The organism is Bacillus sp. SRL337, from assembly GCF_984799155.1.
On sequence record NZ_OZ481793.1, the window covers coordinates 3,277,634 to 3,335,304 of the forward strand.

The 57,671-nt window shown below is 43.3% G+C and carries 58 protein-coding genes (2 of these 58 running past the window's edge); 7 read left to right on the top strand and 51 right to left on the bottom strand.

Annotation, left to right across the window (positions count from 1 at the left end):
* The 13 genes from AC4E8A_RS16725 to gpr all read right to left on the bottom strand — a co-directional run.
* Positions 1–585: the start of a glycoside hydrolase family 13 protein gene (locus AC4E8A_RS16725; RefSeq protein WP_490194572.1), read on the bottom strand. It extends 1,080 nt beyond the left edge of the window; only the first 585 of its 1,665 coding nucleotides appear in the window; the start codon lies at positions 583–585; its stop codon lies off the left edge, out of view.
* A 192-nt stretch (positions 586–777) separates the two neighbouring features.
* Positions 778–2,124: a tRNA (N(6)-L-threonylcarbamoyladenosine(37)-C(2))-methylthiotransferase MtaB gene (mtaB, locus tag AC4E8A_RS16730; RefSeq protein WP_490194574.1), complete on the bottom strand. Its 1,347-nt coding sequence runs from the start codon at positions 2,122–2,124 to the stop codon at positions 778–780.
* 5 nt (positions 2,125–2,129) lie between these two features.
* Positions 2,130–2,882 carry a 16S rRNA (uracil(1498)-N(3))-methyltransferase gene (locus AC4E8A_RS16735; protein ID WP_490194576.1) on the bottom strand — a complete coding sequence of 251 codons (753 nt, stop codon included), beginning with the start codon at positions 2,880–2,882 and terminating at the stop codon, positions 2,130–2,132.
* 24 nt (positions 2,883–2,906) lie between these two features.
* Positions 2,907–3,848 carry a 50S ribosomal protein L11 methyltransferase gene (gene prmA / locus AC4E8A_RS16740; protein WP_490194578.1) on the bottom strand — a complete coding sequence of 314 codons (942 nt, stop codon included), beginning with the start codon at positions 3,846–3,848 and terminating at the stop codon, positions 2,907–2,909.
* Positions 3,849–3,872: 24 nt separating this feature from the next.
* Positions 3,873–5,000: a molecular chaperone DnaJ gene (gene dnaJ, locus AC4E8A_RS16745; RefSeq protein WP_490194580.1), complete on the bottom strand. Its 1,128-nt coding sequence runs from the start codon at positions 4,998–5,000 to the stop codon at positions 3,873–3,875.
* Between the two features lie 710 nt (positions 5,001–5,710).
* Positions 5,711–7,537 (bottom strand): molecular chaperone DnaK, encoded by a 1,827-nt coding sequence (gene dnaK / locus AC4E8A_RS16750; RefSeq protein WP_490194582.1) that lies wholly within the window; start codon positions 7,535–7,537, stop codon positions 5,711–5,713.
* A 32-nt stretch (positions 7,538–7,569) separates the two neighbouring features.
* Positions 7,570–8,163: a nucleotide exchange factor GrpE gene (gene grpE / locus AC4E8A_RS16755; RefSeq protein ID WP_490194584.1), complete on the bottom strand. Its 594-nt coding sequence runs from the start codon at positions 8,161–8,163 to the stop codon at positions 7,570–7,572.
* A 133-nt stretch (positions 8,164–8,296) separates the two neighbouring features.
* The gene (gene hrcA / locus AC4E8A_RS16760) at positions 8,297–9,325 is read right to left on the bottom strand and encodes a heat-inducible transcriptional repressor HrcA (protein ID WP_490198914.1); all 1,029 of its coding nucleotides are present in this window, start codon (positions 9,323–9,325) and stop codon (positions 8,297–8,299) included.
* 747 nt (positions 9,326–10,072) lie between these two features.
* Positions 10,073–11,215 (bottom strand): radical SAM family heme chaperone HemW, encoded by a 1,143-nt coding sequence (gene hemW / locus AC4E8A_RS16765; protein WP_490194585.1) that lies wholly within the window; start codon positions 11,213–11,215, stop codon positions 10,073–10,075.
* A 100-nt stretch (positions 11,216–11,315) separates the two neighbouring features.
* On the bottom strand, positions 11,316–13,151 hold the full coding sequence (lepA, locus tag AC4E8A_RS16770) for a translation elongation factor 4 (protein ID WP_490194587.1): 1,836 nt from the start codon (positions 13,149–13,151) through the stop codon (positions 11,316–11,318).
* 521 nt (positions 13,152–13,672) lie between these two features.
* A complete protein-coding gene (locus AC4E8A_RS16775) occupies positions 13,673–14,008 on the bottom strand; it encodes a DUF3679 domain-containing protein (RefSeq protein ID WP_490194589.1) in 336 nt (111 codons plus the stop codon).
* 35 nt (positions 14,009–14,043) lie between these two features.
* The gene (gene spoIIP / locus AC4E8A_RS16780) at positions 14,044–15,249 is read right to left on the bottom strand and encodes a stage II sporulation protein P (protein ID WP_490194591.1); all 1,206 of its coding nucleotides are present in this window, start codon (positions 15,247–15,249) and stop codon (positions 14,044–14,046) included.
* Positions 15,250–15,519: 270 nt separating this feature from the next.
* On the bottom strand, positions 15,520–16,668 hold the full coding sequence (gpr, locus tag AC4E8A_RS16785) for a GPR endopeptidase (protein ID WP_490198916.1): 1,149 nt from the start codon (positions 16,666–16,668) through the stop codon (positions 15,520–15,522).
* 182 nt (positions 16,669–16,850) lie between these two features.
* Between gpr and rpsT the strand changes: the two genes are divergently transcribed.
* Positions 16,851–17,102, top strand: a complete 252-nt coding sequence (gene rpsT / locus AC4E8A_RS16790; RefSeq protein ID WP_490194593.1) for a 30S ribosomal protein S20 — start codon at positions 16,851–16,853, stop codon at positions 17,100–17,102.
* Positions 17,103–17,432: 330 nt separating this feature from the next.
* On the opposite strand, the gene holA is transcribed toward rpsT, so the two are convergent.
* Entirely contained in the window at positions 17,433–18,470 is a 1,038-nt protein-coding gene (gene holA / locus AC4E8A_RS16795; RefSeq protein WP_490194595.1) for a DNA polymerase III subunit delta, read from the bottom strand.
* Between the two features lie 292 nt (positions 18,471–18,762).
* Here holA and AC4E8A_RS16800 point away from each other — a divergent pair, with 292 nt between their 5' ends.
* A complete protein-coding gene (locus AC4E8A_RS16800) occupies positions 18,763–18,897 on the top strand; it encodes a YqzM family protein (protein ID WP_119545486.1) in 135 nt (44 codons plus the stop codon).
* Positions 18,898–18,959: 62 nt separating this feature from the next.
* Here the strand turns inward: AC4E8A_RS16800 and AC4E8A_RS16805 are convergent, their stop codons facing one another.
* From AC4E8A_RS16805 to AC4E8A_RS16815, 3 genes are all read right to left on the bottom strand, one after another.
* A complete protein-coding gene (locus tag AC4E8A_RS16805) occupies positions 18,960–21,254 on the bottom strand; it encodes a DNA internalization-related competence protein ComEC/Rec2 (protein WP_490194597.1) in 2,295 nt (764 codons plus the stop codon).
* 6 nt (positions 21,255–21,260) lie between these two features.
* Positions 21,261–21,812, bottom strand: a complete 552-nt coding sequence (locus AC4E8A_RS16810) for a ComE operon protein 2 (protein WP_490194599.1) — start codon at positions 21,810–21,812, stop codon at positions 21,261–21,263.
* 85 nt (positions 21,813–21,897) lie between these two features.
* On the bottom strand, positions 21,898–22,521 hold the full coding sequence (locus tag AC4E8A_RS16815) for a helix-hairpin-helix domain-containing protein (protein ID WP_490194601.1): 624 nt from the start codon (positions 22,519–22,521) through the stop codon (positions 21,898–21,900).
* A gap of 442 nt (positions 22,522–22,963) precedes the next feature.
* Here AC4E8A_RS16815 and comER point away from each other — a divergent pair, with 442 nt between their 5' ends.
* A complete protein-coding gene (gene comER / locus AC4E8A_RS16820; protein WP_490194602.1) occupies positions 22,964–23,785 on the top strand; it encodes a late competence protein ComER in 822 nt (273 codons plus the stop codon).
* Positions 23,786–23,870: 85 nt separating this feature from the next.
* On the opposite strand, the gene AC4E8A_RS16825 is transcribed toward comER, so the two are convergent.
* The 8 genes from AC4E8A_RS16825 to AC4E8A_RS16860 form a co-directional block, all read right to left on the bottom strand.
* Complete coding sequence (locus AC4E8A_RS16825) at positions 23,871–24,617, bottom strand: class I SAM-dependent DNA methyltransferase (RefSeq protein ID WP_490194604.1); 747 nt, start codon at positions 24,615–24,617, stop codon at positions 23,871–23,873.
* Positions 24,614–24,970, bottom strand: coding sequence for a ribosome silencing factor (gene rsfS / locus AC4E8A_RS16830; RefSeq protein ID WP_490194606.1), 357 nt, complete (start codon positions 24,968–24,970; stop codon positions 24,614–24,616). The genes AC4E8A_RS16825 and rsfS overlap by 4 nt, the downstream gene beginning before the upstream one ends.
* Positions 24,971–24,974: 4 nt before the next feature.
* Positions 24,975–25,541 (bottom strand): bis(5'-nucleosyl)-tetraphosphatase (symmetrical) YqeK, encoded by a 567-nt coding sequence (gene yqeK / locus AC4E8A_RS16835; protein ID WP_490194608.1) that lies wholly within the window; start codon positions 25,539–25,541, stop codon positions 24,975–24,977.
* Positions 25,528–26,103: a nicotinate-nucleotide adenylyltransferase gene (locus AC4E8A_RS16840; protein ID WP_490194610.1), complete on the bottom strand. Its 576-nt coding sequence runs from the start codon at positions 26,101–26,103 to the stop codon at positions 25,528–25,530. Before AC4E8A_RS16840 ends, yqeK begins: the two co-directional genes overlap by 14 nt.
* A 12-nt stretch (positions 26,104–26,115) precedes the next feature.
* Positions 26,116–26,409 (bottom strand): ribosome assembly RNA-binding protein YhbY, encoded by a 294-nt coding sequence (gene yhbY, locus AC4E8A_RS16845; RefSeq protein WP_490194612.1) that lies wholly within the window; start codon positions 26,407–26,409, stop codon positions 26,116–26,118.
* 1 nt (position 26,410) lies between these two features.
* The gene (aroE, locus tag AC4E8A_RS16850; protein ID WP_490194614.1) at positions 26,411–27,244 is read right to left on the bottom strand and encodes a shikimate dehydrogenase; all 834 of its coding nucleotides are present in this window, start codon (positions 27,242–27,244) and stop codon (positions 26,411–26,413) included.
* A gap of 243 nt (positions 27,245–27,487) precedes the next feature.
* Complete coding sequence (gene yqeH / locus AC4E8A_RS16855) at positions 27,488–28,603, bottom strand: ribosome biogenesis GTPase YqeH (protein WP_490194615.1); 1,116 nt, start codon at positions 28,601–28,603, stop codon at positions 27,488–27,490.
* Positions 28,585–29,106, bottom strand: coding sequence for a YqeG family HAD IIIA-type phosphatase (locus AC4E8A_RS16860; protein ID WP_490194617.1), 522 nt, complete (start codon positions 29,104–29,106; stop codon positions 28,585–28,587). The genes yqeH and AC4E8A_RS16860 overlap by 19 nt, the downstream gene beginning before the upstream one ends.
* Before the next feature lie 436 nt (positions 29,107–29,542).
* Here AC4E8A_RS16860 and AC4E8A_RS16865 point away from each other — a divergent pair, with 436 nt between their 5' ends.
* Entirely contained in the window at positions 29,543–29,683 is a 141-nt protein-coding gene (locus tag AC4E8A_RS16865; RefSeq protein ID WP_490194619.1) for a sporulation histidine kinase inhibitor Sda, read from the top strand.
* Between the two features lie 91 nt (positions 29,684–29,774).
* Here AC4E8A_RS16865 and AC4E8A_RS16870 read toward each other — a convergent pair whose 3' ends face one another.
* On the bottom strand, positions 29,775–30,572 hold the full coding sequence (locus AC4E8A_RS16870) for a phosphatidylserine decarboxylase (RefSeq protein WP_490194621.1): 798 nt from the start codon (positions 30,570–30,572) through the stop codon (positions 29,775–29,777).
* 190 nt (positions 30,573–30,762) lie between these two features.
* Positions 30,763–30,906 carry a hypothetical protein gene (locus AC4E8A_RS16875; protein WP_490194623.1) on the bottom strand — a complete coding sequence of 48 codons (144 nt, stop codon included), beginning with the start codon at positions 30,904–30,906 and terminating at the stop codon, positions 30,763–30,765.
* A 198-nt stretch (positions 30,907–31,104) separates the two neighbouring features.
* Here AC4E8A_RS16875 and sigK point away from each other — a divergent pair, with 198 nt between their 5' ends.
* Positions 31,105–31,821: an RNA polymerase sporulation sigma factor SigK gene (sigK, locus tag AC4E8A_RS16880; protein WP_490194625.1), complete on the top strand. Its 717-nt coding sequence runs from the start codon at positions 31,105–31,107 to the stop codon at positions 31,819–31,821.
* A 622-nt stretch (positions 31,822–32,443) separates the two neighbouring features.
* Here sigK and AC4E8A_RS16885 read toward each other — a convergent pair.
* From AC4E8A_RS16885 to mtnN, 4 genes are all read right to left on the bottom strand, one after another.
* The gene (locus tag AC4E8A_RS16885; protein WP_490194627.1) at positions 32,444–32,581 is read right to left on the bottom strand and encodes a YrzI family small protein; all 138 of its coding nucleotides are present in this window, start codon (positions 32,579–32,581) and stop codon (positions 32,444–32,446) included.
* Between the two features lie 51 nt (positions 32,582–32,632).
* On the bottom strand, positions 32,633–32,770 hold the full coding sequence (locus AC4E8A_RS16890; protein WP_490194629.1) for a YrzI family small protein: 138 nt from the start codon (positions 32,768–32,770) through the stop codon (positions 32,633–32,635).
* 374 nt (positions 32,771–33,144) lie between these two features.
* Entirely contained in the window at positions 33,145–33,387 is a 243-nt protein-coding gene (locus AC4E8A_RS16895) for a YrhC family protein (protein WP_490198918.1), read from the bottom strand.
* A gap of 168 nt (positions 33,388–33,555) precedes the next feature.
* Positions 33,556–34,251, bottom strand: coding sequence for a 5'-methylthioadenosine/S-adenosylhomocysteine nucleosidase (mtnN, locus tag AC4E8A_RS16900; protein WP_490194631.1), 696 nt, complete (start codon positions 34,249–34,251; stop codon positions 33,556–33,558).
* 114 nt (positions 34,252–34,365) lie between these two features.
* Here mtnN and AC4E8A_RS16905 point away from each other — a divergent pair, with 114 nt between their 5' ends.
* Positions 34,366–34,578, top strand: a complete 213-nt coding sequence (locus AC4E8A_RS16905) for a YrzA family protein (protein WP_490194633.1) — start codon at positions 34,366–34,368, stop codon at positions 34,576–34,578.
* 383 nt (positions 34,579–34,961) lie between these two features.
* Here the strand turns inward: AC4E8A_RS16905 and AC4E8A_RS16910 are convergent, their stop codons facing one another.
* The 18 genes from AC4E8A_RS16910 to cymR all read right to left on the bottom strand — a co-directional run bounded on the left by AC4E8A_RS16910 (position 34,962) and on the right by cymR (position 54,018).
* Complete coding sequence (locus AC4E8A_RS16910) at positions 34,962–35,723, bottom strand: YrrS family protein (RefSeq protein ID WP_490194635.1); 762 nt, start codon at positions 35,721–35,723, stop codon at positions 34,962–34,964.
* A gap of 123 nt (positions 35,724–35,846) precedes the next feature.
* Positions 35,847–37,607: a peptidoglycan D,D-transpeptidase FtsI family protein gene (locus tag AC4E8A_RS16915; RefSeq protein ID WP_490194637.1), complete on the bottom strand. Its 1,761-nt coding sequence runs from the start codon at positions 37,605–37,607 to the stop codon at positions 35,847–35,849.
* Between the two features lie 109 nt (positions 37,608–37,716).
* Complete coding sequence (gene greA, locus AC4E8A_RS16920; protein ID WP_490194639.1) at positions 37,717–38,193, bottom strand: transcription elongation factor GreA; 477 nt, start codon at positions 38,191–38,193, stop codon at positions 37,717–37,719.
* A gap of 225 nt (positions 38,194–38,418) precedes the next feature.
* Entirely contained in the window at positions 38,419–39,054 is a 636-nt protein-coding gene (gene udk, locus AC4E8A_RS16925) for a uridine kinase (RefSeq protein WP_490194641.1), read from the bottom strand.
* A gap of 79 nt (positions 39,055–39,133) precedes the next feature.
* Complete coding sequence (locus tag AC4E8A_RS16930; RefSeq protein ID WP_490194643.1) at positions 39,134–39,769, bottom strand: O-methyltransferase; 636 nt, start codon at positions 39,767–39,769, stop codon at positions 39,134–39,136.
* Positions 39,770–39,963: 194 nt separating this feature from the next.
* On the bottom strand, positions 39,964–41,100 hold the full coding sequence (mltG, locus tag AC4E8A_RS16935; protein WP_490194644.1) for an endolytic transglycosylase MltG: 1,137 nt from the start codon (positions 41,098–41,100) through the stop codon (positions 39,964–39,966).
* 368 nt (positions 41,101–41,468) lie between these two features.
* Positions 41,469–41,753, bottom strand: a complete 285-nt coding sequence (locus AC4E8A_RS16940; RefSeq protein WP_006838107.1) for a DUF1292 domain-containing protein — start codon at positions 41,751–41,753, stop codon at positions 41,469–41,471.
* 13 nt (positions 41,754–41,766) lie between these two features.
* Positions 41,767–42,183 carry a Holliday junction resolvase RuvX gene (gene ruvX, locus AC4E8A_RS16945; RefSeq protein WP_490194646.1) on the bottom strand — a complete coding sequence of 139 codons (417 nt, stop codon included), beginning with the start codon at positions 42,181–42,183 and terminating at the stop codon, positions 41,767–41,769.
* A gap of 3 nt (positions 42,184–42,186) precedes the next feature.
* The gene (locus tag AC4E8A_RS16950; RefSeq protein WP_490198919.1) at positions 42,187–42,453 is read right to left on the bottom strand and encodes an IreB family regulatory phosphoprotein; all 267 of its coding nucleotides are present in this window, start codon (positions 42,451–42,453) and stop codon (positions 42,187–42,189) included.
* A gap of 80 nt (positions 42,454–42,533) precedes the next feature.
* Complete coding sequence (gene alaS, locus AC4E8A_RS16955) at positions 42,534–45,167, bottom strand: alanine--tRNA ligase (protein ID WP_490194648.1); 2,634 nt, start codon at positions 45,165–45,167, stop codon at positions 42,534–42,536.
* A gap of 371 nt (positions 45,168–45,538) precedes the next feature.
* Positions 45,539–46,615, bottom strand: coding sequence for an AI-2E family transporter (locus AC4E8A_RS16960; RefSeq protein ID WP_490194649.1), 1,077 nt, complete (start codon positions 46,613–46,615; stop codon positions 45,539–45,541).
* 505 nt (positions 46,616–47,120) lie between these two features.
* Positions 47,121–47,261 carry a DUF3918 family protein gene (locus AC4E8A_RS16965; RefSeq protein ID WP_490194651.1) on the bottom strand — a complete coding sequence of 47 codons (141 nt, stop codon included), beginning with the start codon at positions 47,259–47,261 and terminating at the stop codon, positions 47,121–47,123.
* Between the two features lie 8 nt (positions 47,262–47,269).
* On the bottom strand, positions 47,270–47,458 hold the full coding sequence (locus AC4E8A_RS16970; protein ID WP_148937764.1) for a hypothetical protein: 189 nt from the start codon (positions 47,456–47,458) through the stop codon (positions 47,270–47,272).
* Positions 47,459–47,671: 213 nt separating this feature from the next.
* Positions 47,672–50,065 (bottom strand): SF1B family DNA helicase RecD2, encoded by a 2,394-nt coding sequence (recD2, locus tag AC4E8A_RS16975; protein ID WP_490194653.1) that lies wholly within the window; start codon positions 50,063–50,065, stop codon positions 47,672–47,674.
* A 23-nt stretch (positions 50,066–50,088) separates the two neighbouring features.
* Positions 50,089–50,754 carry a tetratricopeptide repeat protein gene (locus AC4E8A_RS16980; protein ID WP_490194654.1) on the bottom strand — a complete coding sequence of 222 codons (666 nt, stop codon included), beginning with the start codon at positions 50,752–50,754 and terminating at the stop codon, positions 50,089–50,091.
* A 135-nt stretch (positions 50,755–50,889) separates the two neighbouring features.
* On the bottom strand, positions 50,890–52,005 hold the full coding sequence (mnmA, locus tag AC4E8A_RS16985) for a tRNA 2-thiouridine(34) synthase MnmA (RefSeq protein WP_490194656.1): 1,116 nt from the start codon (positions 52,003–52,005) through the stop codon (positions 50,890–50,892).
* Between the two features lie 436 nt (positions 52,006–52,441).
* The gene (locus AC4E8A_RS16990; protein ID WP_490194658.1) at positions 52,442–53,584 is read right to left on the bottom strand and encodes a cysteine desulfurase family protein; all 1,143 of its coding nucleotides are present in this window, start codon (positions 53,582–53,584) and stop codon (positions 52,442–52,444) included.
* A gap of 14 nt (positions 53,585–53,598) precedes the next feature.
* Positions 53,599–54,018 carry a cysteine metabolism transcriptional regulator CymR gene (gene cymR, locus AC4E8A_RS16995; RefSeq protein ID WP_490194660.1) on the bottom strand — a complete coding sequence of 140 codons (420 nt, stop codon included), beginning with the start codon at positions 54,016–54,018 and terminating at the stop codon, positions 53,599–53,601.
* 234 nt (positions 54,019–54,252) lie between these two features.
* On the opposite strand from cymR, the gene AC4E8A_RS17000 reads away from it, so the two are divergent.
* Entirely contained in the window at positions 54,253–55,518 is a 1,266-nt protein-coding gene (locus AC4E8A_RS17000) for a replication-associated recombination protein A (protein ID WP_490198920.1), read from the top strand.
* Positions 55,519–56,263: 745 nt separating this feature from the next.
* On the opposite strand, the gene AC4E8A_RS17005 is transcribed toward AC4E8A_RS17000, so the two are convergent.
* Positions 56,264–57,214, bottom strand: coding sequence for an ABC transporter permease (locus tag AC4E8A_RS17005; protein WP_490194662.1), 951 nt, complete (start codon positions 57,212–57,214; stop codon positions 56,264–56,266).
* Positions 57,207–57,671 carry the 3' portion of an ABC transporter ATP-binding protein gene (locus AC4E8A_RS17010; RefSeq protein ID WP_490194664.1) on the bottom strand. It continues 462 nt past the right edge of the window, so 465 of the gene's 927 nt are visible here — the last part of the coding sequence; the start codon falls outside the window, past its right edge; its stop codon occupies positions 57,207–57,209. Before AC4E8A_RS17010 ends, AC4E8A_RS17005 begins: the two co-directional genes overlap by 8 nt.

Consider the following 57,671-nt stretch of genomic DNA (forward strand, 5'->3'; position numbering starts at 1 on the left):
ACCGTCGATTCCTTTGTCGAGCCACCAGTTTACTGCATCATAAAGAGCTTCTCGCACTTCTTCGTTCTCCCAATTCAAGTCAGGCTGCTTTGTCGAGAATACATGTAAAAAATATTGATCTGTTTTCTCGTCGTACTGCCACGCAGAACCTCCAAAAATGCTTTCCCAGTTGTTTGGCTCTTTTCCATTTTTACCATCACGCCATATATACCAGTCACGTTTAGGATTTTCAATGGAGGAACGAGATTCTATAAACCAGCGGTGTTCATCACTGGTATGATTGAGGACCAAATCAATGATCAGCTTCATATCCCTTGCATGAACTTCTTTCAGGAGGGCATCAAAGTCATCCATCGTTCCGAAATCGTCCATGATATCCTGATAGTCTGAAATATCATATCCATTATCGTCATTTGGAGATTTGTACATCGGGCATATCCAAATGACATCGATTCCAAGATCTTTTATATAGTCAAGTCTTTGAATGATTCCTTGAATATCGCCGATTCCGTCACCATTTGAATCTTGAAAGCTGCGAGGATATATTTGATAGCCAACGGCTTCCTTCCACCATACTTTTTTCATTATAAAACACCTCATAAGAAAAATTTTAAATAAGTGAACTATATGCGCAATCGTTTGCACTAATGAGCAAAAAAAATAACCGATGTTTCCGCTTTCTTATACCTATTTAGTTTACAGCTAAATCGTGAACTAATCAATATGGTTTTTCAGAAAAAATAAAAGGAAGCGGTTCAAGATGAACCGGCTTCCTCCTTAGCTAGCTGCTGTTGTCTTTTCTTCTTCCAGGACTCTGACAAACTGTCCTTCGTTATATGGATAGCCCGCTTTTGAAATCTTCACTTTGACTAGTTTACCAACCATATCTTCTGTAGCAGGGAAAACCACTTTAAGATAGTTATCCGTATATCCTACATACAGTCCGCTGTCTGGTTGATCTTTATAGATTTCTTCAGGGATGACTTCCAAAACTTCATCCTCAAACTGTGAAGCATATTCTTTCGCAAGTTGATTGGACAGTTCAATCAATCGATGTACACGTTCGTTCTTGATTTCTTCATCGATTTGATCCGTCATTCTTGCAGCTGGGGTACCAGTACGTTTTGAATACGGGAAAACATGCAGTTCAGAGAACTTTTGCTCTTTGATAAAGTTGTATGTTTCCATGAACTCTTCTTCCGTTTCACCTGGGAACCCTACAATCACATCAGAAGTAACAGCAAGGCCCGGAAGCGCTTTTTTCAGCTTTTCAAGTCTTTCTGCAAAAAATTCCATTGTATATTTTCTTCTCATTCTCTTCAGAACTGTGTTTGAACCAGACTGCAGAGGAATATGAAGATGTCTTACAACCATCTTGGAGTTGTCGATGACTTCAATCACTTCGTCCGTCAATTGGCTTGCTTCAATGGAAGAAATTCTGATGCGCTTCAATCCTTTGACCTTTTCTTCAAGATCGCGCAATAACATAGCAAGGTTATAGTCTTTCATATCCTCACCATATCCTCCCGTATGGATTCCTGTCAAAACGATTTCTTTGTATCCTGCATCCACAAGCTGCTGGGCCTGGCGGATGACTTCCTCTGGGTCACGGGATCGCATCAATCCTCTTGCCCAAGGGATGATACAGAAGGTACAGAAGTTATTACAACCTTCCTGGATTTTTAAAGAAGCACGTGTACGGTCAGTGAAGGCAGGAACCTGCAGTTCTTCGTATACACGATTTTTCATGATGTTTCCTACGCCATTGATCGGCTGTCTTTCTTCTTTGTACTGCTCAATATATTCAAGCATTTTTCTGCGGTCCTGTGTACCTACCACGATATCCACTCCAGGGATCGCCATGATTTCAGCAGGAGAAGTCTGGGCATAACAACCTGTCACACAGATGACTGCATCAGGATTTTTCCGGATGGCACGCCTGATTACCTGGCGGCTCTTTTTATCTCCCGTGTTTGTAACCGTACACGTGTTGATGACATAAACATCGGACGTATTCTCATAGTCAAGGCGTTCATAGCCCTTTTCTTTAAATAATTGCCAAATAGCCTCTGTTTCATAGTGATTCACTTTACAACCGAGGGTATGAAAAGCTACTGTTGGCATATTTTTCACCTCATTAGTTCAAATTGATATGATGCAGCAGATAGTAAATAGAATGGTGCTGTTTCTGCCCGCATGATTCTTGGCCCTAAACCGCAAGAGACAAATCCGTTAGCTTTAAGTGACTCGACTTCCTTTTCAGTTAACCCGCCTTCAGGCCCAAAAACCGCTAAAAGACGGTCACCCGGCTGTGCTGCTTTCATGATACGGGCCAGATTGCTTTGCTCACCTGTCTTGGCATCTTCCTCAAAAGCTACGATTTTAAAATCATAGCCAGCAGCAAGATTGACTAATTCTTTTAACGAAACAGGGGAATGTATTCTAGGGACATGCCGACGGTGGGATTGTTCAGCGGCTTCCTTGGCGATTTTCTCCCAGCGGTCTACCTTCTTCTTCGCTTTTTTCTCATCCCATTTTACAATTGAGCGATCTGCGGTAAAAGGGACAAATTCCTTTGCACCAAGCTCAGTCCCTTTTTGGATGATCAATTCCAATTTATCCCCTTTTGGCAGTCCGCTCACGATCGTGATGTCCACCGGCATTTCCTTCTCTTCCGTCTCCCATTGTACTACCCTTGCTTCCAGGCAGTCACTGGAAATCGTTTCAATTTGCACTTTTGCTGAAGCACCATTTGGAAAAACGACGTAGAATAAGCTGTCCTTCGTCATTCTCATAACACGGACGATATGATGGAAGTTCTCTCCATCGATAAGAATGGGATCTCCTTCTTGAAACTCCTGGCCTATAAAATATCTTTGCATTGGTGATCCCCCTTCATAAAACAGTTATTCCGTTTTTTTTGCAATAATGGCAACCCAGTCTTCCATCAAGATCACTTCTTCCACTTCAAATCCTGCTTCCATTACAGCAGATTTGACCAAATCCTTTTTCTGTCCAATGATACCTGAAGTGATGAAATATCCGCCAGGCTTCACAATCCTTGCCGCCTCATCTGTAAATCTCAAGATGACTTCAGCCAATATATTAGCGACAATGACATCCGCCCCTTCGGCTACACCATCAAGGAGATTATTTTGACTTACAGCCACTCGGTCGTGGACTTTATTGAGCTTTGAATTCAACCGGGCAGAGTTTACTGCAACCTCATCAAGATCATATGCTTCAACTTTGTCAGCTTGTAGCATTGCTGAAGCAATGCTCAGGACCCCTGATCCAGTTCCTACATCAATGACATGATCGCCAGGTTTAACGGTCCTTTCCAATGCTTGAATGCACATTACAGTTGTAGGGTGCGTTCCTGTCCCAAAAGCCATTCCCGGGTCCAATTCAATAATCAATTCATCACTGTTCACCGGTTCGTATTGTTCCCAGGTAGGAACAATGGTGAACTTTTCTGAAATCTTGACTGGATTATAATATTTCTTCCAGGCAGTGGCCCACTCTTCTTCGTTCACTTCGGATATTTCAACTTTGTTTCTCCCAATATCAATATTGTATTTTACAAGGTTTTCAATGGACTGCTTAATTTCATCTACTGTTTCGCCAAGAAAACTGTTCACAGGGAGATAGGCTTTTACTATTACACCTTCTTCAGGAAAATCATCAGGATTGAGTTGGTAGATTTCTCCGAAAATGTCCTCGCGTTCTTTTTCCAATTCAAATGGATCTTCAATTACAACTCCGCTCGCACCTGCTTCATGAAGAATATTTGAAATGGGCTCAATTGCTTCATTCGTTGTGTGTATGCTGATTTCTGACCATTTCATCGACTCTACCAACTCCGTTCCTGTTTATTCACCTTTAAAGGCGCGTTTTACTTTATCAAAGAAACTCTCGTGCTGTTCATCAGGCACCTGTCCAGTAATATCGGCAAATTCACGAAGCAGTTCTTTTTGCTTGTCGGTAAGCTTCGTTGGTGTAACCACCTTCACTCGGATATGTTGGTCACCGGTACCATAACCTCTAACGTTCGGAACACCTTTGCCCCGCAGCCTGAATTTTGTACCTGTTTGTGTTCCCGCAGGTACTTTCAGTTTCACTTTGCCGTGTAATGTCGGAACTTCGATTTCATCACCAAGGGCTGACTGAACAAACGTAATTGGCATTTCACAATAGATATCGTCACCATCACGTTCAAAGAATTCATGTTGTCTTACATGGAAGACAACATATAGATCTCCTGGAGGTCCTCCATTAACACCAGGCTCTCCCTGTCCCGAAACTCTAAGCTGCTGGCCTTCATCGATTCCTGTCGGGATTTTCACATGAATTTTGCGGCGCTTCTGCACCTTACCATTTCCTCCGCAGGTAGTACATTTTTCTTTAATGAACTTCCCTGTTCCATGGCAATGATGACAGACTCTGCGATTGACAATCCGGCCGAATGGTGTATTTTGCTCAACATTAAGCTGGCCTGTTCCCTGACAGTGTTTACATGTTTCCGGTTTGGTTCCCGGCTTTGCCCCGGTACCATCGCATGTATCACAATCTTCCTCTTTCGGTATTTCAATATCCGTTTCTTTTCCAAAGACTGCCTCTTCAAAAGTGACACTCATTGTATACTGCAGGTCTGCCCCGGCTCTTGGGGCATTTGGATCGCGTCTTCTGCCACCTCCGCCGCCTCCGAAGAAGGTGTTGAAGATATCTTCGAATCCGCCAAATCCGCCACCGAAGTCCCCTCCGCCGCCAAATCCCTGGTTTGGATCTGTGTGGCCGAAGCGATCATATTGGGCACGCTTTTGTTCGTCGCTCAATACTTCATAAGCTTCACTGATTTCTTTGAATTTTTCATTGGCATCCGCTTCTTTATTAATATCAGGATGATATTTCTTTGAGAGTTTGCGGTATGCTTTTTTGATCTCATCTTTTGAGGCGCCTTTCTCAACGCCAAGAACTTCATAATAGTCCCGTTTACTCATCAATACAACACTCCCGATTCCTTATGCATAAAGGTTATTTTAACATTAAACAGGGTTCTCTCACAACGTTTATTCAGAAATAGAGGAGATTACCTCCGCTTTTTTAACACACACTCTACTTTATTATGTTTGTTTTGCTTCCGGAGAATGTTTTGTTGATTTCCGCTGCAGGCGCCCGACTCCGCGGGGCGGGCGTTGAACTAAAAAGCGGAAGCGGCCGTTCAGCGCCGTACAGATTGGAGGGCTCTCGCATGAGATAAAGGAATCACGACGAGCTAGCGAGTCGATGATGACTTATCTCAAGGAGAGAGACCGAAATCTGCTAGGCGCTGGCCGCTGGAGCTGGATTGGCCTCCTCGGCTTAGCCTGTGGGGTTACGTTCCAGTTGGTGCGTAGCCTTGGTCTCATCTGTCCCGCTGCTCCCGCAGGAGGTCGGTGACCTTCCGGTTCAATCAACCCATATATACCGTAGCGAGCCAAATAATATCACAAGACACCACAGTATAAAAGGCAACTTCTTCAGGATACATTATTTTTTATATCCTGCAGCCTCTCACGGATTTACAAGCTTTAAAAATTTTTAATAAAGAGACTCGCAATTTGACCCTTACAAAAAATGGACCAAAGATAGTTTGCTTTACCAAAGAAAAAGCCAAAGTCAAGATAGACCTGACTTTGACTTTCCATTGGCCGTTTTTATAAAGTTGAGATTACTTGTCGTCTTTTACTTCTTCATATTCTGCGTCGACTACATCGTCATCTCCGCCTGCTTGGCCTTCTGCTCCCTCAGCTTGCTGCTGTGCTTGTGCAGCTTGTTCATACAGCTTCATGGAAAGACCTTGCACGATTTCTTGAAGAGCATCTTTCTTCGTACGGATCTCTTCTAAATCATTCTTTTCGATAGCCGATTTCAGTTCTTCTTTAGCTTCTTCAGCTTTCTTGACTTCAGCTTCTTCTACTTTGTCACCAAGATCTTTGATTGTTTTTTCAGTTGTAAAGATCAGCTGGTCTGCTTCATTGCGAAGTTCAACTTCTTCTTTACGCTGTTTATCAGCTTCGGCATTTTCTTCTGCTTCTTTGACCATACGGTCGATTTCATCATCAGAAAGGCCTGTTGAAGATTTGATTGTGATGTTTTGCTCTTTTCCTGTTCCCAGGTCTTTAGCGGACACATTCACGATACCGTTCTTATCGATATCAAATTTAACTTCAATTTGTGGAACACCGCGCGGAGCTGGCGGAATATCAGACAATTGGAAGCGTCCAAGAGTCTTGTTGTCAGCAGCCATTGGTCTTTCACCTTGAAGGACATGTATATCAACGGCAGTTTGATTATCTGCTGCTGTTGAGAATACTTGCGATTTTGAAGTAGGAATTGTCGTATTACGTTCGATTAACTTCGTAGATACGCCGCCCATCGTTTCAATACCCAATGATAAAGGAGTTACGTCAAGAAGGACAACGTCTTTAACATCTCCAGTCAATACTCCGCCTTGGATTGCAGCACCCATTGCTACAACTTCATCAGGGTTAACGCCTTTGTGTGGATCTTTGCCTACTTCTTTCTTGATGGCATCCTGTACAGCAGGGATACGAGTAGATCCACCCACTAGGATTACTTTATCGATTTCGCTTGCAGAAAGACCTGCATCTTTAAGCGCCTGGCGAGTAGGCCCCATCGTGCGCTCTACAAGGTCTGCAGAAATCTCGTCGAACTTAGCACGAGTCATGTTTACTTCCAGGTGCAGCGGTCCATTTTCACCTGCTGTGATGAATGGCAGTGAAATTTGTGTAGAAGTTACACCGGAAAGATCCTTTTTCGCTTTTTCTGCAGCATCTTTAAGACGTTGAAGCGCCATTTTATCTTTTGATAAGTCAATGCCGTTTTCTTTCTTGAATTGCTCTACAAGATAGTCGATAATCACTTGGTCAAAGTCATCTCCACCGAGTCTGTTGTCACCGGCAGTAGAACGTACTTCGAAAACTCCATCGCCAAGTTCAAGGATGGATACGTCAAAAGTACCTCCGCCAAGGTCATAAACAAGGATTGTCTGATCTTCTTCCATCTTATCAAGACCATAAGAAAGTGCAGCTGCAGTAGGTTCGTTGATGATACGCTCTACTTCAAGACCTGCGATTTTACCAGCATCTTTCGTAGCCTGGCGTTCTGCATCATTGAAATAAGCCGGTACAGTGATGACCGCTTTTTCAACTTTTTCCCCAAGATAGTCCTCTGCATAAGATTTCAGATGTTGAAGGATCATTGCAGAGATTTCCTGTGGTGTATATTCTTTATCTTCAATTTTCTCTTTGTAATCTGTACCCATGTGGCGTTTAATGGAGATCACTGTGTTCGGGTTCGTGATTGCCTGGCGCTTAGCCACTTCCCCCACTTGAAGTTCACCATTCTTGAATGCAACAACAGAAGGGGTTGTACGATTGCCCTCCGGATTTGGGATAACCTTAGGCTCTCCGCCTTCAAGGACTGCCACACATGAGTTTGTAGTCCCTAAGTCAATACCGATAATTTTGCTCATGAGAAAAACCTCCTTGTATTTTGTATGTAGTGTTATTGATTTACTTTTACCATTGAAGGGCGGATAACACGATCCTTCAATTTATACCCTTTTTGAAACTCTTCAGTCACAATGTTGGACCCGAAGTTTTCATCTTCTCCCTGCATAACAGCTTGATGCAAATGCGGGTCGAATTCATGTCCGACTGTTTCAATCGGGTCCACGCCTTCTTTTTTCAACGCATCCACTAAGCTACGATAAACCATTTCCATTCCTTGGAGCAAGGATTTTGTCTGGTCGTTTTCAGGATTGATATTAAGCGCACGCTCAAAGTTATCAATAGCAGGCAGCAATTCTGTCACAAGACTTTGAGCTTTATATTTTTCACTCGCCTCGCGATCTAAATTTGCCCGGCGGCGGAAATTATCAAAATCAGCACGCAAACGCAAGTAACGGCTTTCGGATTCATCCAACTTCGATTGCAGGTCAAGGATTTGTGACTCCTCTGTAGACTGCCCGCTTTCTATACCATCTTGATTTTCCAGGCTTTCGGCGAAAATTTCCTCTTCATTACCTGCTGAGGTCTGCTCTTCCTGCTGATCAGGTGATTCCTGTTGATCAACTTTGTTGTTCGTTTCTTCTGCCATTCCATTCACCTCCTTAAAAGTAGGGGGCCAGTCCCTCCATCAACAGTCTATCTTCATTATGCTTAATAAGAGGCACTCTGTAACTGTTTGCATGGATGACCCCGATTTCCTCTATTCAATATAGCCACACGCCTCAGCTTTGATACAGCTTTGTCAGCGCTTTGGACATATCACCACTCAAAAAGTTCAATAAACTGATCACCCTGGAATATTCCATCCTGGTCGGTCCCAGGATGGCAATGGAGCCGACCTTTTCGTCCGCAACTGAATACGAAGCGGTAATCAGGCTGCAATTTTCCATCGCCGTCACATTATTTTCCTTGCCGATTTTCACATTCAGTCCATTGGGAAGATGTTTTATCATATCATATATCCCATCTTCCTGCTCAATCATGTTCAGCAGCAGGCGGACCTTATGGACGTCATTGAATTCAGGTTGATTAAGCATATTTGTCTTCCCGCCGAAGAAGAGCTTTTCGTTCACCGGCAAGTCCATGGTGCTTACCAGGGAATGCAGCATCAAGTCATAGTTCTCTATGTGCTGCTTCAGCAGTTGAGCAACCTCTTTGAATATCTTGTCATTCAATTCGGTCATCGGCACTCCTGTCAGTCGTTCATTTAGGATATTGACGAGTTTTTCCAACTCACTTGATTCGACTGCCTGAGGAATGGTAAACATGCGATTCTGCACATGCCCTGTGTCTGTAACGATTATGGCTACAGCTGTTTCCTGGCTGATAGGGATGATCTGTATTTTCTTAAGCTTATTTTCTTTCACCTCAGGACCAAGGACAATCGCTGTATAATTGGTAAGATCGGAAAGAATTTTAGCGGACCTTTCCACTACTTTTTCCATTTCATAGATCCGTTCGGCAAAAATGGACTGTATCGATTTGACATCCTTTTTCTCCAGCTGAGCAGGGGAAAGCAGATGATCAACATAATATCTGTACCCTTTTTCCGAAGGAATACGCCCTGATGAGGTATGGGGCTTCTCAATGAAACCGAACTCCTCCAAGTCTGCCATTTCATTCCTTATGGTAGCGGAACTGAAAGATATTTCTTCTTTTTTCGATAGGCTCCTCGAACCTACCGGTTGTGCAGACCGGATGAAATCATCAATGATGACTTGAAGTATAAGAAGCTGTCGATCTGTTAACAACATTTCATCACCTCTGTTAGCACTCTCAATTAATGAGTGCTAAATCTAATAATAAATTATCAAATCATATTCGAGATGTCAATTAGAACAAATTGTTTGCAGGGCAAAATCTTGTGTAAAATTTACCAAGTCCTTATTCCGGGCAGGGGTCTTGATTACCACTTCACGCACGACTTTCTGTAATATGGCGGTGAACTTAAAAGCGGAAGCGGATGTTCAGCCGCGTGTAGATTGGAAGGCTCTCGAATGAGATAAAGAAACCACGAAGAGCGGCTGCAATTCGATGATGACTGTTCATTATAAGGCATTTCAGCCCTGCTCACCTGCGTACGGACTCATCACAACCAACAACATAAGTTTGATGTTGACTTATCGCAAGGAGGAGCCGGGAAGCACGCTGGCAGTTTAGTTTGTCCTGGGAGCTTGATTAACAAGGATAGAGACCTAAATCTGCTGGGCGCTGTGGTTGGGGCGCCCTCCTCCACTGAACCAGCGAGGTCTCACCTGCCCTGCAGCCAGTCCTCAGGAATCGGCGCCTTCCATTCCAATCATCTCAGCAAAACATTTACCAGAGCAAAATGAAATAGCAGCAATTCTTCATCAACAGACTAATCATACAATGCTGTAGTTATACAAAAATATGAACCTGATATATGCACTTGTAAATTATCTTATAGGGAATTACACGAATTCAATAGTGAACATCCTTATCTATAAGGTTGGTTACTCTGACAATAAAAAAGACACTTAAATAACCCCTAAAAAAGCTTGGAATACTTCGTTGCCTAAGAACTTCCCTTTTTGCGTCAGCCGGATGTATGAATCCTTGACTGCCAGAAGTTCCTTTTGAGTCATTTCTTCAATGGCTTCTTTAAAGGCTGTGAAAGGACTTTCACCAAATTTCTCGGTGAAGCGGGCAATGGATACTCCTTCTGTTTTACGAAGGCCCAGGAACATTTCCTCTTCCATCTTTTCCGCTCTGGTCTGTTCATGGTTTTCAATGATAGGCAGCTGCCCCTCTTCCAGTGGCTGCATATATTTCTTCAGCGGTCCGAAATTCGCATAGCGGCTGCCTTCCGCATACCCGTGCGCTCCAGCACCGAAACCATAGTATTCTTCATTGTCCCAATACACAAGATTATGCTTGCTCTCATAACCTTTTTTAGCGAAATTGCTGATTTCATATTGATGAATTCCGGCTGCTTCCATCTCCTCCATCAGGACACTGTACATCTCTGCCTCCGCTTCCTGCGGCGGCAGTGACAATTTCCCTTTCCTCATCAGATTGTAGAACACTGTTTTGGGTTCAATGATCAGAGAATAACTGGAATAATGAGGGAGGTCAAAATCAAGAGCTGTTTTTAACGTATGCTTGAAATCAGCTACTGTCTGCCCGGGAAGAGCATAAATCAGGTCGATGCTGATATTTTCGAAGCCGGCTTTCTTTGCCGCCTCTATTGAAGTGTATACATCTTTACTTCTGTGATTCCGGCCGATCCTTTGCAGCAGTTCATCATTAAATGACTGAACCCCGAAACTTAAACGATTCACTCCATGTTGATATAGTACTTCGAGCTTGTCACTGGTTAAATCTCCAGGATTAGCTTCAAAAGTGAATTCTACTTGATCTCTTGTAAATGGAAGAGAATCATTTATATGTTTACAAAGCACTTCAAGCTGGGACGCATCAAGTGCTGTAGGCGTGCCTCCCCCCACAAAAATTGTCCTTAGGTTATCCGACGGGTATTTTTGAAGCTGCATCTGCATTTCCTTGTTCAACTGACCCACGTAATCATCAACAGGCTGCCCCTTCATGAATACTTTATTAAAATCACAATAATGGCAGATATGATGGCAAAATGGGATGTGGATATAAGCTGAATGTATCATTTCCTTCACAACCTTCAATGAATTTCGATAGAGAAAGGGGAGCCTGCTGTAAAAGCAACTCCCCCTCCTTTATAATGGCATACTATTTTTTTCGCTTACTTTAATTGGATTTGTTGCTGTCATCCATTTTCAGAACTGCCATGAACGCTTCCTGCGGCACTTCCACAGAACCGACCTGCTTCATGCGCTTTTTACCTTCTTTCTGTTTTTCAAGAAGCTTTCGCTTACGGGAAATGTCTCCCCCGTAACATTTGGCAAGTACGTTCTTCCTGATGGCTTTAATCGTTGAACGGGCAACGATTTTCTGACCGATAGCCGCTTGGATAGGCACTTCAAATTGCTGCCTTGGAATCAATTCCTTCAGTTTATCTACGATGACCTTTCCTCTGTCATACGCAAAATCCCTGTGAACGATAAAGCTTAACGCATCTACCTGTTCAGCATTCAAGAGAATATCCATTTTCACGAGCTTGGATTCTTTATATCCAATCAGCTCGTAATCGAATGAAGCATATCCCTTTGTACTTGATTTCAATTGATCGAAGAAATCATACACAATCTCAGCAAGCGGAATTTCATAAACAATATTCACACGGGTTTCATCCATGTATTGCATATCGATGAAGTTGCCGCGTTTCCCTTGGCATAATTCCATAACAGCCCCGACGTAATCATTCGGTACCATCATTGTTGCTTTTACGTAAGGCTCTTCCACCCTGTCCACTTTTTGTGGATCAGGCATCATGGAAGGATTATCGATTTTGACTTCCTCACCGTCTGTCAATTGAACATTGTAGATAACACTTGGTGCTGTCGTAATCAAATCAATTTTGAATTCGCGCTCGATGCGCTCCTGGATGATCTCCATATGAAGCAATCCAAGGAACCCGCATCTGAAACCGAAACCAAGAGCTTGTGATGTTTCAGGCTCGTATTGAAGGGCAGAGTCATTCAGTTCAAGTCTCTCAAGTGCCTCACGAAGATCATTGTACTTAGCCGAGTCAATTGGATACAGACCGCAGTATACCATCGGGTTCATTTTTCTGTAGCCGGGAAGAGGGCTTTCAGCCGGATTTTTCGCACCTGTGATGGTATCACCAACACGGGTGTCTCCGACATTTTTTATGGCGGCTGTCAGATAACCGACATCTCCGACGGTTAACTCATCACAAGAAGTGGCTTTAGGTGTGAAGACTCCGACATCGTTGACTTCGAACTCTTTCCCAGTAGCCATCATTTTGATTTTATCTCCGACTTTAACGGTCCCCTCAACGACTCTGATATAAGCTACAACACCACGGTAGGCATCATAAAGTGAGTCGAAGATCAGGGCTTTCAAAGGAGCTTCAGGATCTCCTTGTGGTGCAGGGACTTTCTCAACAATCTGTTCAAGGATATCTTCAATTCCGATTCCTGCTTTTGCAGAAGCCAGTACAGCCTCGGAAGCATCAAGCCCGATGACATCTTCCACTTCCTGGCGAACCCGCTCAGGGTCTGCTGCAGGCAAATCGATTTTGTTGATGACCGGGAGTATTTCCAGATCATTATCCAAAGCTAAATAAACATTTGCGAGGGTTTGCGCTTCAATACCCTGGGCAGCATCCACCACCAGTACAGCCCCTTCGCATGCAGCCAGGCTTCTGGACACCTCATAAGTGAAATCGACGTGGCCTGGAGTATCAATCAGATGGAATATATATGTTTCTCCATCTCTTGCCTCATACTTCAATTGAACAGAATTCAGCTTGATGGTGATTCCGCGTTCTCTTTCAAGGTCCATCGAATCAAGCAGCTGCTCTTTCATTTCTCTGGCAGTCAACGCTTTCGTTTTCTCAAGAATTCTATCTGCCAAAGTAGATTTCCCATGATCTATGTGAGCAATGATAGAAAAGTTACGTATTTTCTCTTGTCGTTTTAATTTTTCTTCACGGTTCATTACTTTCAACTCCTGTTAATCGACGCATGTACACTATTTTGAATTATATCAGTACGAATAGCAATATTCAATCATAACCCTGGTACGAAGGAAGGCTTACTATTATTCCCGCTCCCGTATTGGTTATAGTATAGGCATTCCTGGTGGGTTTTCCCTGGGTTTTATCAGTAACTAATAAAAAGGATAATAGTGCGGGTGCCTAGCCTCATCCATGGAAATAGACGACTCCTTCAGAATCCAGCAGAGTATGATCTAGTCCACGAGGGGTTTCTCAGGATCTATCTATACAAATAAAAAGCAGGGATGGCGGTTCAGTGTTATCGCAAGGAGAGAGACCGCACTTCGCTAGCCACTGGCCGTTGCAGCTGACTTAGCCTGCGGGGTTACGTTGCAGTGGGTACGTACTTACACACCGCTTCTCCGCGGAATCCTGTGCCGGGAGCGGAAATCAACCACTCTTTAAAAACAACAATCATTGTGCAAACAGCCAAATAAAAAGAACGCCCGAGAGCGTTCTCCCCTTAAAGCAGGGATGAAACAAATTCTACTGTTTTTTCTGCCAGGCCTTTCATGATGCCGGCGACCGACTTCCCGATTTCTGAAAAGAAGTTAAAGCTCTTCATTTCCTCAAGCTTTTTTTTCTTTTCGGATAATGCAGTACTCCCCATTTCCTGCCCAAGGAGGGAAGCTTCAATATTCCCCTCTTCATCTTCAGATATCGTCAGGGGAGTTCCGATCCCTTCCTCATCGTAGCCTTTCATATCTTTGATCCCATCGTTTGCTTTTTGCATCCCGATCAGGACGCCGACAAATAAAATCGAGACCAACAGTATGGTTTTCAACATGAATCGTTTCATCTTGCTCATCCTTTGCTTAAATGATTAGGTCCTTGTCATTGGCTGGTTGCAGGAGCTGAGATAACATGATCAACCTTATCTGCCTGCCAATAATATTCAGCAAACACATCCGCCAGCGCTGCCGATGACCGATTTAATTCTTCAAATGTATTGTCCACTCCGCCAAATTCCACTAAAAGGGAATTCGATGTCAGATCCTGATTGAACTTTCCATTTGTACCGCTTCCTTTTTTCACGAATACACCACGGGATATGCCTTTATACTTTTTCTCCAGCTGATTATGGAGGTCGGTGGCGATTTTCAGGTTCTTCTCGTAATTTGGATGTTCTGCTCCTACAACAAATGCAAGTTTTGCATAAGGATTGCCATTGATGGAAGCTGTAGTGACTCCTTTTCTCTGTGAGTCCCTGTGAATGTCAATCAGGTAGATTAAATCTTTGTGTTGGGCCATTGCCGCCTGAGCCACTGGACGGGATTCCTGATAGGCGTTCCAGTAGTCAAGCCCCTTTTTATTCAGGTTGGCGACAACATCGGTTTTATCAATCATTGTGCCGATTCCCCGGTTTTCCAGCTCTTCTTTTAATTTATCTCCAACTTTTGTAACATTTATTTGCGAATGATGAGCAAGATCTGGGTCCGTTACACCTTTTAAGTACGGAAGATAAGATTCCCGTGTGTGAGTAAAGTACAAAAAGACTGTCTCCTTATCCCCGGTTGTGAGCCCATTGGCATCAGGAGTTTCTCCTGATGGCGGATTTTCAATTTTTTCCGTATTTTGAAGCTGAGCGTCATTATCAGGGTTCAACGCTGCATCCGGCGGCACTGACTCGTAAGGCATGTTGGTAAAATCAGTCCCTTCCCCTGCGACCAGGATTTCCCCGTCAAAAATGGAAAACCCGGGCAGCTCCCTTCCTAAAAAACTTCGCGGATCCTTAAAACTGATATTCGTCGCCATACCGAAGAGAAGATTGGACACAGACGGCAGATCTTCACCCTCTGGATTCGCTGCCTCGAACGCGCGGTTCTCCATTGTAAAAAGGTTATATAGCATCGCTCCTGAAACATGTTCAGTTGCATGATTGACCGAACTTGAGGAAATCCGGTACTCAGGCTTAAGCGATGTAAGTATGCCAGACACAGAAAAAATTGAAAGAAGGCCAAAGACAAACGCAAGGATTCCTTTAACAATTGTTGATAGATTCACTGCGACAACATAATTGGATGACTTATACGACTTCATTTTTCCACCCTTCCTTCTCAACTCTAGTACAAAATATGATAGAGTTGGAAAAAGTAGAACAGGAAAATAGAACGAAACACTGTCACCAGTTGATTGGATTAATCAAATTGCATGAATTCGAAGCATAGTGGACTTTATTTTTCCTCATTGGATATTATCGTCTGATACTGCTTCTTTTGCGGTCATTATTTTCCCAGTCCCGACTGCACTTTCAATTGCCGCAACAAACCCAAAAAAAGCACACGCCGGCGGGCATGTGCTTTTTCGTGCTCAATGTGTTTTAAATCCTGTATTCCCTTGATCGACAGCTGAATGCAGGGCGGCATTTAAGCCATTTGAGATGAGGTTGGCTGTCTCCTCTATGAAGACATCGACTTCTTTAGGTGTGACCATTAAGTTGTGGCCGATTGGCGCAAGCACTTCATGGATCAATTTTCGCTTTTCATCCTCCTGAAGTGTGCCGACAATGCCCAGGAACGTCTTACGGTGATGCTCGTCAGGCAGGTCTTCTTCTGTCAGCTTCCTTCTTTCACCAAATGTCATTCCGGCAGGTGCAAGGGAACGGGATGGTTTATCTCCCTCTCTCAACTCTTTACCAAAATGCTTAAGAAGGAAATCGACTGTGTCGCTCGCGATTGTCACCGCATCGACAACTGTAGGGACCCCAATGGCGATGACAGGAACACCAAGTGTGTCTTCGTCCAGTCCTTTCCTCTTGTTTCCGACGCCAGACCCAGGATGGATTCCGGTATCTGAAATCTGAATCGTGGAATTGACTCTTTCAATCGAGCGCGAAGCCAGTGCATCAATGGCAATGACAAAATCGGGTTTGGATTTTTCTACGACACCGAAAATAATGTCACTTGTTTCAATGCCTGTAACACCCATGACTCCCGGTGCGAGGGCTGAAACCGGACGGTACCCTTCTTCAACCGATTCCGGTTGTAGTTGGAACAGATGACGGGTCACAATCAGGTTCTCACATACCAAAGGCCCCAGTGCGTCAGGAGTGACATTCCAGTTCCCCAGCCCAACGATCAGGCAGCTTGCATCAGGGCTGATTCCCTTTTCCTTCAAAAATGAGCTGAATTCCTTAGCGAAAACTTCTTCTACTTTTTGCTGAAGGTCTGCCTGGCTTTTCCTGATACTATGTGCTTCCAACGTTAAATAATTTCCGGCTTTTTTCCCCAGAAGTTCTTCGCCTTCTTCAGTTATAGTCACATGTGAAATATTGATTCCGTCTATTTCACGTTCATTGACAATGACTCCCTTCAATCCTGAAACTTGTTCGGCTTGGCCGGCATCTTTGCTTTTCTCCGCAAGCACGATTTCCTTTGCTTCTATGGCAAGGTCCGTCCGGATGGTATACTTGCTCAGATCGACTGTTTGTTTTTCTTCCAATTTGACAGCCCCCTTCATTATTTTCAATAACCTTATCTTTGCCACACGGGGAACTTTCATGCACTCTATATCTTTTTCAACAGCAGAGTATTGCAATATAAGCCTTGATTTGATAAAATATCAGTTGTTCTGATTAATTTTAGGAATTGTAAAAGTCGAGTTAAATATAATTCTCGATCGCTTTGTAGGAGGTGACAGGAATGCCAAATATTAAATCTGCTATCAAACGCGTAAAAACGAACGAAGCAAAAAATGCACAGAACGTAACTGTAAAATCAGCTATGCGTACTGCTGTTAAGAAAGCTGAAGCAGCTGCACAAAACAACGATGATAACGCTAATGCATTAGTTTCTGAAGCAGTTAAGCATTTAGATAAAGCAGCACAAAAAGGTCTTATCCACAAAAATGCTGCTGACCGTTCAAAATCACGCTTAATGAAAAAAGTTAACTAATTTTAAAAAAACGATCTCTCCAACCGGGAGATCGTTTTTTATTTTCTTGAATTTCTGCTCCGGGTACACGACCCAGAGGCTTGGGCAGCTGGTGAGGGAATCACCTTATCTCTATCCAGACACAAACGCCACCCTAAAAAAACGGTCAGAGGCATTAAACACTGAGCGTTTTTGTGAATTCAAATGACATGTCGCTGCAAAACAGTCCGCCATTTCACCTGATTATGACAAGTTCGCCCTTTAAAATAGAACCCGTCATTTAAAGAGAGTGTCTTTGGATTCTTCAGGCCTGCAAACAACCCCAGAAATTAAATCCTTTAATGTTTTTCTCTATCTCGCGTTGCTTAAAGATTGTTCATGCAGTTTGAACAGGAATAACTCAATAATCATCTCCTTCTTCTGTCTGCCTGTTTTCATTTCGTAATCTCCTTGGGAAAGAAGTTCGATGATGGCTGCGAGTTGTTCATCCGTAAAATGCTTTGCCTGTCCTGCGGCCAATTTTACCCTGAATGGATGGACCCGTAAGAAACCGGCGATTTTTTGCTGCCCGTAACCCCTTCTCGCCAGTTCCTTCACTTGATAAATCAAACGGAATTGACCAGACAAAACAGCCAGTATTTTGATGGGTTCTTCGTTCTGTTTCAATAAGTCATAATAAATTCTTAACGCATCTTCAGTTTTCCGCTGAACTACTTTCTCTACTAGAGCAAAAATATTTTGTTCAAGCGACCGTGCTGTAAGGGACTCCACCACCGATTCATCGATTCTGCTCGTATCGCTTACATATAATGACAGTTTGTCGATTTCCTTTGTGAGCATCATCAGATTTGTGCCTGCGAGGGCCAGCAGCAAATCAATCGCACCTTCATCAATCTGGACCATATTAGCTGCAGCCCTTTCCCTCACCCAGGTCCTTAATTCTTTTTCATTCAATTTTTTCGCTTCAAGGACTTCTGCCTGCTTCTTTAAAGCTTTAGTGATTTTTTTCCGTTCATCAAGCTTTTCGTATGGCGCAGAAATCACCAGGATGGTGTACGGAGAAGGCGAAGACAAATATTGCTCAAACTTCTTAATATTGTGTTCAACCTTCTCTTTTGTTTTTTCAGCGGTCAGGAAAACGGGATTATGTAATACAACAACGCGCCTCTCTCCCATAAAAGGAAAGGTTTCAGCATCCTCGATGGCTGTCTCGACAGGAGTCTCTTCCAGATCATAAGTGGAAAAGTTGAAGTCGACTTCTTCCTCCGATATAGCATGTCCAATGATTTTCTGCTGTGTTTCATTTATTAAAAACGATTCTTTTCCATATAATAAATATATGCTGGCAAATTGTTTGTTTTCGATTTTTTTCCAAATATCAATAACCAAGATTGCACTCTCCATTTTGTTCAGATAACACTATCGTAAAAAAGCTTGGCGGTTTTGACAAGTGGAAAGGGGACGCCCCAGGTTGGAGGACACCCCCTAAATCTATATTTAACGCCGAAGAAAAAGACCTAGGACCCTTTTTGACCGGCGGTATCTCCCTTGTAAATATAGTGTCACCCAAGAATGTGAACATATATGTGACAACTCTTGTCAGTAAAGGAAAATGTAAAGTCCAAGTATAGATTTTTTTATGGGAATCATCTATACTAAGATAGAAATAGGAGGGGTACTAATGAACGAATTCGAAAAAAATGTCCAATCGAAACGAAATGATGCAGTAGATTCTGGCGTTGGTTTCATCGTATCTTTCGGTTTCTTTGCCATAATGTTCATCATGGCTGTAGTCATTAAGTACATAGGGGCTTAATGCGTCAGATAGAGTTCGCAAGCTGCGGACTCTTTTTTTCGTTCTGCTATTCGTAATACATCTTATGGAATAATGGTTCTAAACGTTCCTTTCTTCCCCAAAAATTTATAATGGATGGCTCCCATTTCTGCCGTGTTGTATACTTCTATGCCTTTTTTATCCAATCTGTAAAGGACCTGGGGATCCGGATGTCCATACCTGTTGTCTTTGCCTGCTGAAATCAAGGCGGTTTCCGGCCGAAGCTCCGTTAAGAAAGAGCTGCTGGTTGAGGTTAAACTCCCATGATGCCCGACTTTCAGTACGTCTGCTCTTACTTTCCACTTCTTTATCAGTTCGTTCTCCCCTTCCACTTCTAAATCCCCGGTAAACAACCAGCTCTTTCCGCCAAATTTGCCAAATAAAACAAGTGAATCATTATTCCCCTCATATCGATCATCAAATGGATAGAGGAACATGAAATCACCATGGTTTGTTGTCCACTTTTCGCCTGCTTTCGTCTCCCTTACTTTTAGGTTTACCATTTTCGCTGTCGCTGCAAGGGAACGAATGACTTCATTTTGCTGTGAGCCCGGGGTAATCAAAACCTCTCGAATTCTAACTTTTTCCATCAATCCCTTTGCCGCGCCAGCATGGTCAAAATCACTATGTGTTAAGATCAGCTTATCAATTTTATCAATTCCTTTGCTTTTTAATAGCGGGACCACCACATCATCACTTAGGGAGTATTCGCTGCTTCTTTTCTGCCATTCCTCTTTAGGAAAACTCATCACACCACCTGTATCAATCATATATACCCCTTCATTAAAGGGAAGATTGATAATGATGCAATCACCCTGTCCGACATCTGCCACAATGAGTTCGCCGTATGGATTAAAAAACGGGGAGAATTTGTGGAGGCACAAAAGCAGTACCAGAGGAACCAATCCCGTGCGCCACTTCCGTTGTTCTCCTCTCATAAAAAAGAAAACAACCGAAAGTATGTACAAAAAAGCCAGCAGCAGAGATGGCCTTCCAGCTGTAAAGGTAATGAAAGGGAGGCTGTTCAGCCGGACCGAAATACCATCGGCTGCAGTGACCGCCAAATTCAACAATGGAAATAAGAACACGGTGCCAGGAGGGAATATCAACATAGCAAGAAACGCTAATAAAGAGATGGGAAGCAGAATGACCGTAAAAAAGGGGACATAGACCGAGTTGACCACAAAGCCGGCAAGAGAGAATTCATAAAAATGCCAAAGAAGGACTGGAATCGAACATATCTGGCATACTCCGGTTACCATAAAAACAAGCTTCCACTTTTGCTGAATACCCGCAAGCATCCGGGAAGAGAGAATGAGCGAAAAACTGACGAGGAAAGACAATTGAAGACCCGCAGTTTTCAACGCAAGAGGATCAGCCATACTATAAAACAGAAGGATAAGCGAGACGGCATCTGCTGCCGAGAGTTTCAGCCGAAAAAAACCTGACAGAATGACTGCCCCCATAATCCCGGCAGCCCTTATAACCGGCGGGGCAGCTCCAGTTACCAGAACATATAGAGGCAAAATAATCAGGAGCATTACCTGAGCATGTTCTCTTGCGACTCCAGACCTTATCAGGAGGTAATATAACAAGGCAAAAAGCATTCCCACGTGCAGGCCTGATATTGCCAAGAGATGGATCACACCCAGCCTTTGGTAAGCTGTAAGTGTATCTTCTTTTATTAAATCCCGGTGGCCAAATACCAATGCAGCCGCAATACCTGCAGATTGTTCAGGAAACTGTTTCTGAATGGACTCTACCCCCTTTTCCCTCCACTTTGATATCCATGTCCTAAATGACCCTGTTTTCCTGGAGCATCGGGTTTCTGAAAGACCATTCACCTCTAATATCCAATGAGTGTTTTCACCCCTAAGGAATTCCCGATAATCGAAACTATTCATATTCCTCGCCTGTCCAGGCTCTGTAAGCCGGCCGGACACCTTGCAGGAGAAGCCAGTGAAATGCCGCTCTTGCAACTTCTTTTGTTCATGTTCATCTTGTATCTTATATCGAAGGACAACCCATTCTCCCTTGGCTGTCTCAGCTCTCCCCATTAACCGGTCACCGTCAATTTCCGGCCTTTCCTTAAAATCAACGGTGAAATCAGTCTGGAATGGCGAGAGTATGGTTTCATTCTTGAGTAGTTGGTAATGCGAAAGAAAAAAGGCGGCAGGAAGAAGGAGGATTGAAATGAAGAGAATGGTGACAGGGAGTTTTCGGAGGGCTAAAGTAATAATGAAAACAAGAAGAAAAAATGCACCCCATTTAAAGTGAAGTGCAAGAGAAGTTCCCGTGACGTATGAGAGGGCATAATAGATAAATTGTCCTTTTTTCACTTGTGGTTACTCCTTAAAAAGATCATCGTGCTGCGTTCGCAATTCATCCAGCTCTTCTTTTGCTAATCCAAGTTCCCCAAGTTTCTCAAGCATATTCCGGCTTAAATTCTTTTCCTTTTCTTTCGTTTCACTTTCGAAAGGTACCTGTTCCAGTTGCACACCCGCCTGCTTGAATAACTCAATCGCATAGGGGTGATTTTTGTAGTTCTCAGCATAGTACACCTTTCTAATGCCTGCTTGTATAATCGCCTTACAACATTGAAGGCACGGGAAATGGGTGACATAGATTTCCGCTCCGTCTGTCGGCACCCCGAATTTTGCACACTGTATGATTGCATTCATTTCAGCATGGATGGTTCTTACACAATGATTATCGATTATATAGCAGCCTTCATCCGCACAGTGGACTCCGCCCGTTATGGAGCCGTTATAGCCCCCGGCAATGATCCGTTTATCGCGGACAATGGTCGCTCCCACTGTCAGGCGCGTACAAGTGCTCCTCAACGCAAGCAAGTGTGATTGTGCCATAAAATAATGGTTCCATGATATTCGTGTCATAAGAAAAACTCCTTTTTTTCATTCGTATTCTTGAATCAAGTTTATCTGAAAATGGGGGATTGGGCAAAAGGGTTAAACCTCCAGATTAGTTTACAGAAATACTTTCTTTCAATCTTTCAAAAGTCGCCTCCCCTATTCCCGAAACACCCTTTAAATCATCAACCGCTTTAAATGGACCCTTTTCTGTTCGATAATCAACGATAGCCTTCGCCTTTGCCGGCCCGATTCCCGGCAAGGCATCAAAATCCTGCTCAGTTGCTTTATTAATATCCAAAAGGTTCTTTTCAGATTGAGCATACATGGAAGCCTCTTGGTTCTCTTCTCCTTCTTCCCCAGCTTTTGGAACATAGATTACCATTTCATCCGTTACCTTCTGGGCCAGGTTGACACTTACTTCGCTGGCTTCATCAGTAAAGCCGCCTGCCCTGATGATAAGATCATTAACTCTTTCACTTTGGATTGCTTTATAGATGCCGGGTTTTTTCACAGCCCCTTTCACATCAACGAAAATGTCTTGAGCAGGTCCTTCTTGCAGTATATCATCATTCATTTGGCTTGCTTCTGGAACTACATCCGGAAAAGGCTCTGATTCTTGTTGGGAATCAGCCTGTCTATCTTGTGTGGAATGATAGAAGAAAGCGCAGCCTGTAACCATTAAAATAAAACAAAGGACCAATAGCAGCTTATATTTATTAAAAAGGGTCTGCATCGTCATCATCTCCTTTTCTTGGCATATTAGAAATTTCCATCTCATAGGAATGATAAGAGAAAGTTGATGAATCAGGCTTATCAATAATGGATGGAAGACTAAAAAAGGCTATTTTCTGAATGATTGTTGTCAATATATTAGGGATTCTGTTATTTACAGATTTGGGATGGAGAGGAGGGACACGATTTCCTGCAGGACTAGCGCGGCCTGTCCAGGTTCAGCGGCCAGCGGATTTTGGTCCAGCCAAGGTAATCATCATTGAATCACTCTGTAGTCCGTGATTCCTTTATCTCATGCGAAAGCCTCCAATCCATACAGCTCTGAACGGACACTTTCGCTTGTAACTTCACTTTTCAGGCCCGCTGCTCTCTCTATTCCTGCAGCGGAAATCAACAAAGGACAACAATGTGAAAAAAAAATTGTGTGAGAAGGAGGGCAGCATATGAAGGTAGGAATAGTGGGTACAGGTAATATGGGCGGCATCTTACTTGAAGCATTCATTGAGTCAGGAGCACTTTCTCCTTCTGACCTCAATATTGTGAATCGCACAAGGGGAAAAGCTCAAAAGTTTCAGGAGAAGCATCCGGATTTGACCGTATATAATGAGCCGGCAAACCTGATCAAGGATTCAGATGTAGTGTTCATTTGCGTAAAACCACTGGATATATACGACCTTTTAAAGAGCAGCCAGAGCTGTTTCACTAAAGAGAAGTGCATCGTCTCGATTACGAGCCCCGTGAGTATAGAGCAGGTTGAATCTCTTGCAGACTGTTCCTGCATGAGAGTGATCCCCAGCATCACCAACCGGGCACTGAGCGGTGTCTCTTTATTTTCTTATGGGTCCCGCTGTACGAAAGAGTGGCGGGATGCAATCTGGGAGCTTATGGGCTCGCTTTCCACACCTGTTATCATCGACGAGAGCATTACCAGGGTTGCTTCAGACATTGTCAGCTGCGGACCTGCTTTCTTTACGTATTTAACGAGAAAGTTTATAGAAGGAGCTGTCAGCGAGACAGAAATAGATGAAAGCACAGCAACTGTACTTGCGTCAGAAATGTTGATCGGCTTGGGAGAACTGTTGAAAAAAGAAATATATACTCTGGCAGCACTTCAAGAAAAGGTATGTGTGAAAGGCGGTATAACCGGGGAAGGAATTTCTGCAATGGAAGCAAACCTCGGGGAACTATTTCACGAACTGTTCAGGGCAACCCACAAAAAGTTCGATGAAGATCTTACGGAAACAAGGCATCAGTTTGGTTTGTGACTAGTTTAATCTATTCTACATCCGAACCTGAATTCCTCTAAATTTCCAAAAATTAAAGCGGCCATTCTCTTGATGGCCGCTTTTGTTATTTCTTTTTACATGCGAAAAAAATTCTCTCACTTTGATCATCCGGCTGGGATCCAGTAAAGTCAGCGGTCACAGAAAGCACATCAAATCCTGCTTCATTCAGCCAGTTTTCCAAAGTTAAGACAGGGTAGGTTTTTTGATAGTGAAGTTCATCAATCCGCTCAAACTGATTTGTGTTCTCATCCTTGACAAAGAAAGTCAACTCGTGTTCGACACTGTTTGGGGCTTTTCCAGGGAAACAATCCCAAATATAAGAGACTTCTTCATCATTGAGTGTGAAAGTTTCATTCAAGAAGATTTGCGTAATCTTGTAAATGGAGTGGACATCAAACAAAAAGATTCCGCCATCATGAAGGTGCTCCCTTGTTCTCTTAAAGGTATCCAAAACCTTCCCTTCATTTTCAAGATAGTTCAACGAATCACAAAAAATGGTGATGATGTCAAAACTGCCCAAATCTTCAAGTTCACTCATATCCTGTTGAAATAATGGCAGTTGCACACCTTGTTGTTCAGCTTTATCCCTGGCAATGAAAAGCATGTCCTCAGATAAATCAGTGCCCGTCACAGAATACCCTTCTTTTAAGAGCCGGAGAGAGAGTTCTCCAGTTCCGCAGCCTACATCAAGGAGTGTTTTTCCTTTAACAGAATGTTGATCAGCCTGACGCCTCACGAATTCCACCCAGGAATCATAAGGAACATCTTTCATGAGGTAATCATAAATATAGGCAAATTGCTGATAGCTCATTGCTCGATCTCGCTGCTGAGTTCAACAATCGGGGCATCTCCCCAAAGCCTTTCAAGTTTATAATAATCCCTTTCGTCGCGATGGAATACATGGGCAACCACATCTCCCATATCTACAAGCACCCAACGTGCTTCGTCAAAACCTTCCATGCGTTTTACATCATTTCCATTTTCTTCTGCCTTTTCCTTAAGCTCGCGGGCGATTGCCTGAACCTGCTTATCGGAATTACCGTGGCAGATGACAAAGTAATCAGCAATCAGGGAAATTCCCTTCATTTCCAGAGCCACAATATCTTCCGCTCTTTTATCATCTGCCGCTTTATATGCTATTTGAAGCAAGTCTTTACTGTTCATCAAATCAACTCCTATTATTAAGAACTAAATCATTGAATGTATTGAATGTATCAGGGAAAACAGCCTGATTTTTTCTCAAGAGAAACATGATGGTATTCCGGATGGACGCAATCAAAGCCTCTTCAAGGTTATGTTTTGCGAGTTCCCTCACATCATCCACACCAGGAAAGTGCCTTCCTGGTTCAATATAATCCGCAAGGTAAATAACCTTTTCCAGACTGGTCATCCCGGGCCTTCCTGAAGTATGGAAACGAATGGCATCCAGAATATCTTCATCCTCTACTCCTGCTTCTTTTTGAACCAGGTGTGCTCCCACGGGGGCATGCCACAATTCAGCATTATAGGATAACAGACGTTCATCCATTCCCTGGGTCTCAATGATTTCCTTCATTTCTTCTTTTGCACGAAATTTCGCGTAATCATGGAAGATAGCCGCCATTTCTGCTTTATACTTATCAACCCCATACCTATCCGCAAGCTCTATTGCCGTGTCTACAACACCAAGAGTGTGCTGATATCGATGATCTGTCAGCTGCTCTCTTACCAATGCAAGTGCCTTATCCCTTTCCATACAGTTTCTCCTCTCTTATAAAATCTGAAACCTTTTCAGGTATAAGATAGGCAGTTGTTCCCCCGGAAGCGATCCGGTCCCTGATCAGGGTCGACGATAAATCAATTTGAGGGACGTCAACCATCACCACATCATAAGGAGATTCTGTTTCATATCCCGGCCTTTTCACCCCGACAAATTGAATAAGACGAGAAAGTTCTTCGATTTTATGCCATTTAGGCAGATATTCAATCATATCCCCGCCTATGATGAAATGAAACTCAGCCTCCGGCTCTCTTTCGGCCAGAAGTTTGACTGTTTCATACGTATAGGAAGGACCGTCTTTCTCCAGCTCAAGCGTTTCTACGAGAAATCCGGAATGGCCCTCTATTGCCTTGTGGACCATCTCTTTCCGCTGGGAGGCAGATGCGCCTCCTCTGACCTGTTTGTGCGGCGGGACTCCTGCCGGCATAAACCTGATTTCATCCAGCTTCAATTTGTGGAGGACCTCATTTGCAATAATCAGATGGCCTAAGTGAGGAGGGTTGAACGTTCCTCCTAAAATCCCAACACGTTTTCCCATTTTGGACCTCCTTTATTTAGGAAGTACGATTTTTTTATTTTCCGTTGATTCCTTATATAAAATAATCGTGTGTCCAATTATCTGCACGATCTTTGCGCCAGTTCCTGAAGCGATTTCTTCTGCAACGGTATCTTTATCGTCTTCGCAGTTTTGCAGGATACTTACTTTGATTAATTCCCTTGCTTCCAGTGCTTCGCTGATCTGTTTGATCATATTTCCATTGACTCCGCCTTTACCCACTTGAAAGATAGGATTAAGATGATGAGCCTCTGAACGTAAATACCTTTTTTGTTTACCAGTTAACATATTAACCTCCCAGTTGTTGTTGGACAATTTTTCTCATACGATTGGAATCAGGTTTGATTCCTGTCCATAATTCAAACGCCAGCGCTCCCTGATGGACAAACATGCCGATTCCATTTTCACCATATCCGCCCATTCTGCGAAACGCTTTGATAATGTTCGTCTCCAGCGGATTATAAATAATGTCAGATATAAATGCACCTTTTTTAATACGGGCGGCTTGCACCGGCATCGAGTTTGTATCAGGGGACATGCCGACAGATGTTGTTTGGACAATGATATCATATTCCTCCATCCTTTGTTCAGCCTGCAGCAGCGATAACGCACTGGATGAACAAGGAAACGGACAATCGTTTATGATATCTTCCCCTCTTCCAAGTGTTCGATTACAAATATCCATATTTTGAATGCCTGAGGCGGCCAATGAGTAAAATATCGCCCTGGCAGCCCCACCGGCACCAATGATTAAAACCCTTTTGTTTTCTAAAGGAAAAGGGCAGCTTTCCTTCAGAGATTTCAGAAATCCCATTCCATCCGTGTTATAACCAATAAAACGATTCTCATCTCTTACAACAGTATTGACAGCACCTATGGCTTTTGCAAGGGGATTCACCTCATCCAGCAGCGGAATGATGGCACTCTTATGGGGAATGGTCACATTGAATCCTTTGACACCTAATACTTTCAAGCTTTGCACCGCTTTATCAAGGTCATCGCCTCTTACCAGGAAAGGCTGGTAATGACTGTCGATGTCATTTTCCTTGAAAGCATCATTGTGCATTAGCGGGGACATAGAGTGGGCAATAGGATCTCCGATTACCCCATATAATGATTTCATAGGGAACCTCCCATTATAACGTAATTTGCTTACAGTGATTCCCTCCAGGTGAATCCGCAGCTCCTTGTTCTAAAATAGCAGAAGCGGCCATTCAGCACTGTACAGACTGGAGGGCTCTCTGTTAGGAGCCCGGAACTTTCCATCGGCTGCAGACCCGCGTCTCGAACTAGACAAGCCCATAATCCGGCAGGGTTCACTTTCTTCTCCGATCAACTTACAATAGCAGGTTACAGCTTCTTATGGTTAAATCAATGATTTCCTTAAGAAAACACTGACTCCTTTCGGCACATGGGCAGCTATTGTTGCGCCAGGGTCATTAATAGTGACCCACCCAAGTCCGGAAAATACGACATCCGTTTTACCTTCTTTAATTTTGAATTCATGACGGACCAGTTCCGGAAACTCACCCACGTCATCCTTCCTAGGAGGCTGCAGCATATCTCCAACATGGTTTTTGTAAAGCTCGTCCGCATTTTCCACTTTTGTACGATGGATGTTCAACTCATTAGAGAGATAGCAGGTAAAGGAACGCCTTCCTCCGCTTAAATAATCGAAACGCGACAATCCCCCGAAGAACAAGGTTTGACCTTCATTCAGCTGAAAAACTTTTGGCTTGATTTCTTTCTTTGGCGTGATATACTTCAAATCCCGTTTATCTACATAGTGGGCCATTTGGTGATGGTTGATGATACCTGGTGTATCAATCAATGCTTCTCCGTCGTCTAATGGAATTTCAATCATATCAAGAGTCGTGCCCGGAAAGTGGGAAGTCGTGATGATATCCTTTTCGCCTGTTACATGGTGGATGACACGATTGATAAATGTTGACTTCCCGACGTTGGTACAGCCAACAACATAGACACTCTTCCCCTCACGGTATTGCTCAATAGCCTCTACTGCTTCTTCGATGAATTGGCCTTTGGCGGCGCTCATCAGCTTCACATCAACAGGCTTAAGTCCAAGCTGTTTTGCCTGGAACTTCATCCAGTTGATTACCTTTGACGGCTTGACCGATTTAGGAAGGAGGTCGACTTTGTTCCCGATCAGAAGAACCGGATTGTTTCCGACAAAACGATGAAGGCCGGGGAGCCAGCTTCCATTAAAGTCAAATATATCAACAACCTTCACGATAAGGCCTTCACCTTTGCCGATTTCATTCAAGATTTTCAAAAAGTCATCATCCGTCAGGGAAACATCCTGCACTTCATTGTAATGCTTCAGACGGAAACACCGTTGACAAACAATTTCTTCCTTCTCCAATGAAGATGGCGGGGCATACCCTAACTTCTCCTTGTCTTCCGTTTGAATGCCGACTCCGCATCCAGTACATACAACTTTGGTCACTTTTCTTCCTCCCATTGGATCATGCCTTTACGTTTGAAAAAGTTCATGATCCTTCTTTCAACTTTCCGATTAAACTTCGTTATAAATCCATCCGTCTGGGCAACAGGAACAACCAGAATGGTATAGAAACCGCTGCGGTTGCCGCCCAGGACATCTGTCAAAAGCTGGTCACCGACCACGACAGTCTCTTGTTTGGCGACACCCATTTCTTTCACTGCTCTCCTGAAAGCACGGCCCATTGGTTTCCTCGCTTGATGGATAAAAGGTATATTCAACGGCTCGGCAAAACGCCGGACCCTCTCTTCATTATTATTGGAAACGACCGTTACCTTAATCCCGCTATCTTGCATTAACCTAAACCATTTAATCAGCTTTGGGGTTGCCTGTGCTCTGTCCCATTCAACCAGAGTATTATCAAGGTCAGTGATGATCGCCTTGATTCCCTGTTCCTTGAGCGTTTCAGGTTTTATTTGAAATACGTCTTTAACTTGCTCATTAGGCAAAAAAGATTTTAACACATTTTACACCTCTAACTTTCCTATTCTACCGCTATAATCATAACCAATTTTCCCTTTAGATTCAAAATTAACCATTTCACATATAATTGCCGACGAATTATTCTACCATCAAATAAGACTCGAGGCATCCATTAAATTAAACTAAAAAAAGGATAAGATCAATTTCGGGAATAATTAATCCGTAAAATTTCAAATAATTTTCGACAAAATGATAGCGTTTTAAACTGTGGATAACTTTATACACATTATCCCCTTCGTTCCACTGTAATATTTTGCCTTTATAAACAATTTAACCACAGGTTATCCACTTAAACCTGTGGATAAAGGAACGCTTGTTCTGCTAAAGTAAATTTGGTAGAGTAATGATACAAAGTTATAACTTACTACTTTATGAGATAAAAATTGAGAATATGACACTTTTTTGGAGGTGAACCGTGTGCGTAAACTTTCTGATGATTTGTTGATTGAATCGTATTATAAAGCGAAAAATCTTAAACTCAACCCAGAATTTATCCGCCTCATTGAAACTGAAATTCACCGTCGCTCCTTATCCTACCGTATAAGAATCTCCTCATAACCATTCCCAACAAAAACAGGTGTCTTCAGCGCCTGTTTTTCTTGTGGTCAGGCTGAGCCAATACCTGCATGAAAAAAAACTCCCTTATAAGTCAAGGGAGTACTCGATTCATCGATATCTTTCCAATCCGCTCGCCCATTTTCACTTTACCTGGAACTTGGATATGTTCTGAGAGATGAAATTGATTCTTTTCGAATAAAAGGATGACCGTAGATCCAAAAGAGAAATAACCGATTTCCTCTCCCTTTTCCCATTCATTCCCTTCATTTGTATATTCAATCGAATTGACAAACATCGCTCCCACCTTTACAAGACACATCTTACCGGATCCATGGGATACCTCTGTGATAGAACGAAAATTCTTGGAAAGAGTCCGCACTCCAAAGCTCAGTCCCAGCTCATTAACCGGATACGAGTTCCTGCCAAGTTCCCATCTGTCTAGAACAGTTCCCCGGAGCGGGCTGTGGATTCGATGGTAATCGGCAGGACTCAGATACAAGGTCATGAACTGGCCGCCTTCATACTCCTTTGCCTTATCCCTGGTGCCGAGCATCTCTTCTATTGAGTATTCTTTTCCTTTGACATGCATGTTCAAGGACGCTGATACGCTGCCCGTCTCTGCCATCAATCCGTCCACTGGACTGATGACATCTTCAGCCTCTCCCTCGATCACTCTCGCTCCCTCTTTCAGGCGTCTGATAAAAAAAGAATGAAGGTCAGGATAGAAGGAGGCATCCTTTTCAATTTCGCTCCTATTGATATTATAAGCTTTTATATAAGAAGGAATGAACTTGGCACTTAATCCTGATCGTACGAATCTTCTGAGCAGAAAGGATGTCCATTTTTTATTGGTCAATTCTATACAAAGACGATAAAACGATTTTCTCAACTTTGCATCTCCTTAATGGTTTAGTAGTCCTTATTATTATATACTTGTCCTAAAACGTCCATCTTTTTTTGTATAGGTGCCTATGGCCCATATATTTATACAGAGGTGTTACCTCTCAGATGCTCAATATAGTTCCTGACAAATCTCCAATATTAATATCAATACCCGGGTGAGAGTTCACCCGGGGTATTTATCGTTCATACCTATGAAATTGCCACCAGCCGAACAGAAGCAAGAGAATGAGCAGGACAACAGCCAGCGCCAAGTAGAAGCCTCCATAGTTCACAGGCGGCGGATAAACAGGCAAATAGTAGTACGGATAACCATACACCATCTTTATATCCCTCCTATAGATGTTGTCATAAATATTCTATGCAACGAAGACTGCACGTGTTGTATGCTATTGCTTCAAAATAATGCGTATCCGATCGTAACACATTGCGAACAAACTAAATTGAAGGGACGTGCAAGGACAGAACAGTTCAAACATATGATGCATTATAGGCAAAAGTCCTTCACTGGAGGTGAAAGTATGTCCGCAATCACTGCAGCTATTGGTTATTTCCTGAAAGAGTTGATTTTTCTTGTTTCCTATGTGAAAAACAACGCTTTTCCACAACCGCTTTCATCACAAGAAGAAAAAAAATACTTACGAAAGATGGCTGAAGGAGATGAGGAAGCCAGGAACATATTGATTGAGCACAATCTCCGGCTTGTCGCCCATATCGTTAAAAAATTCGAGAATACCGGGGAAGATCCAGAAGACCTCATCTCAATCGGCACAATAGGATTAATAAAGGCAATTGAAAGTTATTCAGAAGGAAAAGGGACAAAGCTTGCGACCTATGCTGCCAGATGTATCGAGAACGAAATCCTCATGCATCTCCGGGCCCTGAAGAAGACAAAAAAAGATGTATCCCTGCATGATCCGATCGGCCAGGATAAAGAAGGGAACGAAATCAGCCTCATAGATATCCTGAAATCGGATGCTGATGACGTCATTGAAACGATACAGCTAAGCATGGAACTCGAAAAAGTAAGAAAGTATATTTGCGTTCTGGATGACCGGGAGAAAGAAGTTATCATCGGCCGTTTTGGCCTTGATATGAAGGAGGAGAAAACACAAAGGGAAATCGCAAAGGAACTCGGTATTTCAAGAAGCTATGTCTCCAGAATAGAGAAGAGGGCGCTGATGAAGATGTTCCACGAATTTTATCGGGAGGAAAAAGAAAAGCGTCAATCTTCTTGAATACCCTACAGCGGGCAGACCCAGAAGCCGTCTGCTCTTTTTCTGACAAAAAAAGAGAGTATCCAGGGGATCATCTCTCATGCAAAGAAATCGTATTGTTCACCTTGTTAGTCTACACTTACTTCAGCAGCGATAATGATACCGATAGCAGTTGTCAGCAATAATCCCATGATCATAGAGAACATGTTCTTCACTCTCCTTCTCATATGATGTGATTTCTTATTCTTATTTTATTACACCAAATCGCAAATCCCCGGGAAGAAAGTGAACAGTTATTTACCAAGCAGTGACAACTCTGTGAACCATTTCACTACTTCCTGAAAAAGATCCTTTAAAGTCAAAAAGACCGAGTGGCTGCAGAATCCATTCGGTCTTCTTTCTTTATTTGCGTTTTTTCCTCTTTATCCTCAAGGTCAAAAGGGGCACATTTAAAAACATACTTTTCACCTTCCCGTATTCATTCTGTTATCACTATTGGTGACGGCCTAACATCCTGAATGCGATGAAGAAGTAATATCCTGCTGTTTCGTTATGCAGAGTCCTTCTCCACCCACAGTGCATTCAGACGCTTCTCCTGATAAAAGACCATATTCTTATTCTCCTCTCCATTTTTTTTTGTGCATTAGATCAATCTTATAGACTCTTGCTTTAATTTGGTTTCTTCAAACCTCTTAGAGACTATGTGATCGTGATCGTACTCTTCAAACGAACGATTACGTTTTTTGATGGTTATGCTCATGAACAATATATTTAACGTCATAGTAACACCTCCCCTGTTAACTTAATTCGATGTCCTTCACTGGGCTGCCATTTAGAACAATGAAATGGTCTGTTGTTTCAGCTTGCTTTCTTCAAAATGCTTCGTCACGATCATGTCATGATTGTACTCATCGACAGATCGATTTCGTTTTTTAACCGTTACACTCATAAATAAAATATTCAGCGTCATAGTAACACCCCCTTGTAATTGTCATTGCATGCCCATTAAAAAAAGCCGCAAAGAGACAGCTCCCTGCAGCAGGCATAAAAAAGCCGCAGGAATGCACACACTCCCGCGGCTTGGCATGATTAGTTTAAATTACGAAATAATCAATCCATCGGCGATCGAATGTGTATAGAAATATTCAGTTGCTGCATTCATGTTCTTTACTGCTTTAGCATTCAACATCATGTCATTCGACCTCCTTTTCTGATTGTTATTTCCTTACAGAGGTAAGTATATCCAATTATAAAGGAAATGTAAACCATTTTTCCGCCCTTTTTTAAAATTACTTTTGAAGACAAAAAAACCTGGCAGGGAGTTACCCTATCCAGGCTGTGCGGCTACATACCAATTTGCTCATCATCCATCTCGGCCAGCTTTTTCTTTAACCTGACAGCCTGAAAGAAGAACACTCCTGACAAGCCAAGCAATACGACCGTCCCGCCCATTAGCATATAGGTTTTAAGAAGTGTCTTTTCTTCTAACGGAAGAACCGCTCCCAAATATAGAAATACACTTAAGGACACCAGAACAAAAGCAAAACGCTTATAATCTATGATTTTATCATTAACATTCTTTTTCATATTTTCCAAAAGAAATCCCTTCTTTCATCTGGGTTTCAGCTATTGATTTACTAGAAAGACTCTAGTTCCACTCTACCATAGAAAGCGGTCCAGTTATCCATGTAAATCACACCAAATGTGGAAGAAGGGGTAGGCTGCTGCCTGGTTGATTATATCGTTTTTGTTGATTTAAGCTAGTTTTGACACCATCTTCATGACAAGGTTCGCAGAATTAACTGCCGCTGTTTCCAAATATTGATCGAAGGAGACATGCGATTCCTTTCCAGCAATGTCAGAAAGTGAACGGATGATGACAAAAGGGACTTTGAATTGGTGGGCTACCTGCGCTATCGCAGCAGCCTCCATCTCAACCGCTTGAAGATTTTCAAACTTATCACGGATGGCTTCTACACGGCCAGGGTCATCCATGAAAGAATCCCCAGTGGCAATCAGTCCTGATACAATCTTTACTTCAGATGTTTCTTTCGCACTTTCTGCAGCGATTTCTTTCAATCGTTCATCCGCTGTAAATCCGGCAGGCAGCTGTGGTACTTGTCCATATTCATAGCCAAATGCGGTTACGTCTACATCATGGTGCCTTACCTCAGTCGAAATGACGACATCTCCTACATCCAGACCCGAATCAAATCCGCCTGCAGAACCTGTGTTGATGACACAATCCGGTTTGAACCTCTCAAGCAGAACGGCTGTACTCATAGACGCATTGACTTTCCCAATCCCGGAACGGAGGAGAACAACCTCCACTCCATGCATGACACCGGAGGTATACTGGCTTCCGCCAATGGTTTCTTCCTTGGCATTATCAATATTTTCTCTGAGCAATCTTACCTCTTCTTCCATCGCGCCGATAATAGCAATTTTCATATTGAACCCCTCATTTCATTCACGTATTGTATACTCTTTATGTATGTTGTTATTTTAACCTAATGGCAGCATGTTTTCCACATCACTGCATGTATGAAGATTGAGGAGGTACCTATGAATATTGAATTTGATTTAATTCAGGACAAGATCGAGTTTTTTGAAGCCAGGGATTTGCAGACTCTCGAAAAGAAGATAAATGAACAAATTGGACACAACAAGAGCATTCTTCTAACGGTCCATTCGGTTTCACACAATGTCACCATCGATGGGAAGGGGCATCCATTATATACAGCAGCAGTCCATTTCAAGGCAAAAGCTAAAAACTAACTAAAGCGGAAGCGCCTTGATCAGCCCCGACAGGCATAAGACAAACCGGCAGGAAGGTTGCTTTCTAACCTTTTTGATGGATTTGCTTATGACCCGAGGGGCTAGGCGCTGGAGCTGGATGTACTAAAGCGGAAGCGCCTTGATCAGCCCCGACAGGCATAAGACAAACCGGCAGGAAGGTTGCTTTCTAACCTTCTTGATGGATTTGCTTATGACCCGAGGGGCTAGGCGCTGGAGCTGGATGTACTAAAGCGGAAGCGCCTTGATCAGCCCCGACAGGCATAAGACAAGCCGGCAGGAAGGTTCCTCTCTAAGGTTTTGACCTTCTTGACGGATAAAAAAGACGGCCCGTCCCTGGAAAATCCAGGAACGGACCGTGCTTATTAATCTTTATCATTTTCGATGAGTTCTTCCATTTTAACAGGTTTCCAGCCTTTGCCGTCGATCCATTCAAGGTAAACCCTGTAAGTTGTCGATTTATCCTTTGGCGCTACGGTCCCGATTGCTTTGTCCGGGCCTCCGTTGCGCTCCAGCCACCAGACCGTCATGTTATCTTCCGGAAGGCCGGTTGCGTAGGATAAAGCTTGGACTTTTTCCTGCCAATCGGCAGAATTTTCCTTATATTCAGCAACGTGTTCTCCTGTCTGCTGTGTACCAATCGGTTTCCAGCCCGGATTCACGATTTCCTTTTTAACATTCGGCGCATTGCTGTCTTTTACAATTTTCTTTTTGTCATCAGAAGAGTCTTTCTCTTCTTTTTTATCTTTTTCATCTTGCTTTTCGTCTCCCGCTAAGCCTTCACCATCAGCAACGGGCTTATTATCGTCCTCATCCTCTGCAGCATTATCCGCTTCAGAGTCATCTTCAGTGGATGCGTCTTCATTGGCAGCTACTTCATTTTCCGAGGAGGAAGTATCAGCTGAAGGATCTTCTGTTTCCTCTTCATTATTTGAATCACTGCTGTCCGCTACTTCATTCGATGTAGATTCTGTATTATCCCCGGCTGCCGGTTCTGTGTCATTACCCAGGAAAATGGTCGCCCCAACGACGACAATCAACAGCACTACAATTCCAATCAGGCTGTTTAAAACCACATTGGATTTTTTCTTAGCCCTTTTATCTAAACGGGATTTATATTTCGGCATTCATTGTACACTCCTCTGCAACTTTATACCTTTTTTCATCAGGCTCTTTTTCTCTTTTACCCATTCTATCATGCAAATAAATTCATCAAAAGAAATATTATTAAAAATAAGAATGATGTACTATCATGATTCTGTTTCCATTTCGCTGCTTTCATAGAGCATGTCGGCAATATCTTTGAATATCGGATAGATCCCGCCTTCGTATTCCACAACATCCATATTCACGACTGCCAATGCATATTTCGGATCATCAAAGGGGAAATAGCCTGCAAACCATTTATTGTACAGTTCTTTTCCTCCAATAGATTGGCCTGTCTGTGCCGTTCCTGTTTTTCCAGCAATCTCATAGGATGCTGTTTGTAAAAACTTCGCAGTTCCTGACTCTCCTGCTATAACGTTTCGCAGATACTGCTGCATTTTCATGGCTGTATAGGGGGACACTGCATGCTTTTCTTCTTCTTGTACCGGGAAATCGACCAATTCAGTCCCGTTTTTATACTGAATCCCACTTACCGTTCTGATGCTCCGCCTGATACCACCCCTGGCAATGGTTGCCATCATGTTGGCAACACCAGTCGGCGTCACCCTTACTTCCCGTTGGCCGATCCCGGTCTGTGCTACAAAGTTCATATCCTTTCTCTCAACCTCATTTATGAATATCCTTCCGCTATCAATCGGCAGCTGTTCAAAATCTTCATAGTGGAAGATACTGCCTTTCCAGCCTATTTCCCCGGTTAAACCAAGTTTTTCTGCGTACAGATCCAGCGTTTGTTCATCTTTTTCAATCAGGCTTTTGGCGATATCAGCAAAAGTCCGATTGCAGCTGACAGCAAAACTTTCATTGATATTTATGGTGCCATGCGGTTTTGTAGCAGGTTTCCCATAAATATCTTGATCGCAATTAAATAAAGTATTTTCATCAATCAAATTAAGATCTATCGCTGCAGAAGCAACGACTGTCTTAAAAACAGATCCGGGTACCAGCTGGGTTGCCATTAGATTCTTTGCTCCATCATTGGAGAAAGGCGTTCCCTGCTGGACGGCTGGCCGTGAAACACTGGCCAAAACATCACCGCTCTCGATATCAAGAAGGACTGCACCTCCCCTTTTGATTCCATGCTGATCCACAAGTTGTTCCATTTTCTCTTGCAGCACGGAATCCAGGGTTGTTTGAATACTAAGTGGATAAAAAGGATTCGCAGGAGCGAGATATTTTACATCGACTCCGAACAATGGTCCACCTCTTGCATCTACATGATAAATCAGTTTCGCTTCCTGCTCGGCAATCAGCCATTCATCGAAAGATTTCTCCAACCCCGATATCCCTATTTTTTGAGTAGCCCCCTTTACTCTGTCAGGATACCTTTCGTGAAACCTTTCTTCATTTTCACCAGTCAATCCTATCAACTGCTGAGCGAAGACGACATTTTTAGGATATTTACGTTTCAAAGCGAATACACCTTTGAGTTGCAGCTGGTTAATGGCATTCATTTGATTTTGATTCAATATGTAAGGAGTTTTCCCTCCGTAGACGAACGGCTCTTTTGCACCCTCAATATCCTTTTGAAGCTCTCTCTCATTTATTTGAAGAATGTCAGCCACTTTTTTGGCATCCCAATCAATTCTGGCCAGAAAAGGAAACAGCACAAGGACGTTTTTCGTTTCATAATTTATAGAATCCCCATCCCTGTCAAGGAATGCCCCTCTGCCTTCGTCAATGATCAACTGCTGAGTCCTTTGGTTCACACTATTTTCAATTAAATTTATTTGATGTTTTGAAAATGACTCTGTCTCCATTAACTGTATCTGGACAAGCCTGGTTATAAGTCCGATCATTATCAACATGATCATGCCACTGAAAAAGTATATTCGCCTTTTTTTCATCTAGAACACCTCGTCAATCATTGTTGACGTTTTGGCGGGAAACATACTCCTTCCTAAATAACAACACAAAAAAAGTGATGAAGGCATGCGCCCTCATCACCACTATAACTTAATTTACTGCTGTAATCTTTACACTCATTTCTCCGCCTGGTGTCTGAACCGAAACTTGATTGCCTACTTTATGCCCAAGGAGGCTTTTGGCGATCGGCGAATCGTTTGAGATTTTCCCTTCAAACGGATCTGCTTCCGCACTTCCTACGATTGTATACGTTTCTTCATCACCGTCAGGAAGTTCGATGAAAGTGACAGTCTTTCCAAGTGTGACGGTATCAGAATTCATTTCGTCTTCCTGGATGATCTTGGCATTGCGAATCATATTTTCAAGTGTGGAAATTCTTCCTTCAACGAATGCCTGCTCATCTTTTGCTGCATCGTACTCGGAGTTCTCAGACAGGTCACCGAAACTGCGGGCGATCTTGATTCTTTCCACTACTTCTTTACGTTTAACTGATTTCAAATGCTCCAGTTCTTTTTCTAATTTTTCTTTACCCTCTTGCGTCATTGGATATACTTTTTCTGCTGCCAAAATACTTCACTCCTTAAAATTAATAAGAACCTCCCACTGGTCCTTTATGTACATAAGCGTGCTGCTTGTGCTCCGGAATTCCTCCTAGTCAGCTTCTTCCATTGTATTATAGGGAATGGACACCAAGGGGTTTTCCCTTCTCGTCCATTCCCTAAACAAGGATATTCGCTTGTAATTGGTTCCTTTGGGAAAAAAATACTGTATGTTTTTATCTATGCTATCGTATTACAAAAATGATTTTTGTTCAAGAATTGTTTGAATTTTTGTTACCATTAGATCGATCGCCACATGATTATGGCCGCCTTCCGGAATGATGACATCCGCATATCGTTTAGTTGGTTCAATGAATTGGTTATGCATTGGACGGACGACATTGATGTACTGATCAATGACAGAATCGATGGACCGCCCGCGTTCCTTTATGTCCCGCAGCATCCGGCGTATGATCCGTAAGTCAGCATCAGTATCCACATAAAGCTTAATATCCATTAAGTTACGCAATCTTTCATCTTCTAATACCAATATTCCCTCTAAAATAATTACGTCCTTCGGTTCGACCAGCAGCGTTTCCTGTGAACGGGTATGCATTTTATAATCATAAACTGGTTTGTCAATGTTCTCATGTTTCAAAAGTTTCATTAAATGCTCGATCAAGAGATCATTGTCAAACGCAAGCGGATGATCATAATTTGTTTTCAGTCTTTCCTCAAAAGGCAAATGACTTTGGTCTTTGTAATAATAGTCCTGTTCGATCATCAGGATGGAATGCTCTTGAAATGATTCATATATGGAACGGGTGACGCTTGTCTTTCCTGACCCCGATCCTCCGGCTACACCTATAACAATTGGCTTGGGACTCATTGAATAGTGGAACTCCTTTCCTATATCATGCTGCAGACTCTATTGTCACTGAAGTCTCATGGCGTTTTCAGGGATGTATTTATTTTTTTCTGCTGACAGCGATACCGTCTCCAACCGGGATGATCACTGTTTGATACTCGGGATGGCTCATCAGCCATTCATTATACCGTTTAAGCTTTTTAACCATTTGACGGATTCGTTTATTCTCTACTTCTTCCTCTGCAACCATTCCTTTGAACAAAACATTATCAGAGTAAATGACCCCTTCAGCTGTAAGGAATGGAGTGTATAGATCAAAGAATTTTTGATACTGTCCCTTCGCTGCATCAATGAATATGGCATCAAAAGGACCTTTCCCTTTAACCTCTTCAACCTTGTCCAATGCATCGCCGAAAATCATATCGAGCTGATCTTGGTGACGTGAACGTCCTGTAAAGCCAAGCGCTTGCTGATAACGCACTTCGTCCCTTTCCAGCGTCACAATTTCAGTGCCGGGAAGCACTTCAGCCATTCTCAACCCAGAGTAGCCGATTGCTGTCCCGATTTCGAGGATTCTCTTTGGCTTTTGAATCCTCAATAGCTGCAAGAGGGTCTCGATGCCTGCAAGTTCCATGATCGGCACATTCTCTTTTTCAGCGAATGCTTCCATCTCAGTCAACAGCTCATTTCTGTCTCCTACCAACGATTCAATATAAACATTTACTGCATTATCCAAGGTATTCACTCACTTTCCCATTTCTCAGAGGCAATCTATCAGTGAATTTCGATTAAAAGCCTACATAAAAGTAGAAAGCCCGCAAGCTTTCTACCTGAATTATATAATACGAAAATTTGCGTATGTCTTAAAAAACACTTGTATTATTTTAGCACATAAAAAAGAGGAAAGCTAATAAACTTTCCTCTTTGTTTTTATTCTTCTGAAGTGATATATTTCGCCTTTTTCTCATTGTGTTCATCCAGTGTTTCAGAATAATAGACTGTACCTTCTTTTGAGGCAAGGAAGTAGAGGTAGTCCGTGTCATCAGGGATGAGTGCCGCTTCGATGGAGGTTACTCCCGCGTTCGCAATCGGTCCGGGCGGAAGTCCCTGATTCTGATACGTATTGTATGGCGAATCTATGTCCAGGTCATCATAAACTGTCCTCGACTTATGTTCCCCTAACGCATAAAGTACAGTGGGGTCCGTCTGCAGTGGCATTTCCGCTTCAAGGCGATTATAGAATACACTTGAGATCTTCCCTCGGTCAGCCTTCTCCGTTGCTTCTTCTTCAACCAATGAAGACAGTGTCAACAGTTGATGAATTGAGAAATCCTGCTCCACCCTGGAAGTTTCAAATTGGGTCAGGACATCCTGGGTCTGAGAGATCATTTTTTCAATGATAGTGTCCAATGAAGGTTCTTCTTCATAGAACGGATATGTAGAAGGGTACAAATAGCCTTCCAGAGGATGTTTGACACCTTCAGCCATGATATCCTCTTTTATAAGCAGATCCGGGAACTTTTCAATCTCCCCCGCAATAAATTCCTTATCATCTAACTTTTTCATTATTTCGGCCGCATTATATGGAGTCTTTTCAGCAATTTTTTCAGCAATCTGATCCAGCTGCAGTCCTTCAGGAACCGTTATTTTGAATTCAGCCTTCATCATCACCTTGCCGGTCTTTAAGCTTGTAATGATTTCATCCAGAGTCATGGCTGGGGTTAGATCGTAATTCCCGGCTTGAAATCCTGATTCATTATTGAATTTCACATAATACTTAAAGACGTGCGCATTTTTGACAATGCCGTTTTCCTCTAAAATATTTCCGATTGAAGTTACACCTGAACCAATCGGAATTTCAACCTTGACAGCCTTATTATTATCTTCGTCTACAGGCTGAAGTGCAGATTTAACATAGAGATAGCCTCCGATCGCTGTACCGCCTACGATGATTAGCAGGGCAAGGACGACAATCCCGACAATTCTTCTGACTACCTTGGCTTCTTCTTTTCGCTCTATTAATTTTGATAAGAATATCTCTTTTTTAGTTTTTTTATTTTCACTCATTCCATATATCCCCCTCTTTCCAAAAAACGGGGTTCCCCCTTAAATTTCGACATGCATCTTTTACATTATACTATATTTTTTAGTCAAAAAAAGAGGTCATTCTGCAAAAAAGGAATCTTCTTTCCATTTGCATAAGGCCCTTAAAAAATAGCAGGGCTATGATTTACGGTTTGAGAGGATCTTAGCTCTATTACCCATACAATTACACATGAATGACAGCAGACTAGTGTACCTTACACACTCATGCCCTCCCTGCATCAGGGAAAGCTATACAACGGCATGATCCGGGGGTGGGAGAGAACCATGTATGACTAACCAAAAAAGAGGACGAAACCATAAATGGTTCCATCCCCGGCGGCACTCGATTCTTATTCTTCTTCCTCATCAAGGAAGGTTTCAAGCATTTCTTCGATCATGTCCCATTCTTCTTCTGTTTCAATCGGCTTCAATTCGCCCTCTTCACCTTCGTCTCCAGGAACGAATGCAGAAGCATGGATTTCGATTTCTTCATCTCCATTTTCATCTGCTCCTACAGGGTAGTAAAGTACATAAGACTTGTTAAATTGATCTGATTCAAAAGTGAAAAGAACTTCACAAAGCTGCTCGCTTCCTTCTTCATCAATAATCGTGATTTGCTTTTCTCCGTGTTCCATGTTTATACACCTCTTATTTTTGGCTGTCCAAATACCCTTGTAGGATAAAGGCTGCAGCCATTTTATCGATCACTTTTTTTCGTTTCTTCCTGCTCACGTCTGCTTCCAGTAATATTCTTTCCGCAGCCATGGTGGTTAAACGCTCGTCCCACAAAATAGTTGAAACACCGAGCTTGTCCTCAACCAGTTTAGCATACTTTTGGGATGCTTCACCACGAGGACCCACTGTATTGTTCATATTCTTCGGAAAGCCGATGACCACTTTTTCGACCTCGTACTCTTTGATTAGTTCTTCCACCCGCTTAAGGCCGAATTGTGACTGGTCCTCATTGATGGAAATCGTTTCAATGCCCTGGGCTGTCCATCCCATCGCATCGCTTACTGCTACGCCGACTGTCTTTGAGCCGACGTCAAGTCCCATAACGCGCATCCTTTACCCCTCTTTATGCTGTTTTAAATAAGATTTAACCAGCACTTCAATGATCTCATCCCGTTCCAGACGACGGATGATGTTACGAGCATCCTGGTGCCTGGGAATGTACGCAGGGTCCCCGGATAAAAGATAACCTACAATTTGATTGATTGGATTGTATCCTTTTTCCTGCAAAGCATTGTGAACCTGAAACAGCACCTCATTAACGTCCTGTTCAAACGGTTCATCCGAAAAATTAAATCGCATTGTTTTATCAAAAGAGCTCATCATTCGCACCTCTCTTTAGGCTTGGTGTATTCTGGCAAACCTATCTTATTACATTCATTGTACACCACTTTAGTATCGATTTAAACGGATTTGACCCAATCTTCTACAAACTTCAAGGCATCATCCAATTTTTCGGGATTTTTACCGCCGGCTTGAGCCATATCCGGGCGGCCGCCGCCGCCGCCGCCGCAAATTCCGGCAACTTCTTTCACAAGCTTTCCTGCATGGTAGCCCTTTTCTACAAGGTCTTTCGTCACTCCTGCAGTGAAACTGACTTTATCATCTTGAGCTGATCCCAGAACGACTACAGCCGAACCAAGTTTCTGCTTAAGGTCGTCCACCATGTTTCTAAGGTTATTCATATCTGCACCTGCAACTTTGGCAGAAAGAACCTGGATTCCATCGATTGTCTTCACCTGGTCAGTCAGACTGCCAGCTTCAATATTTGATAATTTGCTTGACAGAGATTCGTTTTCACGCTGAAGGTCTTTCATTTCAGATAGGAGGCTGTCGATCCGGGTAACGATATCCTTAGGCTTGGATTTCACTTTTTCAGCCGCCTGTTTCAGTAAGCTGACTTGTTCATTCAGCATATTGTAAGCCGCTTCACCAGTGACTGCTTCAATCCTGCGTGTACCTGCGCCAATTCCACTTTCAGAAACAATTTTGAAAAGACCTATTGCAGAAGTATTGCTGACATGGCATCCCCCGCATAGTTCAAGGCTGAAATCACCGATAGAGACTACACGGACAGTATCTCCATATTTCTCTCCAAATAAAGCCATTGCGCCCATTTCTTTTGCTTCTGCAAGTGATTTGTAATCTGTACCCACTGTCATGCTATTCCACACCTGCTCGTTGACAATCGCTTCGATTCTTTCAATTTCCTCCGCGCTGACACTGCCAAAGTGAGAAAAGTCAAAGCGCAGGCGATCTGGTTCTACAAGTGATCCTGCCTGGTTGACATGACCGCCGAGCACATCTTTCAGAGCTTGATGCAGCAAGTGTGTTGCTGTATGGTTTTTTATGACCTTACTGCGTGTACCTTCGTGAACAGCTGCTTTTACTTCCTGTCCCTTCGAAAGAGTCCCCTCTTCTACTACGGCACTGTGGAGGTTCTGGCCATTCGGTGCTTTTTTGACATCCTTGACTGCAACTTTCACTCCGTCAGCTAAAAGAACGCCCTTATCCCCGATTTGTCCGCCGCTTTCAGCATAAAATGGAGTTTTATCCAGGATGAATTGAATTTCATCGCCTTTTTCTGCTTTGGCCGTCAACTCATTGTCCTTCACTATCACTTCTACTCTGGAAGTTGTTTGAAGCCCATCATAACCTGTAAATTCACTCTCGACTTTAATATCCCCCAGCACTCCTCCCTGCACTTGCATAGAGCCTGTGTCCTGGCGGGCAGAACGTGCACGTTCACGCTGAAGCCCCATCTCTTTTTCAAAGCCTTCCTGATCCAGCGTCATGCCTTCTTCTTCTGCATATTCTTCTGTGAGTTCAACAGGGAAACCATAGGTATCATAAAGACGGAATACATCTTTACCGGAAATCACCGTATTTCCAGCAGCTTTCTCTTTCTGAATGACAGAAGAAAGAATGGATAGACCCTCATTCAGTGTTTCATGGAACCGTTCTTCCTCGTTCTTGACAACCTTCTGGATGAATTCTGTCTTCTCTTTCACCTCTGGATAGAAGTCCACCATGATTTCCGCAACAACCGGTACAAGCTCAAACATGAACGGACGGTTGATATTGATTTGTTTTGCAAATCTTACAGCACGGCGGAGCAGCCTTCTTAAAACATATCCCCTGCCTTCATTCGAAGGAAGCGCGCCATCACCGACAGCAAATGATACGGTCCTGATATGGTCAGCGATCACTTTGAATGCAACATCCTTCTGGTCGTCCGCCCCGTATTTCTCGCCTGAAACTTTTTCAACAGCCTTCATGATCGGCATGAAAAGGTCCGTTTCAAAATTGGTCGGCACCCCTTGAGCAACGCATGCCATCCTTTCAAGTCCCATTCCGGTATCAATATTCTTCTTAGGAAGCGGCGTGTAGGTGTTGTCAGGATTATGGTTGAATTCAGAGAACACCAGATTCCATACTTCCAGATAACGGTCATTCTCGCCGCCAGGATATAATTCAGGATCATCTGGATTATCCCCATATTCAGGTCCGCGGTCATAGAAAATTTCAGTGTTTGGTCCGCTTGGGCCTTCTCCAATATCCCAGAAGTTGCCTTCAATTCTGATGATCCTTTCAGCAGGAACACCGATTTTATCTCTCCAGATTTCAAATGCTTCTTCATCTTCAGGGTGGATGGTAACAGAAAGCTTTTCAGGGTCAAAGCCAATCCACTTTTCATCCGTCAGGAATTCCCATGCCCATTCGATTGATTCCACTTTAAAATAGTCGCCGATGGAGAAATTGCCAAGCATTTCAAAGAATGTATGGTGGCGCGCCGTTTTCCCGACATTCTCAATATCGTTGGTTCTGATCGATTTCTGCGCATTTACGATACGTGGATTTTCAGGAACCACACGTCCGTCAAAATATTTCTTCAGTGTAGCAACACCACTGTTGATCCACAGCAGGGAAGGATCTTCATGAGGAACGAGCGAAGCACTTGGCTCTACCCTGTGGCCTTTTTCTTTAAAGAACTCTAAAAACTTTCTTCTGATTTCTGCACCTGTTAAGGTTTTCATGTTTCTTCTTCCTCCTTCATTCATATAGATTTAACCAAAAAAGCATACAAAAAAGCCCTCATCCCTGGTCAGGGACGAGAGCTTGCTCGCGGTACCACCCTGGTTATGAACCCTTTAAGAAGGATTCATCACTCTGGAGCCTTAACGCGGCGAACGGCAGGGTTACTGCACTCTGGATTAGCGTTCTGTTATCCTTCACCTGGAATTCCTTTCAGCCTGGGAAATTCCTCTCTTATGTGCAAGCGCACTCAGGTGGACTATAACATACTCGATCTTTCGTCGATTTGGTTAGTGTTTTATTGTATAAGTCGAATTATAGGAATATCATGGTCATTTGTCAATCTGAACAGCGTAAAAAGGGAAATAATTTTTCAAGGACCTTCCCTTGCTGTAAAGTGGGTGCGTGCATGAATGATGGCTACTTTCACCATCGCCAGGAGCGGGACGGCTACGATCAAACCCAGCACCCCTCCCACTTCACCTCCAATGATCAGTGCAGCCATAATAAAAAGCGGGTGCATATGAAGGCTTTTTCCGACAATCAATGGAGACAGGACATTGCCCTCAAGGAACTGCAATACGAAAACAATCACAACCACTTTAACGATCATTTCAGTGGAAATCGTGCTGGCGACAATGGCGGCCGGAACCGCACCTATCACTGGTCCAAAGTAAGGGATGACATTTGTGATTCCCACAATGATACCCAGCAGCAGCGGATATTTCATATCAAACAGCCAAAAAGAAAGCGCAGCCAGGGTTCCGATAATCAAGCATACCAATAACTGCCCCCTTATGTATCCTCCAAGTGAATCATCCAAATCCCTCAGAAAGCTACCGGCACTATGTCTCCATCTTTTGGGCGTCAACCTTGTCGCTGTGTTCTTCACTTTTGGAAAATCCTTCAATAAATAAAAAGAGATGAAGGGAACAATAGCAAAGAGCAACAGGCTGTTCATCACTTTTAATACACCGGATAATATCAATGCGACAATTCCATTAAGCCATTCCTCAAACCTGTCGATCCTTGACTCAAGCTCTTGCTGGATGCCATCGGGCCAAGTCGATGTCTGCTGCTGGACATAATCCAGCCAGCGTTCGTATTGATCCGTGTAGAGCGGGGCATTCTCAGCCAAATCCTTCAGTTGATGAATGATGACAGGGATACCTTTGTAAACCCCATAGCCCAAGCCGCCAAAAAACAAGATATAGATAAGCAGGATGGCAATTCCCCTGTGGATCCCCGCTTTAAACAATTTTTCAACCACCGGATGGAGGAGATAGGTGATGAAACCGCCAAGCAGGAAGGGGATGAAACCTATGATGATGACTTTTAAAACAGGCTGCCAGACAGGATGCAGCAGATAGAGAATATAAAATGTGATCACAGCCAGGAGGGTGATCGCCAGACGGTAAAGCCATCTAATATAGGCGTTGTTGTTTTTCATCGTTCCCCTCCTTTTCGTTCACGATTTGCTACTACTTAATGTGGGCAAAAAAAAGGAAACCATTCAGTACAGGTTGGTTCTGCTTTTAAATGGCTGCTTTGCTTAAACGTTTTTTATGAAATAGTATCCCGAAAGCTTCCGAGGTGAAGTAGAACGTTGCTTCTGTTGAAGTGGACTTGAGAGAATCTGCTGAGGGCGATTGTTTCGGATAGAAGCCTCTACTCTTACAACACTTTTTTAGTATTCGGCTTTTTTCAGGAATCCTTCTATTGACATTTTGGCGTTTTCTTCTGTGATGTACAAGGACTCATCCATCGGCACGTTTACTGGAGTTCCCTCTTGTTCATGCCCTATAGAACCACTCTAGCAGACTTACGAGCCCGCTTTTCTTGTTGAAATGCCCTTAGTAATACCGAGCAAAACTATGCCGGACCTCCCCTCTCCCTGCAATGAACGGAATCCCCGCGTGAATCAAAAAAAACAGAGGGAGAACCCCCCTCTGTTCTTAAAACATCTTTTTCATTTGTTTACGCATTTTCTTCATGTTCCGACCGCTCATCATGTTTGAACGGCGTGAATACATCGTTGCTGCGATTCCTGCTCCGAATCCGATCATGGAGGCCATTGTTTTGTTCAAGGTGCCCACCTCTTCCCTTAACTTAATTGGCGGTCTTCCTCGTCAAACAAATCATCTAATGAACTAAGTGTTCCATCTTCCTCGACCTGGTGCGTGTGTATCACACCCTTGGTGATTGAGAGTTCGATAAAGCATTTCCAGCAGTAATACTGGTTTATTCCAATCTTGCCTATATCTTTGCTTTGACAATTTGGACATTTCATTATATCCGCCACCCCTTTAACTCCGTGGCATCGACTTGCTTTTCCAGGCATCTGGAACCTGTCCAAAACGTATATCTTTGCCATCTTTTCCAGTAGCCAGTATGTCCAAATTGCCAGAAGCCTATTCAGTGTTCTTTCATTACGAGGAAGAACGGCGCCATAATTGAAAAAGTATCCAGAGGATCAAACCTCCGGATACTAATATGATTCGCTTTATCAAAGAAAATCATAAGGTGTAACCTTTTCCATTCCGATCATCGGATCTGCGTGCAGCATTTCCTCCAGCTTGTCCTTCGGCTGTTCCTCATCTTCCTCGAGAGACTCCTTACCATCCTCTGAATTTAGTCCTTTAAGCTTTTCATACAGAGTCGTCAGTCTCTGGATATCTTCTTCTCTTTCCACGCCTATCCTCAATGCTTGTTCTTCCCCGCATAGAATAAGGGCATTTCGGCTTCTGGTGATGGCTGTATAAAGAAGATTGCGCCTGAGCATCCTGAAATAGCTTTTGACAACCGGCAGGATGACAATCGGGAATTCACTCCCCTGTGATTTATGGATTGAACAGCAATAGGCAAGGGTGATTTGATTCAATTCCTGGCGGGTATAGGTGACCTCATTTCCTTCAAAAGACACTACCACCATATCCTGCTTTTCTGTGTTTTCTTTTGCATAAAAGATGGAGATGACTTCACCGATATCTCCATTGAATACATTGCTTTCCGGTTGGTTGACCAGCTGCAGTACTTTATCACCAATCCTGTATTTTGTATCCCCAAAAGATATTTCTTTGCGGCTGCCATCATTCCTGTTGAAGATCTCCTGAAGCATGACGTTTAAATTGTCAATGCCGGCAGGGCCCCTGTACATAGGAGCAAGTACCTGGATGTCCTTCGCACTATATCCTTTTGATTTAGCGTTTGTCACCACTTTCTCCACTACTTCAGCAATCTGGGAGGTAGTACATTTAATAAAAGAGCGGTCTTTCTGGGGCTGCAGCAGATTGTCAGGAAGCTTTCCCGTTTTCATATCATGAGCCATTTCAATGATGGATGACCCTTCCTCCTGGCGGTAAATGTCAGACAGCCGGACGGTCGGGACTATTTCGGACTTCAGCAGATCTTTTAAGACCTGGCCCGGACCAACGGAAGGAAGCTGATCTTCATCCCCTACAAGTACCACTTGGATATCATCCGGAAGGGCTTTGAACAGCTGATTCGCCAGCCATGTATCGACCATGGACATCTCGTCGACTATCAGGAGCTTTCCCTGTATGGAACGATCTTCATCATAATCAAAGCCGTCCGTCCCGTTCCATCCGAGAAGCCTATGGATTGTCCCAGCAGGAAGGCCCGTTGATTCCGTCATCCTTTTTGCCGCCCTTCCTGTAGGGGCGGCCAGAAGGACAGGGAAAGGTTCATCTTTGTAATCCTTGGGGTCAAGCGAACAACCATGAAGTTCACTGTAAAGCTCCACGATTCCCTTAATGACAGTCGTCTTGCCTGTCCCCGGGCCTCCCGTCAGAAGCATCATTGAAGACATGAGAGCGGTCTCTATGGCTTCTTTTTGAGTAGGTGCGTATTGGACATTTAATCTTTCTTCCAATCCCCCGAGCGCCATTAGAAACTCAGATTGGGGGAATTGGTCTGTATATTGATCCTGTGATAGGAGCCGTTCGATATTCGTTACCAATCCTTTTTCCGAAAAATATAAAGATGGAAGGTACACCCTCCGCTCTTCACCGATGATCTTCCCTTCTTCTTGAAGCTTAATGACTTCCTGTGAAATATCATCAAAACTGATTCTTTCGCTTTGGCTTTTTTCCAGAAGAGATTTAACATCAGTCAACAGGGTTTCAGCTTCAAGGTAAACATGGCCTTCCTGAAGGCAGTTATGTTCAAGGGTATAGAGACAACCGGCCTTTATCCGATCAGGATGGCTGCCGGTGATGCCAAGCTTGCTTCCCAGTTCGTCCGCACGGCCAAAACCGATTCCTTCGATATCCTCGACCAGTTTATAAGGGTTCTTCTGAAGGATTTCCAGGGCCTGTTCCTTATAGGCCTGGTAGATTTTCATGGAAATCTGCGGACCGAATCCGAAGCCGTTCAGGTTGATCATCACACGTTCAAGCCCTTGATGTTCCACCAGGGAATCATATAATGATTTTGCTTTATCCGGCGGCAGCTTAGGAATGTCATCAAGCAGTGAGGGTGTCTCCAGAATCTTGCTTATAGCATTTTCACCCAGCTGTTCCACAATTTTTTCAGCTGTTTTCTTTCCTATTCCTTTAAACAGCTCGCTCGAAAGGTAATCAACAATTCCTTGTTTTGTCTGGGGGATTTCCTTTTTGAAACGTTGTGCATGAAATTGCATACCAAACCTGGGATGGTCTTTGAAAGCACCATGAAAGACATAGGTTTCCTGTTCATGGATTTTGGGGAAATGACCGGTGATGACCGCTTCCTTGTCCTCATATTGGGCATTGGTCGATTCCACCCTTATCCGGATGACAGAGTAAAGGTTGCTTTCATTGTGGAAGATGGTGACAAGATGTTTACCCTTTATATAAATTTCGTTTTCATCGAAAAGTTCTAACGAGTCCTGCCTGCTCATTTAGAATCCCCCTTGTTTCTATCTTATTTCTCTTCTTTCAACTGTTCGATCATTTTTAATCCATAACCGGCAAGCATATGATCCGGCTGGATATCAATCGCCTTCTCGAAACAGCTTCTTGCTTTTTCAGCATCTTCTTCATAGCCTGCATAAGCAACACCAAGATTATAATAGGCATCTGCATGTCCCGGATCTTGTTCAACAACAATATTCAGCTGTTCAATTGCTTCTTTATAAGCTTCTGTTTTCGCCAGGCAGAGCCCGTATTGGAAACGTGCATCCGTATCCTCCCCATTCAGCTCGACACTTCTCATCAGATAAGGAAGGGCCAGTTTTGGCTGATCCAGATTCACAAGTGAAATGCCCAGCATGAAAAAGACATCTTCGTTTTCCAGTCCTTTTTTGATAGCTGTTTCAAAGGCTTCCTTTGCTGCATCAAAGTTCTCACTGTTGAAATACAGGTTGCCAAGGGAGTAATATGCGGATGCTGCTTCTTCATCGAGGGAGATTGCCCTTTTTAAAAACTTTTCCGCTTTTTCGTTGTCTCCTACTGATAGGAGGACATTTCCAAAGTTTATGTATGCAACAGGATCTGTTGGGTTTTCTTCGATGGCTTCGCTGAAAAATTTGACAGCCTCTTCAATCTTTCCTTCCTGAAGAAGCTGGATTCCTTTTAAATTTTTATCCATATGTAACACCTCTTGTTTGTTGTTTTGTCTTTCAGTTTATTTTCCTAGTATATCATAACAGTGCATTTCCTAAGAAAAGCCCTTTGCAAAAATAAAAGGCTAACCAGATATTCAATCTGATTAACCTCATGATGATCATCCTACAAACTCAAGCTTTTTTTCATCCTTAAAAATTTCATCGATGGTCCCTCCGCCCAGGCATTCATCTCCATTGTAGAAGACGACTGCTTGTCCTGGAGTAACAGCTCTTACAGGCTCTTTAAAAACAACTTTAACCTTATCATCTTCCAGAATCTGCACCTTCACTTCATGGTCTTCCTGACGGTAACGGAATTTAGCTGTACATTCAAATTCTTGCGGTTTTCCGCTAGTAGAAGTCCAGGCGATATCTGTTGCAAGAATTGAATCCGAGTAAAGTGCTTCGTGGTCAAAGCCCTGCTCAACAAAAAGAACATTTCGGTCAAGGTCTTTTCCGATGACAAACCAAGGTTCACCGGCTCCGCCGATTCCAAGTCCCTGCCTCTGGCCGATTGTATAATACATCAGGCCGTCATGCTTGCCTTTTACTTCACCATTCAGCGTTTCCATATTGCCGGGTTGTGCAGGCAGGTAGTTGCCCAGGAACTCCTTGAAGTTCCTTTCTCCGATAAAGCAGATGCCTGTGCTGTCTTTTTTCGCTGCCGTGGCAAGCCCTGCTTCTTTAGCGATTTCCCTTACCTTCTTCTTATCGATGTTACCGATCGGGAACATGACTTTTTCAAGCTGATCCTGTCCAAGCTGATTCAGGAAGTAGGTTTGATCTTTATTAGAATCCTTGCCGCGGAGCATTTTATATTCCCCATCACGGTATTCCACTTGTGCATAGTGTCCGGTTGCCAGATAATCGGCCCCCAGTTTCACTGCATGCTCAAGGAATGCTTTGAACTTGATTTCCTTGTTGCACATGACATCTGGATTCGGTGTGCGTCCTGCTTTATATTCATCAAGGAAGTACGTGAATACCTTGTCCCAGTATTGCTTTTCGAAATTGACGGCATAGTACGGTATTCCAATTTGGTTACAGACCCGTATGACATCCTCATAATCTTCGGTTGCCGTACATACTCCATTTTCATCGGTATCATCCCAGTTCTTCATGAAAATACCAATGACATCATATCCCTGTTCTTTTAATAACAGTGCTGCGACGGAGGAATCCACCCCTCCTGACATGCCGACAACCACTCTTGTATCTTTAGGTTCCTTCTTCACGAAAGGCACCTCCTTTATATAGTAAAGACTTAAACTCATTTTAATGATTACAGACTTTTAAACGAAAAAATTGATTTCCGCTCCATGGGTACGATTCTGCGGGACGGGCGTTTAGCCTCCCCGGCTTCATAATAAGCGGAAGCTGCCGTTCAGCGACTTTCAGATTGGAGAGCTCTCGTATGAGATTAAGGAAACACGATGAGCATATTGAGACGATGTTCAATTATCGCCGGAATCTGTTACCCGCTGGCCGTTGGAGCTGGATTTGCCTGTGGAATCTTTCTCATTGGCCTTCCTGTACTTTGCAGGAGACCGCACACCTTCCGCTCCAAACAATAGTTACTGATTATGCTGTATACGCATTAGAAAAAGATTCTAAAACAATAGAAAGATTCTATTACAAACCAATCGGAAAGACAAGAGTTTGAACTCTGCCTTATTTTCTCAGGCGGTTGACAACCTTGGCAACATCCTGGGCTGCTTGAAAGATATCCTCTTTTGTATTCGTAATACCGAAACTGAATCGGATTGAATTTCTCAGGCGTTCCGAGTCTTTACCGAACATGGCAAGCAGAACATGAGAAGGCTCAATGGAACCCGCTGTACAAGCAGAGCCGCTGGAGACGGCTATTCCAGCCAAATCAAGGTTCACCAGCATGGATTCGACATCTGTCCTCGGGAAACTCAGGTTGAGGACATGAGGAAGAGATCGTTCCAGGTTTCCGTTCAAATCGAATTCAATCTCTCTTTCTTTTAACGACTCCATTAATATCTTTTTGAATTCTGTATATTCTTCAGCTTTTCTATCCATCTCTTCCTGAGACAGCCTTATTGCTTCTGCCATCCCGACGAGTGACGGCAGGTTTTCAGTCCCTGCCCGCCTTTTTCTTTCCTGCTCCCCGCCAAACATTTTAGCTTCCAGCGGTACATCTTTTCTTACATATAAAAATCCCGCCCCTTTGGGTCCGTTGATTTTATGGGAAGAGATGGAGAGCAAATCAATATTTTCAGATACTACATCGATTTTTTTCATACCGAAAGCCTGTACCGCATCTGTATGCAATAAAACTCCGCGGCTCCTTACCAGTTCCCCGATTTCAGAAATCGGCTGTATAGTACCGACTTCATTATTGCCGTACATGAGACTGACTAAAATGGTGTCTTCTCTTAAAGCGGCTTCGACATCTTTGATAGAAACGAGCCCTTGCTCATCCACCGGCAAATAGGTAACTTCAAACCCTTCCTTCTCAAGCTGTCCGCACGTATGGAGAACGGCATGGTGTTCAATGGAAGAAGTGATAATATGCCTGCCTTTTTCTTTGAGTGCATGGGCAGTTCCTGATAAGGCAAGATTATCAGCCTCAGTGCCGCCGCTGGTAAAAATAATTTCATTGAACCTTGCTCCTATGCTTTTGGCCGCCGTCATACGGGCATTGTCCAGCTTATGTCTTGCATCTCTTCCGGAAGAGTGGATACTGGATGGATTGCCGAATGTCCCTCTCATGGTTTCTGTCATTACATCAATAACACGGGGATCCATCGGGGAGGTTGCCGCATTATCGAGATAAATCGTCTTCATAGTCATTCCTCCAATTAAATATAAAACATATAGGCATCTGACTCACCTTCGTCAGTATAGCTTGCCAAGTCTTCTATAGTGGTATTATCCAAAACCTCTTTAACAGCGTCCCTGATCCTCATCCAAAGTTCACGCTTAGCCGGTTCTTCATCTTCAATGCCTTCGACCGGTGAAATCGGCCCTTCAAGGATCCGGATAATATCCCCTGCTGTGATCTGTGAAGGCTCATTCCCAAGAACATAACCGCCATATGCCCCCCTGATACTTTTAACCAGTCCTGCATTCCTCAATGGAGCTACCAATTGTTCTAGGTAATGTTCTGATAAATTCTGCGCTTTGGCAATGACTTTCAAGGAGGTTGGACCTTCTCCATGCCGCTTTGCCAGTTCAATCATAATGGTTAATCCATAACGGCCTTTAGTAGAAATCTTCATCGTTTTCGCCCCTCAATCTATCTTTCATAACTATCCTGTTAATCAGTTGATTTGTGCATATTTTATGTTCTATTTAAATTATGATTTCCTTTAGTAACTTTTGTCATTATAGCATAATCGAGGGTGGCTGTTAAAAACACTGCCCTAAAGAATGCCATCGTTTCATTGTTGAGCGTAATGTGATAAATTAATAAAATAAATGAGAACGCCAGTTTGGAGAGATAAAAAATGAGTATCAAACCCTTGGCCTATCGAATGAGGCCCCGTACGATAAACGAAGTCATCGGCCAGCAGCATCTTGTGGGTGAAGGAAAAATCATTGATAGAATGGTCAAAGCCAAGCAGCTTTCTTCCATGATCCTTTACGGACCGCCAGGCATCGGAAAAACATCGATTGCCAGTGCGATTGCCGGAAGCACAAATTATGCTTTCAGGACACTTAATGCGGTGACGAATAACAAAAAAGATATGGCCGTTGTTGCAGAAGAAGCTAAGATGTCCGGAAAAGTGATCCTCCTATTGGATGAGGTCCATCGCCTGGATAAAGCCAAGCAGGACTTCCTGCTTCCTTACCTGGAAAACGGCATGATTACTCTCATCGGGGCTACAACGAGTAACCCTTACCATGCAATCAATCCGGCCATTCGTTCACGCTGCCAGATTTTCGAACTGAAGCCACTTTCCGTCGATGATATGAAACTTGCTTTGGAAATTGCAATTAAGGATGAAGAGCGAGGGCTTGGAAAACAAAAAATCTCAGTCACTGAGGAAGCACTCCTTCACCTTGCACAGGCCAGCAATGGGGATGTAAGAAGCTCACTAAATGCGCTCGAACTGGCCGCACTTTCAACAAACCCTTCCGAAGATGGCACCGTTGAGATCACAGTAACCATTGCTGAAGAATGCCTTCAGAAGAAAAGCTTTTCCCATGATAAAGATGGAGATGCCCACTATGATGTCCTTAGCGGTTTTCAAAAATCCATCAGGGGAAGTGATGTGAATGCTGCCCTTCACTATCTGGGCAGGCTTGTTGAAGCGGGAGATATGCCGAGCATCACTAGAAGGCTTCTTGTCATTGCCTATGAGGATATCGGCCTCGCCAGCCCGCAGGCAGGACAAAGGACATTAGCAGCGGTGGAAACAGCTGAAAAGATCGGCTTTCCCGAAGCGAGAATCCCTCTCGCTAACGCTGTCATTGAACTCTGCCTTTCTCCAAAATCAAATTCGGCAATCAGTGCGATAGATGCTGCGTTAAAGGATATCCGCAGCGGCAGAAACGGGGAGGTTCCTGCTCATTTGAAAGACGCCCACTACGCAGGAGCCAAGGAACTTGGAAGAGGTATTGAATACAAGTTTCCGCACGACTATCCATCTGGATGGGTCAAACAGCAGTATCTTCCTGACACACTGAAAACCGCCCGCTATTATGAACCAAAGGAAAACGGTAAATTTGAAGCAGCCATCTCTCAGGTGTATAAAAAAATCATGGGGCAGAAATAATATCGACTGGCGCTTCAATGCGCCTTTTTTTATTGGACTGGTGTTAGGGTGTTAGGGGCTGGCTTCTCAATAGACACATATGACCTTGAGTTCGTTTTTGGTCTTATGAAGCGCTCATGCGACTTATTTTGGGTGTGGTTTGGTCTTATGGGGCGTTCATGCGTCACTCTAATCATATTTTGGGTTCGGGTTTGGTCTTATGAAGCGTTCATGCGTCACCCTATTCTTATTTTGGACCTGAGTTTGGTCTTATGAAGCGCTCATGCGACACTCCAATCTTATTTTGGGGCCGGGTTTGGTCTTATGAAGCGCTCATGTGTCACCATCATCTTATTTTGGGGCCGGGTTTGGTCTTATGGGGCGTTCATGCGTCACTGCAATCATATTTTAAAGACAGTTTTGGTCTTATGAAGCGCTCATGCGACACTCTGATCTTATTTTGGGTTCAGTTTTGGTTTTATGAAGCGTTCATGCGTCACCTTACTATTTTTTCGCTGAGGTTCTTGGTCTTATAAACCCTTCATATGACACCCTGGTCCATTTTTGCGACCTTTTCTGAACTTATGAACACCTTCTGCAATACCCTATGATTTTTTTGCGGTGGGTTCGTTTTACTTTCTATAGACTTGTTGCTTTCGAAAGCTTTTAATTTATCCAGTCACAATCGCTGTGGTAAGAGCATGGTTTTAATAACAAAAGGCACCGCGAGACCTATTCCCGCGGCGCCTTGTTTATATACTCTTTATTATGCTGCGACATCTCTCTTATTAAATACTAAGAAGGCGAGAAGATGGAATATTACGAAGTAGACGATTAAAATGGTGATGGAAAATCCTAGTGTCATATCTTCCACCAGCTTCGGCATTGCCCCCGTATACATTCTCAAGTCCGTATTCGCAAACAAACTGTATTTTGCCCAGTCATATTTTAAAGCAATGAAGCCTGTTGCCGTGCTTCCCATGAACAGAAGGAACAATGAGATACCGATAGCAAGCGAACTGTTTCTAAACACTGCGGAAATCATGAAGGCCATTGTCGCCATCATTGTAATACTGATTGTACTTAACAGATAGTTTTTGATGGAATAAAACAGCATACTTTGTTCTTCCACAGCTCCGTCAATGTATACAAGGTGCGGCTGACTGTCTCCTCCACCAAAGAATATTGCCCCCAAAATGGTCGAGAGGACAAATAAAGTTGCTAACAAAGTCACGCCAAAAAGCAGAACAGTTAAATATTTTGATAGCAGGATTTTCGTCCTGGAAATCGGCCTGATCAGCAGGAGCTTGATCGTCCCCCAAGTGAACTCACCGGCAACAATCCCGGCAGCAATGATAATAGCGAATAACCCGATGATGTCAATGAAATTGGCATTGAAGTTAACGAATGACCACATGGTTTCCCCGCTGGCCGGTGCAATATCCTTATCCAGCCTGTATTCATTGATCGCAATTCTTTCTTCTGTCAACTGTTTATCGAACGACTGAATATTCTGATTCTCTTTTAGATATTGTTTGTCTCCCTCAACAGCGGCTTGGGTTTGCTGCTTCCAGTCCCCTTCTGCTGCATCGGTCCCCCCCACAAACTTCATGACAGATCCAGCACCTATTACCAATAAGACCAGAAGACCGATCATCACATATGTCCCGGGTCTGCTGAATATTTTTATCCATTCATTTTTGATCAAATTAAACATTGATGGCTTCCCCCTTTTCATTTGTGATTTCCAGGAAGCGGTCTTCAAGTGTCTTGGCAACCGGAATCACAGAATAGATATCAATATTGTGCTGAACGAGAGTGCTGATGAGCTGTGGAACCTGTTCTTTAGTTAAAGCAATTTGCATTTTTCCGGCATTGACCTGATGTGGAAGATCCGGATATTCTTCTGCAACCACGGTAGAAGCTTTTTCTGCCTCACCTGTTTCAAGTTGATAGACCTGCTCATTCCCTTGAACAAACTCCTGCACTTGCTGGACATCCACCAGTTTCCCTTTCTGTATGATCCCGATTCGATCACACATCATTTCCATTTCGGAAAGAAGATGGGAAGACACTATCACAGCCATACCGCTTTCTCTTGCCAGCCTGCGGATGTAATCCCGGATTTCCCGGATTCCGGCCGGGTCAAGACCATTTGTCGGTTCATCCAAAAT

Excerpts from the sequence above, each read along its gene's own strand:
- AC4E8A_RS16875 (WP_490194623.1), bottom strand. The coding sequence starts at position 30,906 with ATGGTGTATGGTTATCCGTACTACTATTTGCCTGTTTATCCGCCGCCT.
- AC4E8A_RS16825 (WP_490194604.1), bottom strand. The coding sequence starts at position 24,617 with ATGAGCTATCAGCAATTTGCCTATATTTATGATTACCTCATGAAAGAT.
- yhbY (WP_490194612.1), bottom strand. The coding sequence starts at position 26,409 with ATGTTAACTGGTAAACAAAAAAGGTATTTACGTTCAGAGGCTCATCAT.
- AC4E8A_RS16980 (WP_490194654.1), bottom strand. The coding sequence starts at position 50,754 with ATGGATAAAAATTTAAAAGGAATCCAGCTTCTTCAGGAAGGAAAGATT.
- gpr (WP_490198916.1), bottom strand. The coding sequence starts at position 16,668 with ATGAAGGGGGCTGTCAAATTGGAAGAAAAACAAACAGTCGATCTGAGC.
- prmA (WP_490194578.1), bottom strand. The coding sequence starts at position 3,848 with ATGAAATGGTCAGAAATCAGCATACACACAACGAATGAAGCAATTGAG.
- AC4E8A_RS16885 (WP_490194627.1), bottom strand. The coding sequence starts at position 32,581 with ATGACGTTAAATATATTGTTCATGAGCATAACCATCAAAAAACGTAAT.
- AC4E8A_RS16950 (WP_490198919.1), bottom strand. The coding sequence starts at position 42,453 with ATGAGCTCTTTTGATAAAACAATGCGATTTAATTTTTCGGATGAACCG.
- yqeH (WP_490194615.1), bottom strand. The coding sequence starts at position 28,603 with ATGGGAGGAAGAAAAGTGACCAAAGTTGTATGTACTGGATGCGGAGTC.
- AC4E8A_RS16815 (WP_490194601.1), bottom strand. The coding sequence starts at position 22,521 with ATGCAGACCCTTTTTAATAAATATAAGCTGCTATTGGTCCTTTGTTTT.
- hemW (WP_490194585.1), bottom strand. The coding sequence starts at position 11,215 with ATGATACATTCAGCTTATATCCACATCCCATTTTGCCATCATATCTGC.
- sigK (WP_490194625.1), top strand. The coding sequence starts at position 31,105 with ATGTCCGCAATCACTGCAGCTATTGGTTATTTCCTGAAAGAGTTGATT.
- comER (WP_490194602.1), top strand. The coding sequence starts at position 22,964 with ATGAAGGTAGGAATAGTGGGTACAGGTAATATGGGCGGCATCTTACTT.
- rsfS (WP_490194606.1), bottom strand. The coding sequence starts at position 24,970 with ATGAACAGTAAAGACTTGCTTCAAATAGCATATAAAGCGGCAGATGAT.
- AC4E8A_RS16800 (WP_119545486.1), top strand. The coding sequence starts at position 18,763 with ATGAACGAATTCGAAAAAAATGTCCAATCGAAACGAAATGATGCAGTA.
- aroE (WP_490194614.1), bottom strand. The coding sequence starts at position 27,244 with ATGAAATCATTATATGGGGTAATCGGAGATCCTATTGCCCACTCTATG.
- recD2 (WP_490194653.1), bottom strand. The coding sequence starts at position 50,065 with ATGAGCAGGCAGGACTCGTTAGAACTTTTCGATGAAAACGAAATTTAT.
- yqeK (WP_490194608.1), bottom strand. The coding sequence starts at position 25,541 with ATGGAAAGGGATAAGGCACTTGCATTGGTAAGAGAGCAGCTGACAGAT.
- AC4E8A_RS16915 (WP_490194637.1), bottom strand. The coding sequence starts at position 37,607 with ATGAAAAAAAGGCGAATATACTTTTTCAGTGGCATGATCATGTTGATA.
- AC4E8A_RS16910 (WP_490194635.1), bottom strand. The coding sequence starts at position 35,723 with ATGCCGAAATATAAATCCCGTTTAGATAAAAGGGCTAAGAAAAAATCC.
- AC4E8A_RS16960 (WP_490194649.1), bottom strand. The coding sequence starts at position 46,615 with ATGAAAAACAACAACGCCTATATTAGATGGCTTTACCGTCTGGCGATC.
- AC4E8A_RS16895 (WP_490198918.1), bottom strand. The coding sequence starts at position 33,387 with ATGAAAAAGAATGTTAATGATAAAATCATAGATTATAAGCGTTTTGCT.
- cymR (WP_490194660.1), bottom strand. The coding sequence starts at position 54,018 with ATGAAGATTTCTACTAAAGGCCGTTATGGATTAACCATTATGATTGAA.
- AC4E8A_RS17005 (WP_490194662.1), bottom strand. The coding sequence starts at position 57,214 with ATGTTTAATTTGATCAAAAATGAATGGATAAAAATATTCAGCAGACCC.
- dnaK (WP_490194582.1), bottom strand. The coding sequence starts at position 7,537 with ATGAGCAAAATTATCGGTATTGACTTAGGGACTACAAACTCATGTGTG.
- lepA (WP_490194587.1), bottom strand. The coding sequence starts at position 13,151 with ATGAACCGTGAAGAAAAATTAAAACGACAAGAGAAAATACGTAACTTT.
- AC4E8A_RS16810 (WP_490194599.1), bottom strand. The coding sequence starts at position 21,812 with ATGACACGAATATCATGGAACCATTATTTTATGGCACAATCACACTTG.
- AC4E8A_RS16940 (WP_006838107.1), bottom strand. The coding sequence starts at position 41,753 with ATGGAACACGGAGAAAAGCAAATCACGATTATTGATGAAGAAGGAAGC.
- dnaJ (WP_490194580.1), bottom strand. The coding sequence starts at position 5,000 with ATGAGTAAACGGGACTATTATGAAGTTCTTGGCGTTGAGAAAGGCGCC.
- spoIIP (WP_490194591.1), bottom strand. The coding sequence starts at position 15,249 with ATGAAGTCGTATAAGTCATCCAATTATGTTGTCGCAGTGAATCTATCA.
- grpE (WP_490194584.1), bottom strand. The coding sequence starts at position 8,163 with ATGGCAGAAGAAACGAACAACAAAGTTGATCAACAGGAATCACCTGAT.
- mtaB (WP_490194574.1), bottom strand. The coding sequence starts at position 2,124 with ATGCCAACAGTAGCTTTTCATACCCTCGGTTGTAAAGTGAATCACTAT.
- AC4E8A_RS16775 (WP_490194589.1), bottom strand. The coding sequence starts at position 14,008 with ATGAAACGATTCATGTTGAAAACCATACTGTTGGTCTCGATTTTATTT.
- rpsT (WP_490194593.1), top strand. The coding sequence starts at position 16,851 with ATGCCAAATATTAAATCTGCTATCAAACGCGTAAAAACGAACGAAGCA.
- mtnN (WP_490194631.1), bottom strand. The coding sequence starts at position 34,251 with ATGAAAATTGCTATTATCGGCGCGATGGAAGAAGAGGTAAGATTGCTC.
- mltG (WP_490194644.1), bottom strand. The coding sequence starts at position 41,100 with ATGAGTGAAAATAAAAAAACTAAAAAAGAGATATTCTTATCAAAATTA.
- AC4E8A_RS16990 (WP_490194658.1), bottom strand. The coding sequence starts at position 53,584 with ATGAAGACGATTTATCTCGATAATGCGGCAACCTCCCCGATGGATCCC.
- alaS (WP_490194648.1), bottom strand. The coding sequence starts at position 45,167 with ATGAAAACCTTAACAGGTGCAGAAATCAGAAGAAAGTTTTTAGAGTTC.
- ruvX (WP_490194646.1), bottom strand. The coding sequence starts at position 42,183 with ATGCGCGTTATGGGACTTGACGTCGGCTCAAAGACAGTCGGCGTAGCA.
- AC4E8A_RS16840 (WP_490194610.1), bottom strand. The coding sequence starts at position 26,103 with ATGGGAAAACGTGTTGGGATTTTAGGAGGAACGTTCAACCCTCCTCAC.
- udk (WP_490194641.1), bottom strand. The coding sequence starts at position 39,054 with ATGAGTCCCAAGCCAATTGTTATAGGTGTAGCCGGAGGATCGGGGTCA.
- AC4E8A_RS16735 (WP_490194576.1), bottom strand. The coding sequence starts at position 2,882 with ATGCAAAGATATTTTATAGGCCAGGAGTTTCAAGAAGGAGATCCCATT.
- AC4E8A_RS16905 (WP_490194633.1), top strand. The coding sequence starts at position 34,366 with ATGAATATTGAATTTGATTTAATTCAGGACAAGATCGAGTTTTTTGAA.
- AC4E8A_RS16890 (WP_490194629.1), bottom strand. The coding sequence starts at position 32,770 with ATGACGCTGAATATTTTATTTATGAGTGTAACGGTTAAAAAACGAAAT.